Raw genomic sequence first — 51,284 nt, forward strand, 5'->3', positions numbered from 1 at the left:
GCGAACCTGGATAAACCGTAAAGCGTGGAATCTTTTGCTTGACACGCCCGGTCAACGGATCAAATAGTTGAAGACTGTCGACTTCGTCATCGAACATCTCAATGCGCAACGCCAACTCCGCATGCTCAGCCGGAAACACATCTACCGTGTCGCCACGCACGCGGAACGTACCGCGCCCAAAATCTATTTCATTGCGGGTGTATTGCATCTGAATCAACCGCGCAATCAGATCCCGCTGACTCACCTTATCCCTCACGCGCAGGGTCAAAATCATCTGATGGTATTCGCTCGGGTTACCAATACCGTAAATCGCCGATACAGTTGCAACGATTACAACATCACGCCGCTCCATCAACGATTTTGTGCACGACAACCGCATTTGCTCGATATGCTCATTGATGGATGAATCTTTCTCAATAAACAAGTCTCGCTGCGGTACGTAGGCTTCCGGCTGGTAATAATCGTAGTAACTAACGAAGTATTCCACCGCGTTCTGCGGAAAGAATTCTCGGAACTCGCTATATAGTTGCGCCGCAAGCGTCTTATTAGGCGCAAATATGATCGCCGGACGCCCCATCCGTGCAATCACATTAGCCATCGTATATGTCTTACCCGAGCCCGTTACACCCAGCAAAGTCTGGTAAAACAGTCCGTCTTCAATGCCCTCAGACAACTTATCGATCGCCGCTGGTTGATCACCAGCCGGCAAAAATGGCTGGAACAATTTATAAGGCGAATTGGGAAACGTGACGATTTTCGAATCATCAATCTTGTTAGAAACCTGTGCAACTTGTGATTTGTCAGCCATGAGCGTCGACCTTTGGTAGAATATGATGTTATTTCGCGCCGCCTCGATTGTGATCCGGCACAGCATTCAACCTGGAGTCTGTCGGACTGTCGGAGTCGAAGCGAGAAATGGGCTGGGCGAGGATAGATTTTGCCGGATTCACAGCGCCAATAGCATGCTATTGGTCAAGAAACTGGTGAAATACGGACCGCTCAGGTCATTTTTTAGCCGATTTCCATAGTCCGGCAAACTCCTAGCTGCAAACCTCCTGTTGGCAGCCAACTTTTTATGTTATCACGATGAACGCTCCTCTTTCAGCCTCCCTCTTCACCGCCATCGAAATGGCGCCACGCGATCCTATCCTTGGCGTCACTGACGGCTTCAATTCTGACAAAAATCCGAACAAAATCAACCTAGGCGTTGGCGTGTACTCCGACGACGACAGCAAAGTACCGCTGCTGCAATGCGTACGCAAAGCCGAAGCACAACTGATAGAAAAACTGTCACCGCGTACTTACTTGCCTATCGACGGTTTAGCCGCGTACGACAAAGCTGTGCAAGAACTGGTATTTGGGGCCGACAGCGCCGTAATTAAAGAGAAGCGCGCCATCACCGTGCAAGCCATCGGCGGCACCGGCGCGTTGAAGCTAGGTGCAGATTTTCTCAAACGCTTTTCTGCAGAAGATACGCAGGTATGGATCAGCGATCCAAGCTGGGAAAACCACCGCGCATTGTTTGAATTTGCAGGCTTCACGGTCAACAACTATCCGTACTACGACGCGGCTACACGCGGCGTCAATTTTGCGGCCATGCTCGACGCATTGAAGACAATGCCACGCGGATCGATTGTCTTGTTGCACGCTTGCTGCCACAACCCAACCGGCGCTGATCTGAGCAGCGACCAATGGACCGAAGTCATTCAGGTTGTCACGCAAAATGGATTCGTTCCTTTCCTCGATATGGCCTATCAAGGATTTGGCGACGGCATTGACGCTGACGGCGAAGTCGTACGTCGCTTCACTGACGCTGGCGGCCCACTGTTCATCTCGAACTCGTTCTCTAAATCGTTTTCACTGTACGGCGAACGCGTAGGTGCATTAAGCATCGTCGCCACATCCGCAGAAGAAGCCGGTCGCATCATGTCGCAACTCAAGCGCGTCATCCGCACCAACTACTCCAACCCACCGATTCACGGCGGTCAGGTAGTCGCCACCGCACTGGCATCGCCAGAGCTGCGTGCATTATGGGAAGAAGAACTGGCCGGCATGCGCGTACGCATTCGCGAAATGCGCGAACTGCTCGCCAAGAAATTGAAAGAACAAGCACCCGCCCACGATTTCAGCTTCGTCACCAAACAGCGCGGCATGTTTTCATACACAGGCCTCACCAAAGCACAGGTAGAAAAACTGCGCGACGAGTACTCAATCCACACCATCGATACCGGTCGTATTTGTGTTGCTGCATTAAATACGAAAAATATTGATTATGTTGTAGCGTCAATCGCAAAAGTCCTTTAATATAGCGGCTCTTTTGGACGAACGCGAGATTGGTTTTAAATCGTTTTCGGCCAAAAAAGATTGCAAATTAAATGACGAAAAATTTGACAGTTTGAATCTTTCGAGACTATAATTCTGCTTCTTTCTTTTCCCTGATAGCTCAGTTGGTAGAGCGACGGACTGTTAATCCGCAGGTCCCTGGTTCGAGTCCAGGTCGGGGAGCCAGAACACTAGTAGTAGAGAATCAAGCACTTACGAGAAATCGGAGTGCTTTTTTTTCGTCTATCTATTCCCGATTAGATTCAAAAACTGGCCTTTGCCGGAAATCTGCCGGAATGAAAGAATCCAGACCAAGCGCCTTATTAACGATCGGAGAAACTGGAATGGCATATATCAAGGAACGCGGGGCCTATTGGAGAGCTGAAGTTCGGCGCAAAGGATACAAACCGACATATCGCACCTTCGATACTCAGAAGCAGGCCCAACAATGGGCACGCCGTATTGAATCGGAAATGGACTCGGGTCTATACGCTGATAGGGCCGAGGCAGAACGTACTACCCTACGCGAGGCGCTTGAGCGCTACAATAAAGATATCGTCCCAACCAAGCGCCACCCCTACCAAGAAACCTGTCGCATTAACAGGTGGCTGCAAAATGACCTTTGCTACCGAACCCTGGCGAACCTTAAGGGTGCCGATTTTGCCCGTTATAGGGACGCTAGGCGAGAAGCCGGTCGAGCAGAAAATACAATCCGACTGGAACTCCAGCTCATCAGCCATCTATTCGAGATTGCTCGCAAAGAATGGGGTATGGAAAGCCTTCCCAATCCCCTACAAAATATTCGAAAGCCCGCTGGCAGTCGTGCCCGCAGTCGCCGCTTGGAAATCGGAGAATACGATCTGATCCTTGAACGTTTGAATGCAAGTGAGAACAAGTGTGCCGCATGCGCCTTCGATCTCGCCATTGAAACAAGCCTGCGACAAGGTATGCTATTTAAACTTCGGTGGGAGTGGATAGATCTATCGGCACGCATGATACGGTTTCCGGCCGGTGCTATAGAAATTGCGAATAAGGGCGTGCCTGCGATATTACCGTTATCGAAACATGCTATCAAGACATTACATGCGATCTGTCCAAGAGATGACAAAGGCGAAATCGCGTTGTCAAACTCTGGACTCGTGCTGGATACCACTGCAAATGCAGTCATTTGTATTTGGAAACGCGCCCTTGCGAAACTTCAAATCAAAGACCTGCGTTGGCACGATCTGCGACACGAAGCTGCATCGCGCCTCTTCGAAAAAGGATTGCACCCGATGGAGGTAGCCAGCATCACTGGACATAAAAGTATGCAAATGCTCAAAAGATACACACACCTTAAACCGGAAAGCCTTTTAGAAAAGCTCGGATAGTGCCCTGCTTCGATTTTTTTGGGTACAGATTCGACTTCAATTTCTCGATAACACCATTTATATAGCAACTCCAATGTAATAATTTATTTAATTCGTCACGGTGAAAGCGCCTCCAAGGCAAGCAACTGATGATCCTGGCCTAAACTCCACTAAGTAAGCACATGAATTGGCATCATGAATAGTGAGTTAGCTGGACTTCCCCTAATTCAGTAGACACTATTAAGTGCCACTAATTTAGGGGAAATCCATTTCTTTGATAATGCTTGATGCAAGTCTGCACTTTCACAACCGCATCGGAAGTTGGGAATCAGCAATTAATCCTCACTGTATGGAGTTTTTTCAAAAAGAAATAGATTGAAGGTATACGTATCTCGATAATGCTTGAAAACATCAATAAACTAGTCCTCTGGTAAGATAAAATGTTGCAAATAGTTAAATAACACTACCTTTGCAAGCAAGCCAACTGCCCGGATACACACGAGGACATCCTTTCCTATCGTTGACAAGAAAAGCCTTTCCGAACGCGACATCTGCTCCAAGTACATCACACCGGCCATAACGGCCGCAGGCTGGGATCTGCATACTCAGATTCGCGAGGAAGTGAGCTTTACCAAGGGGCGCGTGATTGTGCGCGGCAAACTGCATACCCGTGGTGAACAAAAGCGCGCAGATTACATCTTGTACTACAAGCCAAATATCCCGCTAGCAGTCATCGAAGCCGAGGAAAACGCTCAAAGCGTCGGGGCTGGCATGCAACAGGCTTTGAACTATGCCGAAACCCTCGGCGTACCGTTTGTGTTTAGCTCCAATGGCGATGCCTTCCTGATGCATGACCGTACTGGGCTGGCTAAAAGGACCGAGCAGGAACTGGCATTGGATGCTTTCCCCTCACCCGCAGAACTGTGGCAGCGCTACTTTCAGTGGAAAGGGCTAGAAACACCCGATGCCCTTCACACTGTGGAAATGCCCTATTACGATGACGGCGGAGGACGCGCTCCGCGTTATGAGGTAGTCTGAAAAAAACGGACACACGAATTTGATAAACTGAGTTCAAAGGAGTGTGGATGAAAACGCAAAAGAGATACAGCGACGAGTACAAAGCTGAAGCGGTAAAAATGGTATTAGAACAAGGTCTGTCAGGAAGAGAGGCGGCCATGCGACTAGGGATGTCGCAAAGTAATTTGAACAAATGGGTAGTTCTTGCCATGGGTAATAAGTCTGGCAAAGTGATGACAGTGGCTGGATCTCGAAGTGTGGCGGAGCTGGAAGAAGAGCTAGCTAAAATGCGGCGTGAACTGCATGAAACGCGCCAGGAACGCGATATATTAAAAAAAGCAACGGCGTACTTTGCACGGGAGTCGCTACCCGGTACGCGCACGTGAAAACATTGCAACTCCACTATCCTGTGAAGCTACTGTGTAAAGTATTGGTCGTATCACGCAGTGGTTTTTACGATTGGCTGACACGTGTTCCGAGCGAGCGCAGTTGCGAAGATGAACGGTTAAAAATAGCAATCAAAGTAGCGCATCGACGTACCCGTGAAACGTATAGCGTAAGACGTTTGCAGCCTGAATTGGCAAATGATGGATTTACGGTTGGGCGGGATCGGCTCACGAGATTGCGTCGTCAGTTAGGTATTGTTTGCAAGCAAAAGCGGCAATTTAAAGTGACGACCAATTCCAATCATAGCTTTCCAGTGGCTGACAATTTACTGAATCAAACGTTTAATCCGACTCAACCGAATCAAGTATGGGTCACTAATATCACCTATATTCCGACTCAAGAGGGCTGGTTATATTTGGCTGGTATCAAGGATGTCTTTACCTGTGAAATCGTCGGTTATGCGATGGGTGATCGGATGACGCAAACGCTAACCAGCCGTGCTCTATGGCGTGCAGTAGCACTTCAACGACCATCCGCTGGACTGATCCATCACTCTGATCGTGGCAGCCAATATTGCGCCCATGCTTATCGCCTGTTGTTAGAGCAATTTGACATGCAAGCGTCCATGTCACGCAAAGGAAACTGTTATGACAATGCACCAATGGAAAGTTGTTGGGGCAGCTTAAAAAATGAGCTGGTACATCATCGGCGATATGCCACCCGTGCCGAAGCTGAGGCATCTATTGGTGAGTACATCGAAATCTTTTATAACCGTCAACGAAGGCATTCACGATTGGGGTATTTATCCCCAGCTGCTTTTGCTGATAATTTTAACCGGCAGAAAAAATCTGCTTGAGACGTGTGTCCGGGATTGACAGTTCACCTCACTCTGCGGTTCTTGCACGAACAAGCCAGCGAACTCTCCGCCTGGATTCAAAATGTTCGATTCGATCAGCTCGATGGCAGTTGCCGCCGCCTCCAGCATTTGCAACTGACCTGTCGCCAAACAACTGTTTACCGACGGGCCGCAGACACCGAAATCAGACCGATCAGGCTTGTCCTGTAAAAATCAATAACCTTTTTCAATATGAAAAACTTAAAACAACTCCGCAGCAACTTCGAACGTAGGACGAACCGATCAATGTAGATCCCATCGCTGGTTTGGTGATTTGAGATGGACAAATTCCGCCGGTTTGAGGGCGCTACACATAGTTGCAGAACAGTCAGTGCGCGCAAATGCTGTCTATGTCAGGTCAAAAATTTTGCCCGGATTAATGATGCTGTTCGGATCAAACACCTGCTTGATCGCCTGTAAATACGCAATTTCCTCCTTTGACCGGGTATAGCCCAAATACGGCTTCTTGGTCATGCCGACACCGTGTTCAGCAGAAATTGAACCGTCATATTTTTGCACGGTTTCAAACACCGATCGGTTCACAATCTGACATTTGGCAAAGAACTCGTCCTTGCCCAAGTTAGCAGGCTTGAGAATATTCAGGTGCAAATTACCATCCCCAATATGGCCAAACCAGACGATATCGAAGTCCGGATAGTTGGCCTGCACGATAGCGTCGATGTCGGCAATAAATGCCGGAACATGCGTAATCAACACGGAAATATCGTTTTTGTACGGCGTAAATTTGGCGATCGTCGCCGAAATGTCCTCACGCAGGCGCCATAACTGCCTGGCCTGGGTTTCGCTCTGGCTCATCACGCCATTTTGTACCCAGCCGGCCTCCATGCACGCTTCAAAGACGTGCATCGCCTGCTCTTCAACGGTGGGCGATGAAGCTTCAAATTCGAGCAACACATAAAACGGTGTCGCATCCTCGAACGGACGGGCCACATCGCCACCGGCAATCACGCATTGCAGCGCCAGTTCCGAAAAAAACTCGAATGCGGTCAAGTCCAGCCTGGCTTGAAACGCCTCCAGGACATGCATGATCGAATTGAAGTCCGGCATACCCAGTACCATCACACACAAATCGTGCGGTTGGCGTTCCAGTCGGATCTCCGCTTCGGTAATAAAACCGAGCGTGCCTTCGGCACCGATAAACAAATGCCGCAAGTCATATCCGGTCGCATTTTTCGTCATACCCTTGTTCAGGTGCAAAATGTCGCCGTTGCCGGTGACGACGGTCAAACCAAGCACCCAGTCGCGGGTCATGCCATAACGGATCACCTTGATTCCGCCGGCGTTGGTGGCAATATTGCCGCCGATCTGGCTGGAACCGGCCGACGCAAAATTGACCGGATAATACAGCCCTTGCTCGATGGCAAACTGCTGAAGTTGTCCGGTCAGCACGCCAGCCTGGACCCGCACCATATGATCGAGAGGTAAGAACTCGAGCACTTTGTTCATCCGGTCGAAGCTGACCACGACTTCGCCATGCGCGGCCACGGCGCCGGCCGACAAGCCGGTGCGGCCACCCGATGGCACCAAAGCGATTTTTTTCAGATTGGCCAGTTTGACGATGGCTTGCACTTCTTCGGTGCTGGCTGGAAACACAATGGCTGTGGCGGCCGGCGCATATTGGCGGCTTGCGTCACAAGCCCAGTTTGCCAGGCTGTCGACATCGATTTTGACGTGCGTCGCGCCGACGATGGCTTGCAGTTTTTCAATCATGGTCTGGTGTCGATTCATCAATACAATACGCGGGCCCAAATCGTCCCCTCGACTTCCTGCAGCTTGTGCAGCGCCACGGTCGAGTAGTCGGCATCGACATCCATCACCAGATAACCGAGCGCATCGTTGGTCATCAGGCTTTGTGCAGCGATATTGAAGCCATTTTCGGAAAAAATGCGGTTAATGGCTGACAATACACCGGGAATATTTTTGTGTATGTGCAGCAAACGGTGTTTTCCTGCAAGCAGCGGCACCGCCACTTCCGGGAAGTTCACGGCGGACAGCGTGGCGCCGGTATCGGAGTAGCGGACAAATTTCTCGGCCACTTCTAGACCGATATTAGCCTGGGCTTCCAACGTCGAGCCACCGATATGCGGCGTTAAAATAACGTTGTCGAATCGACGCAGCGGCGACAGAAATTCTTCATCGTTGGCTTTCGGTTCTTTTGGGAACACGTCGATAGAAGCGCCACCGAGTTGTTTGCTTTCTAGCGCCTCAGCCAGCGCGTCGATATCGACGCAACTACCACGTGCTGCATTGATAAAGATGCTGCCAGGTTTCATTGTTGCAAATTGTTTGGCCCCCATCATGTTTTCGGTCGAGGCAATTTCAGGCACATGCAGGGATACGACATCGGCTTGCGCCAAGAGCTCGTCCAGTGTGCCCAGCTGACGGGCATTACCCAGTGCTAGTTTGGTGATGGCATCATAATAAATTACATGCATGCCCAGCGCTTCGGCCAGCACGGATAATTGACTGCCGATGTTGCCATAACCGACAATACCCAGTGTCTTGCCACGGGCTTCAAACGAGCCTTCCGCAGATTTCGACCAACCGCCGCGATGCACCAGTGCATTTTTCTCCGGAATTCCGCGCAATAGCAGGATGGCTTCGGCCAGCACAAGTTCAGCCACAGAGCGAGTATTGGAATGGGGCGCATTGAAAACAGGAATGCCTTTGGCCATCGCTGCGCGCAGATTGACCTGGTTGGTGCCGATACAGAAGCAGCCAATGGCAATCAGTTTATCGGCCGCTTGCAACACTCTTTCATTAATTTTGGTGCGCGAGCGGATGCCGACGAAGTGGACGTTCCTGATTTTTTCGATCAGCGCATCTTCATCGAGCGCCGTGTGCAGGTAGTCAATATTGGTGTAACCATTGCCGCTCAAGACATCGACGGCATTTTTATGTACACCTTCCAGCAACAGAAAGCGGATTTTTGATTTATCTAAAGATAATTGGCTCATTACAATTCCTTGCTTCATAAAAAAATAGGGTAAAACGCAGCGCCGGCTTCTCAAGTCGGCGCCAGCCTAGTGTTGATTGAAGCCACGTCGAGCGCGGCGAAGGTATTAATGACTCAAATTAAATATTCAAATGAACCGTTAATGGCGCACTTTTTGTCTTGTTCAGTGCAACTATTAACGGTAGATGTTTTGCTGCAATTGCTATTGCTTTGTTTCATTACTGCTGTCTCTTTATGCGCGCAATGTAACCAATTGCTTCGATTGAACATAGCGCTGGCGCACCGGCATATCCAGCATCCGCACATGCGCCTTAAACCCCGATAACAGGACTCAGCCCTCTAGGCAGTGGAAAAACAACTGTCTCCTCTACTCCTTCCAATATCCGCACACTCTTCGCACCATATTCCTTCAAGCGATCGACTACCCCCTGCACCAAAATCTCGGGAGAGGAAGCGCCAGCAGTGACACCGATGCGCTTTTTCCCTCCTAGCCATGCTGGATCGATTTACGCAGCGCTCTTTACCATATAAGCCAGCGCCCATTTTTTTTCCGCAACTTCGCGCAAACGATTGGCATTGGAACTATTCGGGCTACCGATAACGATCACTACATCAACCTGCAGCGCCATGAATTTGACGGCTTCCTGGCGATTCGTAGTGGCGTAGCATATGTCGCCTTTTTTAGGCTCCGCAATCGTGGGGAATTTGCGTTTTAATGTCGCTATCATGTCGGCAGTATCGTCGACTGACAATGTGGTTTGCGTTACATAGGCCAACATGTTGGGCATTTTCACCTGAAGATTCTCGACATCGGCGACTGTCTCAACCAGATAAATGCCCTCGTTGGCCTGTCCCATCGTGCCTTCCACTTCCGGGTGCCCAGCATGACCTATCATAACAATTTCGCGTCCTTCGCTCCGCATCTTGGCGACCTCGCTATGCACCTTGGTGACCAGCGGACAAGTCGCATCGAACACCCGCAAGCCGCGTTCGGCAGCCTCGGCGACCACTACTTTAGGGACTCCGTGCGCAGAAAAAATGACCGTATTACCAGGTGGAACTTCGCTTAATTCTTCGATGAAAATAACGCCTTTATTACGCAAGCCATTGACAACATAAGCGTTATGCACGATTTCGTGACGCACATAAATAGGCGCGCCAAATTGGGCCAAGGCTCTCTTGACAATGTCGATTGCCCGGTCAACCCCAGCACAGAATCCGCGCGGCTGCGCGAGCAGTATTTCGTTATCCATTTTTTCTTAGTATGTCCATTAATCTACCGTTTATTCTTTCTTTAACATTAACGACGCGCACCACAAACAGATAGTTAAAATTAAACCACGGTCAGCCAACACGTGAATCAACGGTAGGGCGCGTCCGCTGCTCGCGCTGCCGCAATTTCTGTTTCATAACGATCCCCGATCGCTAGCAACATTTCCTTGGTGAAGTAGAGATCGCCGCGTTTTTCACCGTGATATTCCAGAATATGCGTTTCGACGATGGCATCGACCGGACAGGCTTCTTCGCAAAAACCGCAGAAAATACATTTGGTCAGGTCGATATCGTAACGTGTCGTGCGACGTGAACCATCATCACACTGTTCCGATTCGATCGTAATGGCCAGCGCCGGACAGACTGCTTCGCATAATTGGCAGGCGATACAGCGCTCTTCACCGTTCGGGTAGCGACGCAATGCATGCAGACCACGAAAGCGCGGGGAGAGTGGCGTTTTTTCTTCGGGAAATTGAATCGTGATCTTTCGCGCAAACAGATAACGTCCAGTCAGAGCTAGCCCCTTGATCAAGTCACGTAGCATCAAACTGGCAAAAAACTCTTTAATGGCGTTCATGTTATTTCCTAACCAACCCTAAGGTGACTTGGTTCTGAGTGGCGAGCAAGCAGACCGACTCATTACCAAAACGATGACGGATACTCGTTGTAATACCTTCTGTATTCAATCCGCACATGGCCAGCAATTGCGTCGCATCACCGTGATCGATAAAGCGATCTGGCAAGCCCAAGTGCAATAGCGCTTTGACACATCCAGCAGCAGCCAGTGCTTCTGCCACCGCAGCACCGGCTCCCCCCATGATCGAACCCTCTTCGACCGTGACCAAGGCATCATGGCTATGTGCCAGATCAAGCAGTAGCGCTATATCGAGTGGCTTGATGAAACGCATATTGGCGACGCTGGCGTTGAGTATTTCGCCAACGCACAGACTTGGCGCCAGCATCGTACCAAAAGCCAAAATCGCAATGCCCTTACCTTGACGCCGTAATTCACCTTGGCCAAACGGCAGCACAGTCAATGCCTTATCGATGGCGACACCCAATCCGCCCCCACGGGGATAGCGCACCGCAGCCGGCCCTGGGTAGTGGTAGGCGGTGCTTAACATCTGCCGACATTCATTTTCGTCAGAAGCTGCCATGAGCACCATGTTGGGGATGCAACGCAAATAGGCGATGTCGTAATTGCCCGCATGGGTAGCCCCATCCGCGCCAACCAGGCCAGCACGATCGAGCGCAAATGTGACATCCAAATTTTGCAACGCGACGTCGTGTATCAGCTGATCGTAGGCACGCTGTAAGAAGGTGGAATAAATGGCCACGACCGGCTTTAGACCTTCGCAGGCGAGACCTGCGGCAAAGGTCACTGCGTGCTGCTCGGCAATGCCGACATCGTAATAGCGCTTGGGAAAGCGCTGTTCAAACTCGATCAGCCCAGAACCACCGGCCATCGCGGGCGTGATGCCTATGAGCTTATCGTCTTGCGCGGCCATATCGCACAACCAGTCGCTAAACACCTGGGTGTAGGTCATCTTGCTGGAAGTCGCTGGCTGAATACCTTCGAGCGGATTGAATTTCCCCGGGCCGTGATAGAGCACCGGATCAGCCTCTGCCAGTTTGTAGCCGTTACCTTTTTTAGTCACGACATGCAGAAATTGCGGGCCTTTCAGATGTTTTATGTTGTGCAGAGTCGGAATCAAGGAGTCCAGATCATGGCCATCGATCGGTCCTATGTAATTAAAACCCAACTCCTCAAACAGCGTCGCAGGTACAACCATGCCTTTGGTGTGCTCTTCAAAGCGCTTGGCCAATTGGAACACCGGCTCCGGTAGTATGGCCTTACCCGTATTCTTGGCCTTGGCGTAAAACTGGCCGGACATCAAGCGCGCCAGATAACGATTCAAGGCCCCGACCGGTGGCGAGATCGACATATCATTGTCGTTGAGAATCACCAATAGATTAATATCCTCATACACGCCGGCGTTGTTCATCGCTTCGAACGCCATTCCGGCAGTCATGGCACCGTCGCCTATCACCGCGATCACGCGACGCTCCATTTCACCTTTGGTCAGCGCTGCCCGTGCCATACCCAGAGCCGCCGAAATTGAGGTCGATGCGTGGGCTGTGCCAAAGGTATCGTAGGCACTTTCATCACGTCGTGGAAATCCGGAAATGCCATTCAACTGACGCAAGGTTTTCATCTGATCACGCCGCCCAGTGAGAATTTTATGCGGGTAAGTTTGATGGCCAATGTCCCAAACCAGGCGATCTTCCGGGGTATTAAAGACATAATGCAGCGCGATGGTCAGTTCGACCGTCCCCAAATTAGACGACAAATGACCGCCTGTTTGGGACACCGAATCGAGGACGAATTGGCGCAGCTCTTCGGCCAGTATTGGTAGTTGCGCATGCGACAGTCGACGCAAATCGACTGGGCTGTTAATGTCATTGAGTAAATTCATACCAGCTTAATTCTCTACTAAACAGGCCCTTGTTTGTTTTGCATATGGTCGGCGACTTTGGCAAATGCGCTCGACAACTCACGGCGCAGATCGGCATTCTCTACCTCTTCACGCAATGCCCAGTTCATGCATAGCAGCCATTGGTCGCGTTCAGACTCGCCGATAGGAAATGGCAGGTGCCGACGACGCAACATCGGATGGCCGTACTCCTGTACATACAGCGCTGGTCCGCCCATCCAGCCACACAAATATTTGAACAGCTTGTCCTCAGAGTCGCGCAAGTTGCCGGGGTGTAGTTGCCGGATGCCATAAGATTCGGGTAGCTCATCCATGAGCTGGTAGAAGCGCGTGACTAGGGCACGCACCTTTTCAACGCCCCCGATGCGGTCGTAATGCGTCGTCATGTTGACAATCAGGCCGAAAAAGAAGAGCCGCAGCCGCAGGTTGACGTCGCGCCAGGATTCTTGATGACGAACTGCGCCCCTTCCAAGTCATCCTTGTAGTCGATTTCTGCGCCGACCAGGTACTGGTAACTCATGGAATCGATCAGCAACTGAACGCCATTTTTAACCATCGTCGTATCATCTTCATTGGCCACTTCGTCAAAAGTGAAGCCGTATTGGAACCCTGAGCAACCGCCGCCCTGCACAAATACGCGTAACTTTAGCTCTGCATTTCCTTCTTCTTCAATTAATTGGGCGACTTTTCTTGCGGCGTTATCACTAAAGATAATCGGTGCTGGCATTTCAGTAATGGCGTTCATTGATGACTCCAGATAAATATTCAAATGAACCGTTAATGGCGCACTTTTTGTCTTGTTCAGTGCAGCTATTAACGGTGGATGTTTTACTGCAACTGCTTTGTTTCATTTACTGCTGATCACTGGCAACGATTCCTGCCTTATATGCCTGCTGATCGGCATGGTATGAACTACGCACCATAGGGCCCGAGGCGGCATTCACAAAGTGCATTTTGTAGGCTTCTTCCTCGTACATTTTGAAGGTGTCCGGGTGCACATAACGCAGCACCGGCATGTGACCGCCGGACGGTTGCAAGTACTGCCCGATGGTCAACATGCTGACAGCGTGCGCACGCAAATCACGCATCACTTGCAAGATTTCGGCATCGGTCTCACCCAGCCCCACCATGAGACCGGACTTGGTCGGTATGGCGGGATGCGCGTGCTTGAAATTTTTTAACAAGTTGAGTGAGTTTTGAAAATCTGCACCGGGGCGGGCTTCTTTGTACAGGCGCGGCACGGTTTCGATATTGTGGTTCAATACGTCCGGCGGCGCGGTGCTGAGGATGCTGAGCGCCAAATCCAGCCGGCCGCCAAAATCAGGCGTAAGGATTTCGATGCGCGTGTTGGGTGAGCGTGACCGTATCTGGCGTATGCATTCAACAAAATGGCCAGCACCGCCGTCAATCAAATCATCGCGGTCCACTGAGGTAATCACGACGTAATGGAGTTTCATCAAGGCGATCGTCTCGGCGAGCCGTTCCGGCTCGGTGCTATCGAGCGGGTTGGGGCGACCGGTGCTAACGTTGCAGAATCGGCAGCGCCGCGTGCATTTGTCGCCCATGATCATGAAGGTCGCGGCACCCTTACTCCAACATTCACCAATGTTAGGGCAAGAGGCTTCTTCACACACGGTCACCAGCTGATTGGTGCGCACGATCTCCTTGATGTCTTTGTAGCGGCCTGAGGCTGACGCCGCCTTGACGCGTATCCAATTTGGTTTTGGCAATCTTTCCGCGGCAAGAGTGTCGTCACGTTTGGTCTTCTGCGAGCCCCTTTGTTGATCGCGCCGAGTATTGGGCGATGCTGTCTGCGCTACCACAGACACGACATTTCTAAAGCGGATGGTTTCGATAGTCATCGTGCTGCTGTCCTCGCCTTTAAGCTTGTAGATGTGTCCATAAATAACATTATCGTCCGTTCGCCAATGCCAGAAACTCCGTGCGCAGCGCCAGATTAGACAGAAGTTCGCCCAGCATGGCTGAGGTGATGGTTTCTTCTCCTTGTGTGCGGATACCCCGGCTTTCCATGCACAGGTGTCGGCAGTGTATGACTACGCCAACCGCTTTTGGCTCCAGATGGCTCATGAAAGCATTGGCAATTTGAACGGTGAGTCGCTCCTGTCCCTGCAATCGCTTGGCAAAGCAATCAACCAAGCGCGTCAGCTTTGATAGACCGACTATTTTTCCGTCTGGAACATAGCCGATCGTGGCGGTACCAAAAAACGGCGCCAGATGGTGCTCACAATGGCTGTAGACCGGAATGCCCCGTATGAGGATCAACTCGTCGTACCCTTCCGCCCCGTCTTCAAACACTTTCAGCAGCTCAGCCGGGTCTTGCGCATAACCAGAAGTCCAGTGTTTCCAGGCTTTTGCAACACGGGACGGTGTTTCTACCAGGCCGGCTCTATCTGGATCCTCGCCTAAGCTGATGAGAAGACGACGCCAATCGTGCTCGGTAAATTGCTGCTCCGGACTCGGTATTTTTTCTGTCGATGTTGCTCGTGTTGTGAACGTGTTATTCATGCGGTTTGTTGACCTTTAGTCGTAAGCGACGTAATGCTTAAATATCAAATACATAAATCTTCACTTTTTTTGTCTGCTTACTGTCAGCCAGACAAGAGGTGCATCAATCCCAGCGGTTATCGCGTACCTGAACCTCGCCATTTTCTATGCGTACCGGGAAGGTGCTGGTCGGTTCGTAAGCGGGAGCAGACAATGCCACGCCGGTACGGATGCAGAAGCGTGCGCCGTGGCGCGGGCAAATGATCTGGTCGCCTTCGACGGTGCCGCCGGTAAGCTGGCCACCATCGTGGGTGCAGACGTCTTCGATGGCGTAATACTGGCCGTCGAGATTAAATACGACGATCTGCGTGTCGTCTACATCGATAACCCGTCGCTCGCCTGGCGCGACTTCTTCGGCCCGCGCTACTGTGACCCATTCACTCATTGCAAGCCTTCATTCATCCAACTCCCCCTGTCAAATTGTGTGTTCGGTACGGCCTTGTGTCATACGAAATTCGCTCCCGCGTAGCGCCGAAACGGATCGGGCTGCGTCGGCGAATTCATATTCGGTGCGCATGAAATTTTCATCCACCGATATAAGACATCTCAATTTTTTTACTTTGTGCAGTCTCTTCCGTACGAATTTCTGAATACCTGTCTTCACGTTGACTCAAGATCAATCCGATGGCAGCGGCAATTTGTGCGTCGCTCTTGTCCGCACGGATGAGTGCGCGCAAATCATGACCGGACTGCGCGAACAGGCAGGTGTACAGCTTGCCATCGGTCGAGAGGCGGGCGCGCGTGCAAGTGGAACAAAAGGCTTGCGTCACGCTGGAGATGACGCCGATTTCGCCGCTACCATCGGCATAGATCCAGCGCTCGGCAACTTCACCGGTGTAGTTGGGTTCGGCTTCGATGAGTGGCATCTCGGCGCCGATCATGCGCACGATCTGAGCCGAGGGAATGACATCGTTCATGCGCCAGCCGTTGGAAGCGCCCACGTCCATGAATTCGATGAAGCGAACGATGTGGCCGCTACCCTTGAAGCGTCGCGCCATCGCAACAACATCCTGATCGTTGCCCCCTTTTTTCACCACCATGTTGATCTTGATGGGCGCAAAACTCGCGTCGTGCGCAGCGTCTATGCCTCTCAGCACATCCTCTACCGGAAAATCGACGTCATTCATGGCGCGGAATACTGCTTCATCGAGCGAATCGAGGGAGACGGTGACACTCTGTAGGCCTGCGGCCTTGAGCGCGCGGGCTTTTTTGGATAATAGCGAGGCGTTGGTGGTGAGGGTCAGATCTAGTGATTTTCCGTCATGCGTCTTGAGGGCGGCCAGCATCTCGATCAACACTTCGAGGTTTTTACGCAGCAGAGGTTCGCCGCCGGTGAGGCGGATTTTTTCGACGCCATGGGCGACGAACAGGCGCGTCATGCGCGTGATTTCCTCAAAGCTCAAGAGTTCGGATTTCGGCAAAAATTGATAGTCCTTGTCGAATACTAACTTTGGCATGCAATAGGTGCAGCGGAAATTGCAGCGGTCAGTTACAGAAATGCGCAGGTCACGCAAGAGCCGACCACGCGTGTCCGCCAGCGTACCACCTAGGCTAAACGCGTGCGCCGGAATGATGGCCACACGGCTGACGGCGCGCTGATCAACTACGGGAATGAGCGTCGTGCTCATAGAGGCTTTGTCGCCTGGAGTGTTTGTTTTTTCATACCGTCTTTGCTTGTGCCAAGCGTTGCAAATGTTCATTAGCAGTGAAATCACCTTGCAGTGCTGCAAGCTGATACCAGTGTGATGCCTGGCTAATGTCCGCCGCAATACCTAAACCGAATTCATACAACTCGCCAAGACCACGCTGCGCCATAGCGAAATGTTGTTGTGCTGCGAGCTGCATCCAAGAAAAGGCGATGGCCTCGTCCTTACGCACGCCACGGCCGCGCAGGTAGCGTATCGCCAGCAAACGTTGTGCGCGGGCTATGCCATAGCTAGCGTCAGTTCGTAATACTTCCGCCGATTCTTCCCACGTCAAAAAAGCTTTCAGCGCATTGAGTTCGTCAGTCATTCTCATGCCTCCTATTAATCTCTTCGCCACGCCTCATACCTTGTCCGATCAGGTGATTCTCGCTCAACTTCTGCGTGAGCTTGTTGGTCACGGACAGGGATTCCTGTGGATCCTGCCCACTCACGTTTAGATATTCAATGTCCCTGTCTCCATGATGCGCTGGTTGGCGGCGTAGACGCGCACGTCCTGCGATATCTTCATTGAACAGAAATGGGGTCCGCACATCGCGCAAAAATGTGCTGACTTGGCACCCTCCGCTGGTAGGGTTTCATCATGGAATTCCCGCGCCGTGTCTGGATCGAGACCGAGATTGAACTGGTCTTCCCAACGGAACTCGAAGCGTGCCTTGGACAAGGCGTTGTCGCGGATTTGAGCGCCGGGGTGTCCCTTGGCAAGGTCGGCCGCATGGGCCGCAATCTTGTAGGTGATGACACCCGTCTTGACATCATCTTTGTTCGGCAGGCCGAGGTGCTCCTTGGGCGTGACGTAGCACAGCATGGCAGTGCCGTACCAGCCGATCATGGCCGCGCCGATGCCAGAAGTGATGTGGTCATAGCCTGGTGCAATATCGGTAGTCAGCGGCCCGAGGGTGTAGAACGGTGCTTCGTGGCACTTGTCCAACTGTAATGCCATGTTTTCTTTAATCATGTGCATCGGCACGTGACCGGGGCCTTCTATCATGACTTGAACGTCGTGCTTCCATGCGATCTGGGTCAGCTCACCCAAGGTTTTTAATTCACTGAACTGCGCTTCGTCATTGGCGTCGAAGATCGAACCGGGACGCAGGCCATCACCCAGACTAAAGCTGACGTCATACGCCTTCATGATCTCGCAGATGTCTTCGAAATGGGTGTACAGGAATGACTCCTGATTATGTGCCATGCACCACTTGGCCATGATCGAGCCGCCGCGCGAAACAATTCCAGTCATGCGATTGGCGCACATCGGCACATACGCGAGCAAGACACCGGCATGGATCGTGAAGTAATCGACGCCCTGTTCGGCTTGCTCGATAAGCGTGTCGCGGTAGATTTCCCAGGTCAGGTCTTCGGCCTTGCCGTTGACTTTCTCTAGCGCCTGGTAAATCGGCACGGTGCCGATCGGCACGGGGGAATTGCGAATAATCCATTCGCGCGTCTCGTGGATATTTTTGCCGGTGGACAGATCCATCACATTGTCAGCACCCCAGCGGATCGCCCAGGTCAGTTTGTCGACTTCCTCGCAGATGCTGGAGGTGGTGGCAGAGTTGCCGATATTGGCATTTATTTTCACCAGGAAATTGCGACCAATAATCATCGGTTCAATTTCTGGATGGTTGATGTTGAGCGGGATGATGGCGCGGCCACGGGCAACTTCTTCGCGCACAAACTCAGGTGTAATTTCGGCCGGAATGCTGGCACCGAATGATTCGCCCGGATGCTGGCGACCCATTAATGCAGCCATTTTTTTGCTTGACTGTCCGGATGATTCTAATTCTTCCAGATACTCCTTGCGCCGCATATTTTCGCGGATGGCGACGTACTCCATCTCTGGTGTGATGATGCCCTGGCGGGCATAGTGCATCTGTGACACATTTTTGCCTGGCAATGCGCGACGCGGCTTGCGCGTGAGGTTAAATCGCATGTCGGCCAGCTTCGGGGCATTCATGCGCTCAATGCCGTAAGCCGAACTCGGGCCGCATAGCTCCTCGGTGTCGCCCCGCTCAATAATCCATGGCGTGCGCGGCGTTTGCAAACCGGAGCTGATGTCAATACTGACATGGGGATCGGTGTACGGTCCGGAGCAATCATAGACAACAATCGAAGGGTTCTTCTCAACATCGTAGGGAGCGGCGGTATCTGACTGGCTGATTTCGCGCATCGCCACCTGGATATCAGGGCGCGATCCTTCGATATAGATTTTGCGCGAATTGGGCAGTGGCAGGATTGCACGTTCATCCACCGTAGCGGTGGTGGACAGGAATTTCGGTGTTGCGTTCATTGGGTTCCTAGGTGAACTACATTACATTTTGATTCGGCATATTCTGTGAGGGTGATGGCTGATGCAGAGATCATCTCGATACGACACCGGCGGCAGCGTCCTTCATCGCCGCAGGCTTACCCGGGGCGAAGTTGATGCAAAGCTCGTCAACCTCATTCAACAGCAGCGGCACATTCACGAACCCGCACGCATACGGTACCTGCCCCTCCCTGCAGCAGCCATCACCCTCCAGATACTTACACGATGCACAGGTGCCAAAGGGAGGCATACCCTTCTCCAACGTCACCTGACCAAGCATGCGCTGCAAGGTATGCGCGAAGTCGCCACGCACTCCGGCTGGCAGTGCATCCACCGCACGAACCATGACTTCAAAACAGTCGTTTGCAAGAACGGCCGTGGCTTTATCGGTAAGATCGAGCCGGGCGCTGCGCCCGTCGATCTCAGAGCGTAGCCGCGTCAGATAACCTTGTGTTTCGAGGTTTTTGATCGTCTGCGACGCTGTGCCCCGGGTCGTGCCATGAAACGTAGCGAAAGCGGAAGGCGTCCGCGAGAAGCGGTTGGCTCGCGCGAAGTATCTGAGCACCGTCCACTGTGCCGCCGTCAAGCCCTTCGCAAACCCTTCGCCGAATCCTATGCGCCCCAAGTGCAAGAACAGCTCTGCAATGCCACGACTATCCATTTTAGCTCCTTGATCATGCTGATATAGTAGCGTTTAAAAACCATAGTTACAAGAATTTAATTTCGTATAGCTACTAATAATCGGTAAGTACCACCTCTGCGTGGAAACGGTTGCCGGCCAAGGTTGCCGTGACGAATTCAGCGCGGATCACGAAGTCGCCGAAGCGTTCGCCCTCGTTCCGCTGTTTCGCGTACTGCACGATTAGCGGATCGCCTCGATCTGCGCTCGCGCCTCGGCCGTGATGTTGGCGAGGATCGCCTTCGCCCCATGTCGCCGCATAGACAATGAGGTTCTTCGTCTTGGCGAGAAGACCCATGTCGGCGTCCGCCATGTCGATGACGCGTGCATCGAGGCCATGCTTCTGTGCGGCCTTCTTCGCCTTGATGGCGAGGCTTTCGGCGTTGCCACTTTCGGTGGCGTAGAGGACCGTCAGAGATGCCCGCGGCCTAGCCGTAGTCGCCGGCACCGCCTCAGCGCCCTGTGCCGCCTCGAAGCCCGCGAAAAAACCAGCGAGCCAGCTCCGCTGCAGCGACGTCGTTCGCGACACGACCTTGTTCAAAACGCTAATCTCCTCCGTAGAGAACGGAGCGTTTTTTGGGATCAACGGTATGGCGCTCATAAATGCTTTCTACAATTCATTGTTTCGTGTTTCTGCAGGACCGTGTCAATGCCGGAGTAAAGATGTACCAAATGGCGCGTTAAAAGTGCCGAGTCCAAGTTTAGCAGCCCACATCTTCTCCATTTGCGCTTGCATCACTGTCGCAAAGCCACTTTGAATCTCGTCGAGCTGTCGCAGAGTGTCCTGATGCGAGGACAGCGATGTCATTGATGATAGTAACGGCCGCAACGCCGTACAAAACATGTGGAAGTTGCGTCCCGCTGCCACGGCTTGGTTCAGGAACGCGAAGTGATGTCCGCCACCCGTCCATGGCTGGTAGTGCGGGTTGAACACATCGCAGAATCCGAATGGACCGTAGTCGAGTGTGAAGCCACCGGCCGCGCAGTTGTCGCTGTTGAAGTTGCCCTGGCAGTAGCCGACGCGGATCCAGTTCGCCACAAGCGACGTCAGGCGGCTGCGTAACTCGCGCGCGAGCAACACCACTTTTTCGGCAGTGCTTAGTTTCTTGTCGATGACGTTACCGTACTCACGATCGATCAAGTGCAACACAATCTGCTCGAGCTCCTCCATCGCTTTCGGGTGTTCCTTCTTGCGCGCACGGCGACCGAAGAGCTCGAGTTGACCGACCCGAATGAACGACGGTGCGACCCGCGTCGAAATAGCGACTGCCTCCGATATAAGCATGTCGGGATCCTGCGAGCGCGAGCCCTCCGAATACCACGGCCGCTTGACCTTCTCCGTTTTTGAAACGTACAAACTCAGAGACCGTGACGTTGGCACACCGAGCGCATGCATGTGCTCCTGCGCTAAGAACTCCCGGACACTTGAGCGCAGGACGGCGTGACCATCCGCGCCGCGGCAGTATGGCGTCCGGCCGCCACCTTTTAGCTGCATTTCCCAGCGTCGACTGTTGATGACGGCCTCAAGCACGGAAACTGCGCGACCGTCGCCGTATCCGTTGCCGGTTTGGAACGGGCACTGTTGGGTGTATTCGGTGCCGAAGATGGACAATGCGTACACACACGCCCAACCCACCTTGCGCATCGGCTTCGGAACGTGCGAGATGTCGCCGGAGAACATGCGGACGAAGTCGCCCGACTGTGCCATGCGGTCGGCGAAGCCAAGTTCGCGAAAAAAGTTTTTGCTGTGAGCGACGTACTCGGGGTCTTTGATTGGCGTGGGATTGATGGGGACATAATGGCCCGTAAAAACTTGTCGCGGCGCGTGGTCGGCTCCGTCTGCTTTCGCGTCAGGATCGCAGTTGAGCGCGTCCATAAGCGAGTAGTTTGCCAACTTTGCAAGATCGTCGAGCGTCGCGATGGTTGGGGAGATTTCGTGGAATAGTCGATTTTGCATGTATTGGCCTGATTTTTGCCCTGATATTTATCTTGGTATCTACCCAGCCCGCGAGTAGAACGGCTGCTTACCTGCGGCGTGATCTGTCACATCGACGATTTCCAGGATTTCTGGGGCGACTCTTCTTACCATCACTTCCAAGCCCTGCCTCAGGGTTACTTGAGAAGACCCGCAGCCTTGGCAGCCGCCGCTCATGCTGATGAAAAGCTTGCCTTGGCGGACCTCCACCAGCGAAATTTTTCCGCCGTGGTTCGCTACAGAGCGATTGACTTCCTTGGCCAGCAGTTGCTGGACAAGTACGCCAAGTTCGACATCGGATCGTCCTTGCGGGCTGGTGCAAGCCGCCATCTCCAGGATCGATGGCACGCCGCTGAGCAACTGCATCCGGATCGCCGTTGCGATGGCCGTTTTCAGTTCTGCCCACGAGGTGCCCGCTTGCTTGACGATGGTCGCCACATTTTCTGCGATGAGCACATTGGCCACACCAGAAAGCGCGAACAGTCGCTCGACTAGCGGCGACCCGGCAGATCGTTCCTGGCTACCGAAAAAAAAAGGGCCGCCGGGATGTAAGCTGCGGCTCACGGTGAACTTGCAGGTGTCAGGGTCGGCCAGAGAAGTCTGCGCGCGGATACTGACTGGCTGCTCTACCAGCATGCTGCCTGTGTTAGACACTTTCGACGTCCTTCGCCGCAGCGCCCAAGGCGCGCAGGTCATTGAAGGCATGTATTCCCGTGTTATGACCATCGCTCCAATGGAAGCCGAGCGCATAGTTGCCGATGCTCTGTATCTGTTGCGGACTGACATCAGAGCGCACCGTTTTTGGGTCGAGCAAGGGGCGTCCGCTCATCTCCTCGACGCACAGGGCGCAACGACACGACAGACGCAACTCACGCACATCAAGCTCGTCGCGATGGCCATCCTCCCAGAGGATGGATAAGGTACGCGGATCGCGGCGCGCAAATCCGATGGGAATGTTGTGCGCACCGTCAGGCCGCGCCGTGCCCTCCATCCAGGCTGGCGCGCCCTCGTTGCTATCCCACTTCCAGACAAAGGGTTTCAACGCCACGACCGTCGTGTGCAGCTTTGCCACCAGCGTTGCTGCGATGGCGGCATACACCAAGGAGCTGTCCGACTTCGGCTGATCCACTACGATAGGTCTACCCTCATCACCGCAAGTGACAACATCGGCATCAAGCGGTAAGGCACCCAGAAACGGGATGCCGAGCTCCTGGCTCATCTGCTCGCCGCCGCCGTGACGGAAGATATCCGTGCTCTCGCCGCAGTGCGGGCAGGTGAAGCTGCGCATGTTTTCGACGATACCGAGAATTGGCACCTGCACTTTCTCGAACATGCGCAAGCCGCGCCGCGCGATCTTGAGGCTCACGGCCTGAGGTGTCGTGACGATCACCACGCCCGACAGCGGCATGCTCTGCGCCAGCGTCAACTGGGTGTCGCCAGTGCCTGGCGGGAGATCGAGTATCAGGTAGTCCAATCTTCCCCATTGCACACCGCCGACGAACATCTTCAGATATTTTCCCACCATTGGTCCGCGCAAAACGGCCGGTTTATCGTCTCCGGTGAGCATGCCCATCGATACCGCCTTCAGGCCGTGCCGTTCTGCCGGGATCATCATGTTCTCCGCGGTCATCGCTGGTAGCTCACCGGTCGGGATACCGAGCATGCCGGGGATGCTAGGGCCAAGGATGTCGGCATCAACTATGCCGACCCGCGCGCCTAGTTGTTGCAGTGCGAGTGCCAGATTGACGCTGACAGTGGATTTTCCGACGCCACCCTTACCACTGCCGACGGCGATGATATGCCGTATCCCTGGCAGTTTTTCAGCATCAACCCCCGCTTGGGATGCGGCGACTGGCGCCTGCTGTGGGCGGTAAGACTGTTCAGTGCTTTGCATGGCGCAAGTTCCTTGTGTTTTTAGTTTAGGGTTAAATTACGCTAAGTCAGGCAACCGGCAAGTTGAGCATGCCTCAATACATCGACAACGCGCTGTCAACGTGTTGTGACCATGCATGGACGCCACCTGGCAGGCTTATCATCTCTGTAAAACCATTCCGTTCTAAAAATAACGCCACCTGCATGGTGCGGGCGCCGTGGTGGCAGATGCAGAATATAGGCTGCTGTCTGTCCAGCTCAGACAGTCTGTCGAAAATGGTATTCATCGGCATTGGTACGGCGCCGTCAATATGACCTGCTTGAAATTCCCACTCTTCACGGACATCAAGTAAGACGGGCTGCAAACGCAGATCATCTGCAAGCCATGCGGCCAATTCAAAGGCGTTTAAAGTCTTCATTTTTTCTTCTCTACACCGCTATCAGTTCGATATTCGGCTCTATCGTCCGCACCAGATTCTCGATGCCTTTGAGCGTCCCCGCGATTGAGCTCGGGCAGGTGCCACAAGCACCTTGATAGTGAATGCTGAGATAATTGCCCGCCAAACCAACTATGTGCAGATCACCGCCATCGCCTTGTAAAGAAGGGCGGATCTGTTCATCAATCAGCTCGGTGATGTGTTCAAGACGGGCCTGATCCTCGTCACTGAGGTCGGCGATGGCAGTGCGCGCTTGCGCAAGCGTGGCAGCCGATTGCGCAGCAGCTGCCGGTGCGGCGCGCAGTGGCACGGCAATTAAGCGCACTAACTCGGGCCAGTCGGCCTCGCCATCTTGCGTTACGGTGAGCCAGCGATCCACGTAAAACACATTGCTTACGTGTTCAATCTCGAACAGTGTCGAGGCGAGTACATCGTCCCGGGCTTGTCCGGCGTTTTCGTAGGAGTGGCTAATACCCCAGGTGAGTGGCTCGTGGAGCGTAAATTTCACCGCATTCGGGTTGGGCGTGTCTTCAATTTCAGCAATTTTTGGCATGGCAATTTCCTTAAACTGATTCGACTGCCGCTTGCAGCAATTTTTGCAGTTCGCCTTGATCAAACATCTCGCGCATGATGTCGGAACCGCCGACAAACTCGCCCTTGATATACAGCTGCGGTATGGTCGGCCAATTAGCGTAGGTCTTGATGCCATCGCGGATTGCCTGGTCGCCCAACACATCCACCGTGAACAGCGTGGGTCCACCGCAAGCTGCGAGCATCTTGATTGCCGCACCGGAGAAGCCGCACTGCGGGAAGTTGGGCGACCCCTTCATGTATAGGACGACTGGGTGAGTAGTTACTTGTTGCTTAATTCTTTTTTGCGTGTCTATCATGATTCTTTTCCTCGGCAATTTAATTGCCATCTTTGAGCCAAGTCTCAGGCGTAAAAGTTCGTATTGACAGTGCATGAATTTCTGAACGCATGCGCTCGCCTAGTGCCAAATATACTAATTGATGTTGCTGCACCATGTTCTTGCCGTTGAATTGCGGGCTAACGATCACCGCCTCGAAGTGCTGACCGTCATCGCCCTTCACTTCGACGTAATCACTAGGCAATCCATCTATGATGTAGCTTCTTAAATCACTTGCTGTCAGCATCGTCTACTCTCAATGTAAAGTTACCCGGAACACCTACAAGGACCACAGGAACGATGCAATCGTCAAAACTTCTGTGTGTTCCTATCGGGAAAATTATTTTCATGGCTCAGGCAGCGCCGATTGCCGCGTGCATAGGGTCATGTTCCGCCTCGGTCGTCGTGTTCTCAATGGCGTTGAATGCTGCCTGCAGTGTGTGCCACGGCAGAATCGCGCATTTGACGCGCGTCGGCAGCTCGGCTATCCCGGCAAACACCGTCAGCCGACCGATGTGGTGAGCGCCGTTCAGATCGAGCTTGCCGGTCGCCATGTCGAGAAATTCGTGGATCAATACTTCTGCCTCACCCCGGGTTTTTCCCTTGACAGCGACCGTCATCATCGATGCCGAGGCCTTGCAGATTGCGCACGCGGCGCCTTGAAACGCGATGCCGTCGACACATTCACCACACAGATTCAGTGCTACGTCGATGTGGTCGCCACACAGCGGATTGTGGCCTGCCGCATGGTGACTGGCATGCGCGAGCATGCCGTAATTGCGCGGCTTCTTGTTATGGTCGAGGATAACCTCTTGATATAAAGCTCTAGGATCGGCCATTATGCAAACACTTTCTGCACGGTGCGGATACCGGCGATCAGGGCATCGACTTCTGCCATGCTGTTGTAAAACGCAAACGAGGCGCGCGAGGTGGCCGGCAATTTGAAGCGCTGCATTACTGGCTGCGCGCAATGATGCCCGGTGCGCACAGCGACGCCTTCTTGATTGAGTAAGGTCCCGATGTCGTGCGGGTGCACACCGTCAACTGCAAACGACAACACTGCGGCCTTGTGCAGAGCGGTGCCGATAATGCGCACTCCCGGTATCCGAACCATCTGCTCGCTGGCGTAATTGAGCAGAGCAAGTTCATGCTGGCCAATGGTGTCCATGCCGATGTCCGACAAATAATCCACTGCGGCACCAAGCCCGATGGCGGCCGCGATCGGTGGCGTCCCAGCTTCAAATTTGTGCGGGATCGTATTGTAGGTGGTTTTCTCAAACGTCACCGACATGATCATGTCGCCGCCGCCCTTGAACGGAGCCATCTGCTCTAACCATGCAGCCTTGCCATAGAGAATGCCGATGCCAGTCGGACCGCATAGTTTGTGACCTGAAAATGCATAAAAGTCACAGTCCAGATCCTGTACGTCGACCGGCATGTGCGGCACGGCCTGTGCACCATCGACCAGCACCGGCACCCCGTGTGCATGGGCAAAGGCGATCATCTGCTTGATCGGATTGATCGTGCCCAGCGCGTTCGAGACGTGCATGACGCCGACAAATTTAGTGCGCGCATTAAATAGCTGCTCGTACTCGTCTATCAGTAGCTCGCCGGCGTCATTGATCGGCACTACACGAATCCTTGCGCCTTTTTCTTCTGCCAGCATTTGCCACGGCACGATGTTGGAATGGTGCTCGAGCGTGGTCAGGATGATTTCATCACCTGGCCCGATGAACTTGCGGCCGTAGCCGTGCATCACCAGATTGATGGCATCGGTGGTGCCGCTGGTGAAGATCACTTCGCGTTCTTCCCGCGCGTGAATGAAATGTTGCAGCTTGCGCCGCGCCTCTTCAAATTCGTTAGTCGCGATCTCCGAAAGAGTATGCACCGCACGATTGATATTAGCGTGTTGTGTGCTTTGATAACGCACCATGCGATCAATCACCTGCTGCGGCATCTGGCTAGATGCCGCATTGTCGAGATACACCAAAGGTTTGCCGTTCACTTGCAGCTTGAGGATGGGAAAATCGGCACGTATCCGCTCGACGTCGAAGCTGGCGTCGGTTGCTGCTTCAAGCGCTATTTTTTGGACTATTTGGAGGCTACTCATGGCGAGCCCGTCGTTTGTTCGAGCACGGTCTGCTCGAGTTGAAGTTTGAGTGAGGCAACCGGAATACGGTCGATGATCTCGGCGCCGAACGCATACGTCAGTAGATTGCGCGCCGCCGCCTCGGTCAAGCCGCGGCTCTGTAGATAAAACACCTCTTCGCTGTCGAGCTGCCCTATGGTTGCACCGTGCGTGCATTTAACATCGGAAGCAAAAATTTCTAGCTGCGGCTTGGTATCGATGTGCGCCTTGGTAGTCAATAGCAAGTTACGGTTGGACTGTTTTGCATCGGTACCCTGTGCACCTTTGTGCACCATGACTTTACCGTTGAAGACGGCATGCGCGCTGCCGCCGACGATGCACTTGTGCTGCTGACGGCTGGTACCGTGTGGATGGGCATGATCCATACAGGTATGCGTATCAGCCAGCTGCCTGCCTGAGATTAGCGTCAGACCGTCAAGTGCGCAGGTGGCGCCATCGGCCGTTTGCAGCACGTTCAGGTTATAGCGCGAAATGCGCGCACCCAGCGCGACACTCACCGACTGATAATTGCTGGCGCGCCCAAGCGACACCGCGCAGCTCGCAATATGAAACGCTTGACTACCTTCGCGCTGCACCCGGATGTGATTCACATGCGCACTCTCTTCGAGCACGATTTCGGTCACCGCGTTGGTGAAGTGGGGCTCTTCTTGCCAGCGCGGTTGGTACAACACCACGTAATCCTCGATCACGGTCACGGCACTGCCAGCCTCAGCCAGTACCAGGCAACGCGGCGTACTGACCACCTCTTTTTGGGTCGCAATAAACAGTACATGCACAGGCGCTGCCAGCGCTATGTCACGCGGCAAGATGAGTACGGCAGCATCATGCAAAAATGCGGTATTTTGTGCAGTAAATACCTCGTTATTAAATGCGGCGTGGCGGCCAAGATGGGCTTCTAGCGCCGCTTTGTGGGTAGCCATTGCTGCCGTCAGGCTGGACACCATCACACCACTATCTAAGCCGTCACCTTCATTGGCACTGGACAAATGCGGCGCATAAAGTCCATCCACAAAGACCAGCCTGGTAGTTGCTTCTTCAATGTGAAAATGAGCAACATCAGCTGCGTCGATTGCACTTGCACTGAGTGCTGGTGCAAACGACATCTTGCTCAGCAGGGAAATATCGGTAAAGCGCCAATCCTCGTCACGGGTAGTGGGCTGCTTGAGTACGCCGAAGCGCTCAACCGCCTGCGCGCGCAATGCCTTGAGCCACGCCGATTGGCTCGCCTCCATTTGCAGTTGCGGCTGCCCTGCCATCAGGCTGGTAAAATAATGTCCGGCAAGCGCCGGCACCAATGGGGTCGTTTCGCTCATGCGGGCACACTCGCAGCAACCTTGTGCTCGGCGCTGACCCATTCGTAACCGCGCGTCTCCAGTTCCATTGCCAGCGCCTTGCCGCCAGTCTTGATAATGCGCCCGGCTTCCATCACGTGCACGTAGTCTGGCACGATATAGTTCAGCAGACGCTGATAGTGGGTCACCATCACCATCGCATTGTCTTGTTTAGCGAGCTGATTCACACCTTGGGCGACGACCCTGAGCGCATCGATGTCGAGACCAGAATCGGTCTCATCAAGAATGGCCAGACGGGGAGCCAGCAGCGCCATCTGCAATATTTCGTTACGTTTTTTCTCGCCGCCGGAGAAGCCTTCATTGACACTACGGTCGAGAAAATCGGGGTTCATTTCCAGCAGCTTCATCTTTTCGCGCACGAAATCATCAAATTCAAGTGGGTCGAGTTCTTCCTTGCCACGCTGTTTTTGAACCGTGTTGTACGTCAAGCGCAGGAACTGGCTGTTGCCGACGCCGGGCACCTCGATCGGATACTGGAAAGCCAGAAAAAATCCGGCGCGCGCACGTTCTTCAGGTTTCAACGCCAACAGGTTTTGGCCTTCGAGCAGCACGCTGCCGCTGGTCACTTCATAGGCTGGGTGACCGGCAAGCACCTTGGCAAAAGTGCTCTTGCCAGAACCATTGAGGCCCATGATCGCGTGGATTTCACCGCTCCTGACGGTGAAGTCAAGGTCCTTCAGAATTTCAACGCCATTGACGCTCGCGCACAGTCCGCGTACCTCAAGCAATACCTTGCTGTCTGGGTAAATCATCCGACACTCCCTTCGAGTTTAAAACTGAGGAGATTGGTCGCCTCGACCGCAAACTCCAATGGTAATTGTTGAAATACGTCTTTACAGAAGCCATTGATGATCATCGATACCGCAGCCTCGGCATCGACACCACGCTGGGCAAAGTAAAACATTTGGTCTTCGCCTATCTTCGAGGTTGACGCCTCGTGCTCAACCTGGGCACTGTTATTGAGTACCTGGATATACGGGAAGGTGTTGGCACCGCACTCTTCACCAATCAGCATCGAATCGCATTGGGAATAATTGCGCGCACCGCTGGCGCTGGCAGCAATTTTGACTAGCCCGCGGTAACTGTTGTTCGACTTGCCTGCGGAAATTCCTTTGCTCACTATCGTGCTGCGTGTATTTTTGCCTATGTGGATCATCTTGGTGCCGGTGTCGGCTTGCTGATAATTATTGGTCACCGCCACCGAATAAAACTCACCGATCGAGTTATCCCCCAACAAAACCACCGATGGATATTTCCAGGTAATCGCCGCACCGGTCTCAACCTGGGTCCACGAGATACGCGAGTGAACACCTTTGGCCAGGCCGCGCTTGGTTACAAAGTTGTAAATGCCACCGACGCCATTTTCGTCGCCCGCGTACCAGTTCTGCACGGTGGAATATTTGATGTCGGCATTGTCGAGGGCGACCAATTCAACTACCGCCGCATGCAGTTGATTAGTGCTGAACGCCGGTGCGGTGCAACCTTCCAGATAGGACACTGAGGCACCTTCCTCGGCGATGATCAAGGTGCGCTCGAATTGCCCTGACTCTTCGGTGTTGATGCGGAAGTAGGTCGACAAATCCATGGGACACTTGACGCCCTTGGGAATAAAGCAAAACGAGCCGTCGGTAAATACTGCCGAGTTAAGCGCAGCGTAAAAATTATCGGTATTCGGTACTACGCTGCCGAGATACTTTTGTACCAACTCGGGATGCTCCAGTACCGCTTCCGACATTGAGCAGAAAATGACACCGACTTCAGCCAGCTTGTGCTTGTAGGTGGTAGCTACCGAGACACTATCAAAAATCACATCGACCGCCACGCCCGCCAGCGCCATGCGCTCGTGCAGCGGTACACCCAGCTTTTCGAAGGTGCGCAACAATTCAGGATCAACCTCATCAATACTGGCTAACTTAGCTTTCAGCTTGGGCGCGGCGTAGTAGCTGATGGCCTGATAATCGATGGCAGGATGATGGCAATTTTGCCACTCCGGCTCTGTCATCTTGAGCCATGCCTGGTACGACTTGAGGCGAAAGTCGAGCAGCCATTCGGGTTCTTTTTTCTTGCTCGAAATCATACGAATAATGTCTTCATTGAGGCCCTTAGGCGCGACCTCTGATTCGATGTTGGTCACGAACCCGTGCTTGTAGGGTTGGTTGACTAGATTTTGCAGTGCCACACTCATACTATTTACCTCAATGTTTTCCACGCAATGAGCATTCATTGCGAACCGGATTTATTTTTTCAGGTTGAAGCTTTCACCACAGCCGCACTCGCTTTCGGCGTTGGGATTGTCGAACTTGAACGTCTCATTGAATCCTTCCTTGACGAAATCAACGTGTGAGCCGTCGAGAAATGGCAGGCTGACAGCATCGACCACCAGCGCTGCGTCATGCGACTCGAACACCTGGTCTCCAGCACGCACTTCGTCGGCGTAGTCGAATGTGTATGCAAAGCCGGAACAGCCGACCTTTTTTATACCCACTCGCAAGCCCACCCCGCTGCCGTTTTTCGCCACCTGCGCCAGGATTTTTTTTGCTGCTTTTTCCGTCAAAGTGATTGTCATAACTATTTGCCTTTCAAATTGGGCTTATATCGCCAAGTATTTAAGCCGAGATGTCCATTAGTTCCTTGCGTCGTCATTGGTTACGTCTACTTATTACGGCGCGGCAGAGCATGACGGCTGGAGGTGGTGTCATCGACACCCTGGTCGCCTTCTCGTCGAACTTTAAGATACTTTGCAAAGTATATTATATGCTTATGTCATTTGACTAGTAAATACTTTATAATCTAAATAATTTCTGGGCAAAAGCTGGGAAAATTATCAATAATTCAATTTTAAATGAATGGAAAGATAGGTGACTATGCAAGCTGCCAACGTGAGCGCGTCAGAGCCCGGTTCCGGTCGCGATCGCATCCTATTCCTGCTTAAGAGGGACGGACCTCAGTCGACCTCTGCGCTAGCACAACAGTTGACCGTGACGGCTATGGCCGTCCGCCAGCACCTTTCCGTCTTGAACGCAGAGGGGTTGGTCGATTTCAGCGACGAGCAGCGCAAACTGGGGCGACCTGCACGTATTTGGCAGCTGACAGCCGTGGCCCATGAACGATTCCCGGATCACCACGCCCAGCTCGCGGTTGACATGCTGCAGGTGGTTCAGAGCGTCTTCGGCGAAGAAGGCCTGGAACGAGTCACCGACGAATGGACGCGCCAACAAGTGGTCGCCTATCGCGCACGGATGCCCAGCCCAGACCTGCCACTAGCCCAGCGCGTGGCCGCACTGGTCAGGATCCGCCGTGAGGAAGGCTTTATGGCCGAGTGCGGCCCCGCCCAGACTGGCGTGATCGAACTCGTCGAGAATCACTGCGCGATCGCCAAAGCAGCGCACCTTTGTACCAAGCTCTGCGGCGGCGAACTGACGGTGTTCCGTGCGGTTCTCGGCGTCGGTGTCACGGTTGAGCGCGTCGAGCACTTCCTCGCTGGCGATCGCCGCTGTACTTACCGCATCCTGGAGGAGCCTGGCGTGCCCTTGCCGAACTCCGGCCAGTAGTTGTAGTGACTCGCGTTTGAAACCCCAATGACTTGCAATCGTCAGCCTCTTGGGGTTGACGGGTCAATACATATAAGTTGCCAATGTTGGCAGGTAGGACAAATTCCGGCGGTTTGGGCTTGCTATCTCTAAGAGAGTATATTAATTGGCAGACTATGAGTGTTACCGGTCTTGCATTTTTTGCATTTTTCGGGAGAAACTATGAACGACTCTTACTCCACCCGCGACACTCTCAGCGTTAACGGCACCGACTACGCCATCTTCAGCTTGGCGAAACTGGGCCAGCGCTTCGACTTGGCCCGTCTGCCGTTTTCGATGAAAATCTTGTTGGAAAACCTGCTGCGCGGCGAAGACGGCGTGTCGGTCACCAAAGCCTCGATCGAGGCAGTCGCTCAGTGGCAAGCAACGGAAGAACCCAGAACAGAAATCGCCTTCATGCCGGCGCGCGTCGTGCTACAGGACTTCACTGGAGTGCCCTGCATCGTCGATTTTGCGGCGATGCGCGACGCAGTGGTCAAGCTAGGTGGTTCGGCCGCCAACATCAACCCCTTGATCCCGTCCGAGCTGGTGATTGACCATTCGGTACAGGTCGATTCCTTCGGTAAGTCCGACTCCCGCGAGATTAACGGTCAGATGGAATTTGCCCGCAACGGCGAACGTTACAGCTTCTTGCGCTGGGGCCAGAAAGCCTTCAACAATTTTAAGGTTGTGCCGCCCAACACCGGCATTGTGCATCAGGTGAACCTCGAGCATCTGGCGCGCGTAGTGATGGAGGGCACTATTGACGGCGTGAAGTACGCGTTCCCCGATACGGTGTTTGGCACCGATTCACACACCACAATGGTCAATGGGCTGGGTGTGCTCGGCTGGGGCGTTGGCGGCATCGAAGCCGAGGCCGCGATGCTGGGGCAGCCGAGTTCGATGCTGATTCCGCAAGTGGTCGGTTTCAAGCTTACCGGCAAGCTGCCCGAAGGCACAACCGCGACTGATCTCGTGCTGACTGTTACACAAATGCTGCGTGCATTTGGCGTGGTCAACAAATTCGTTGAGTTCTATGGAGACGGCCTGAACTACTTGCCACTGGCTGACCGAGCGACCATCGCCAACATGGCACCGGAATACGGCGCCACTTGCGGGATCTTCCCTATCGATAACGAATCCTTGAGTTATCTGCGCCTGTCCGGCCGCAGTGAAGAACATATCGGCCTCGTCGAGGCCTACGCTAAGGCCCAAGGCCTGTGGCACAGCGACCAGGAAGCCGATTACAGTGCAACCTTGCATCTGGACATGGGTACGGTGTTACCATCGCTCGCCGGTCCGAAACGACCGCAGGACCGCGTGCAGTTATCGGACATGAAGAACAATTTCACGACCAACCTCGTGGGCTTCACCGCCAACCGCAAGCCGGACAAACAATCCACTCAACGCTTCGAAGACGAGGGCGGCGACACCGCCGTCGAGCATGACACCTCAGTCCACGCTTCGAGTCCAGTATTGATGAACGGGCACGATACTGAGCTGAAAGACGGTGCAGTGGTTATCGCCGCGATCACATCGTGTACCAATACGTCCAATCCTGCGGTGATGCTGGCAGCTGGACTAGTCGCTCGCAATGCTCTGGCTAAGGGTTTAAAGGCTGCGCCATGGGTCAAGACTTCCATGGCTCCAGGTTCATTAGTGGTGACTGATTACTTGACCAAGGCAGGCCTACTCGCTGACCTGGAACAACTCGGCTTCTTCATCGTCGGCTACGGTTGCACGACTTGCATCGGTAATTCCGGCCCCTTGCCCGACGATGTGTCCCGTCGCATCGCTGACAAAGACCTGATCGTGGCTGCGGTCTTGTCCGGCAACCGCAACTTTGAAGGCCGTGTACATCCGGAAGTGAAAATGAATTATCTGGCGTCGCCACCGCTGGTCGTGGCCTATGCACTGGCCGGCACGGTAAACATCGACCTGACTCGTGACCCGCTAGGTACTGGCGGCGACGGCAAACCGGTCTATCTGCATGATATCTGGCCGTCGAACAAGGAAGTCGGTGACTTGATCGCGCGCAGCGTCAGCCCGGACATGTTCACGCGCAATTATGCCGATGTTTTCGCCGGTGACAGCCGCTGGAACCAGATCTCCTCGCCCGATGGAGAAGCATTCGCATGGGACGAGGCTTCGACTTATATCAAGAACCCACCCTACTTCGAAGGCATGCAGATGAGCGTTGGCAGCATCGACGATATTCACGCTGCGCGGATGCTTGGCCTGTTCGGCGACTCGATCACCACGGATCATATTTCCCCCGCCGGCAACATCAAGGCCAACTCGCCGGCCGGTCGCTTCCTGCAATCGCGAGGGGTGCAGCCCGCGGACTTTAACTCCTATGGTTCGCGTCGCGGCAATGACGACGTGATGGTGCGCGGAACCTTCGCCAACATCCGCATTAAGAATCTGATGCTCGGCGGTGAGGAAGGCGGTAACACTATCCACTATCCGTCGAAAGAAAAACTAGCGATTTACGATGCGGCGATGAAATATAAGACCGACCAGGTGCCGTTGGTGGTTATCGCTGGCAAGGAATACGGCACAGGCTCATCGCGCGACTGGGCGGCAAAGGGCACCTTGCTGCTAGGCGTCAAGGCAGTGATCGCCGAGAGCTTCGAACGCATCCATCGCTCCAATCTGGTCGGTATGGGGGTGCTGCCGCTGCAATTCATGGCCGGTCAGAATGGCGCATCCCTGGGCTTGACGGGCGATGAGTCGTTCGACATTGCCGGTCTGCGAGATGGTGCTGGCCGAATCGCCGACGTTGTCGCCACCAGCAGTGATGGTCGCCCGGTTTCCTTCAAAGCGCAGGTGTTGTTGATCACGCCAAAGGAAGTAGAGTACTTCCGCCACGGCGGCATCCTGCATTATGTGCTGCGCCAGCTGGCGTCCAGAAAGACTGCGTGATCGGCTTTACAGCAAGGAGAAAGATGTCCTTGCCGTGGACCGGATGACTGCGATTGACTTTCGTCGCTATGTGTTCGGTTAGGTCACACGAGCGCAGGGCGTCCCACGTGCGATAGGTATCAGGGGTCGTCGTGGCGAAATTGCCGCCCAGGACGACGGACACTTTTATCTTAAGTTCGAGCATTGCAGCGACCGTATTGACCACGCTTTAACACATATCCTAGCGTACTATTTTTTCCGTTCACCCTGTTATGAGGTGAACTGTCAATCCCGGACACACGTCTCAAGCAGATTTTTTCTGCCGGTTAAAATTATCAGCAAAAGCAGCTGGGGATAAATACCCCAATCGTGAATGCCTTCGTTGACGGTTATAAAAGATTTCGATGTACTCACCAATAGATGCCTCAGCTTCGGCACGGGTGGCATATCGCCGATGATGTACCAGCTCATTTTTTAAGCTGCCCCAACAACTTTCCATTGGTGCATTGTCATAACAGTTTCCTTTGCGTGACATGGACGCTTGCATGTCAAATTGCTCTAACAACAGGCGATAAGCATGGGCGCAATATTGGCTGCCACGATCAGAGTGATGGATCAGTCCAGCGGATGGTCGTTGAAGTGCTACTGCACGCCATAGAGCACGGCTGGTTAGCGTTTGCGTCATCCGATCACCCATCGCATAACCGACGATTTCACAGGTAAAGACATCCTTAATACCAGCCAAATATAACCAGCCCTCTTGAGTCGGAATATAGGTGATATTAGTGACCCATACTTGATTCGGTTGAGTCAGATTAAACGTTTGATTCAGTAAATTGTCAGCCACTGGAAAGCTATGATTGGAATTGGTCGTCACTTTAAATTGCCGCTTTTGCTTGCAAACAATGCCTAACTGACGACGCAATCTCGTGAGCCGATCCCGCCCAACCGTAAATCCATCATTTGCCAATTCAGGCTGCAAACGTCTTACGCTATACGTTTCACGGGTACGTCGATGCGCTACTTTGATTGCTATTTTTAACCGTTCATCTTCGCAACTGCGCTCGCTCGGAACACGTGTCAGCCAATCGTAAAAACCACTGCGTGATACGACCAATACTTTACACAGTAGCTTCACAGGATAGTGGAGTTGCAATGTTTTCACGTGCGCGTACCGGGTAGCGACTCCCGTGCAAAGTACGCCGTTGCTTTTTTTAATATATCGCGTTCCTGGCGCGTTTCATGCAGTTCACGCCGCATTTTAGCTAGCTCTTCTTCCAGCTCCGCCACACTTCGAGATCCAGCCACTGTCATCATTTTGCCAGACTTATTACCCATGGTAAGAACTACCCATTTGTTCAAATTACTTTGCGACATCCCTAGTCGCATGGCCGCCTCTCTTCCTGACAGACCTTGTTCTAATAGGGGTATGGGGAGTAACGGAACAGAAACTACGGTTAAGCGTTACAGTTATAATGCTTCTTCCCAACTATAGATTTTTTATATATTGTAGATTTTTATTATCTTTTCGACCAGAATTAACGGTGTGCCCTCACATCAAACCAGAGATAGTTGCGAATGAACCCGCGTTCAGCCGTGTTGGTGGCAATGCGTAGAAACACGTCTCTACACAAGCGAGGCACCATGCCTCACCTGTGTGAATGCCTTTTTTTCAATAATTAGAACAAATGACGGATTCCGACTTGAACACCTGTTTCACTTTGCCCGGCGCCCGGCGTCAGAAAAGATCCATTCGTGATGCTGGCACCCGCCATCTTTAACTGCGCGGTATTGGAATTATTCAATCGCGACGCAACGGAATAAAGTCGCGTCCGTTTAGACAGATCGTAATTCACGATCAGGCTGACCTGTCTGGCATTATTCCCAAAAGAAGAGCTATCCTTGATCAAGCCATAGCCAGCAGCAATCGTCGTTACAGGGTTGACGCGATAATCTGCGGAAACGCTATAAGTGTTATGATAGTTACCAGGCGTGTTACCTACCGGACCGACGGTCGGATCGTATTTTCCCGCAGGATTGCTGAGCGCGTTGCCGGTCGTCGCCGAAATCACCTCATTCGCACGGAAATAGCCAAGATAGATTTTTCCGTGGCCATAGTCCACATTCCCGCCGGCCATGAATTCCTGAACGCGATTGGTGTTGGTAGCATTTGCCGCGATCAGATAAGCCAACGCAAAGAAAACAGGCCCCTGCTGCGTCTGTCCCGCCGCCTGATAGACCGCATTGCCCGCAATATTGCCAGCTTTTTCGCCCAGCGAGTAATGCAATTCAATTTGTGAATTATAAATTTTCGGCGAAGTATAGCTAATGTCGTTATCGACGCGCGCCAGCCAATTGGAAAAGTTGTTGTAAGCAGACCCATAGGTTGCTGCCCCGAATGCATCCATATTGCCGCTATAAGCAAACATTGGTGTGTTCTGGCGCCCGGCGCGCACTTCGCCGAAATTCCCTGAAATGCCTACCCAAGCCTGGCGATCGAACAAGCGAAAGGAATTTTGTTGTTGGCCTGTCCCTGGATCAAATCCATTTTCGAGATCGAACGTGGTCTTGTAGCCGCCGCCGAGATCCTCGTTACCACGGATGCCCCAGCGACTTGTCATTTCACCGTTGTTACCGAGTACCGTCAGTGAAGTGTGCTTACCTCCGACCGTTGACGATTGATAGCCACTGAACATATCGAGTACGCCGTAAAGGGTTACCGAAGACTGTGCGAATGCTGCTGAACTAGCGACCATTCCCAGCGATGCGGCCATTAATGTAATGTTGATATTCTTTTTCATAAATTTTCCTCTTTTTTTGTATATTTTTTGACGCATTTCATTCAGAAGACGCTTGTATTCTTCTTTAGAGTGGGTGCGACAGGTTGATTCGATATTCTTTTTGGCGTGTAGACAATGCCATCATTTATCCTGAATGCGCGAAAAGCGGTCGGCGCGCACCTCGCGCTTTAGTCACTCAAGGATGCGTCCATAAATCACCAAAAAGACGGCGGTGCAATCGCTCACCACGCGACAAGCAGCCTCTACTTATCGCGAAATGGGTAATGATCGTTACAGCGCCGCTCGTGAAGTATTTACGAAGGTAGTGCTAGCGTATTTATTGAATAGCCAATCGGCGCTTGACAGTCAATGCCAAGGGCACCGTAAAGAAGAAGTGCGACATGAATCCCCCGATGATCACGACAGGATCATAGTAATTAGGGTGGTTGTCGGAGGCGATCATGATCGCCACATGCATGATGATCCAGGCAAACATGGCGTAAAAAAGCGCTACTAGCGTTACTTCATACCCGCGTCGGCGAAAATACGGCCAAATGGCGGCAAATAAGACACCCCAGGCACTTGAGAAAATAAAGTGGATGGCGATACCGATGATGTAAGCCCATAGGCCGATCGACTCTTGCACCTCTTTTCCGAACACCAAGCCCGTTGCGTTTCTAGGAATTCCAGCCAGTGGCAATAAATGCTGCGCTCCTACCCAAACAAGGGCTTCGTAGATCCAGATAACTACTCCGCCGGTCAAACCAGCGATCACTCCGGCGCGTATGATTGCTTTCCAACTCGGCATTTCTGAAGCGTATGATGTCGAAACACCGTTGCCTTCAACGCCGCTTATATGTATGTTGCTAGCCATGTCTAATCTCCTCTTTTTTATTAAAAAATACTGCCTTACAAACATCACGTTTCACCACATCCTTCAATTGCACGCATACCGCGTACACTTTCGAATTTTCGCCAGCGGACATTTGTGAAACAATGCCGCTGTCATTGATAATCGTCACTAGTCAGCGGTCGCATTAAGTACCGGGTGCGGTGCTGTCAATTCTCCTGTCATCTCTTCTTTACCTGCAAAAAGTAGTCGTTCCGCATACTCCTGCCATGACGCATTCTTTGGGACTTTGTCGAACAAGCCGTCACTTGCCAGCGTAGCGACCCAGTCAAGTTTTTCTGCGATGCCGACGGCCATCAGTGGCGCAAATCCGGCCTCGCGCACTGTGGCGGCAGATTCCCGCATTTCTTCAGCCCGCCGCTTGCCATGCTGTACAACACGACTAAAGAAATAAGTGCCTTGGGCCGACCAGTCAATTTGCGGGAAGGTTTCAGCCAGCGTCGGCAGCACCTTGTCGGCCACCCCGTAGTACAGCGCGGTGCTGTAGCTTTCGATGACCAGCGTTTCCATACCTTTGATCATGATGCTGCGGCACATTTTGATTGCGGAAGCCACACCGATGTCGACGGCAACTATCGTGGCATCCATACCCCAGGCGCGCAGCGCAGGTGCCAGCTCGCCGGCTCTTGCACCACCAAGAAGCATTGGCACTTTAATGCCATGCGGCGGTACCGAGCTCATCACCCCGGCTTCCACATAATGGCCTCCTGCCTCTTCAATGGCCTGCGCCGCCTGACGTTTAGTACCGGGCGAAGCCGAGTTCAGGTCTAGGAATAGGGTACCCGGCCGAATATGTCGGGCTGCTTCCTGTGCCACCGCCAGCGTATTAGAAGCGGTCACCGCCGAAATAATCAGTGTTGCCGCGTCGCATAAGGCTCCCAAATTGGGGGCAATATCGATGCCAGCGCGAGCGGCAGTCTTTAAAAGCTCCAGCTCCGTACCAGAATTCTCAAGCTTTCGGTCGTAGGTTGTGACGGACGTAATCCCACGCTGTCCCTTGAGCCCGGCAGCAAATATCCTACCGACCTCGCCATACCCGATTATTCCAATGTAGTTATTTGTCATGGTGCAGGTCATATCAGTCGATGTAACGCAGCCCTGCCTTGGCCAGTAAATCGCGCATTTGATACATGTCCAGGCCCAGGACGCCGCTGGCAAGCGTTTCCCTTTTTTCGGCTTCATTGGCTTCGCGCGCCGCCGCCGCCGCCGCAGTCGCGGCCGCGAATTGGGCTGGTACCACAACGATGCCGTCGTCGTCGGCGATCACCACATCACCCGGATTGACCAGCGCGCCGCCGCAGACCACGGGTATGTTGACCGAACCCAAGGTCGCCTTGATGGTGCCCTTGGCGCTGATCGCCTTTGAAAATACCGGGAACTGCATCGCGGTCAGATCCTTGATATCGCGTACGCCAGCGTCGATGACCAGACCCTTGGCGCCGCGAGCACGAAAGGAAGTCGCCAGCAGGTCGCCGAAATAGCCATCGGTACACTCCGCCGTAACGGCTGCTACCACGACATCTCCCGGTTCAATCTGCTCGGCGGCGACATGCATCATCCAGTTGTCGCCAGGTTGTAGCAACACTGTTACCGCTGTGCCGCACATGGTTGCACCGACATAGATAGGACGGAGGTACGGTCGCATCAGGCCAACCCGCCCCATGGCTTCATGAATGGTGGCGGAGCCGAAAGCTGAGAGAGCTTCGACGTCGGCCTTACTTGCACGTTGGATATTGCATTTGACGATACCGAGATTATTCAGTGACATGATGTGTATCCTCTTGTTTTGTTTTAGCCTTCAGAGCAGCGTCCAGACGCGGGAATACACGGCGGGCATTGCCTTCGTAAATCTTGTAGCGGTCTTCAGCGCTTAGCTGGACTGACGCTTCGATATAACGCTTGGTATCGTCGAAATAGTTACCGGTCTCGGGATCGATTCCCCGTACCGCGCCGATCATTTCGGAGGCGAACAAAACGTTGTCAACCGGGATAACTTTGGTCAGTAAATCGATCCCCGGCTGGTGATAGACACAAGTGTCAAAGAAGATGTTGTTGAGCAGATGCTCTTTCAGTAGCGGCTTCTTCATTTCTTGCGCCAACCCGCGGAAACGGCCCCAGTGATAAGGCACGGCGCCGCCACCGTGCGGAATCACGAACTTCAACGTGGGGAAGTCATGGAACAGGTCGCTGGACAAGAACTGCATAAAAGCCGTGGTGTCGGCATTCAGGTAATGCGCGCCGGTGGTGTGAAAGCACGCGTTGCAACTGGTGCTGACATGGACCATTGCCGGAATTTGATATTCAGCCATCTTTTCATAAAGGGGATACCAGTGGCGATCCGACAGTGGTGGCGATGTCCAGTGGCCACCGGAAGGGTCGGGATTCAGATTGATGCCGACAAAGCCGTATTCGGTCATGCATTTTTCAAGCTCGGGAATGCAACTGCTCGGATCCATACCGGGTGACTGCGGCAACATCGCCGCGCCGATAAAGTTATCCGGGAACAGTTGCGATACCCGGTAACACAGCTCATTGCAGATCGCAGCCCAGGTGGCGCTGGTGTTGAAGTCGCCAATATGGTGCGCCATGAAACTTGCGCGCGGCGAGAAAATCGTCATATCCAGGCCACGCTGCTTCATTAGACGCAACTGGTTAGTTTCAATCGATTCGCGCAGTTCGTCATCGCTGATCCGTAACTCCGAAGGTTTCGGTCCCAGCTTCGGCGTCGCAAGGTTGGCGATCTGGCGATTGCGCCAATCCTCCAGCGCTTTAGGGGCGGTAGTGTAATGGCCGTGGCAATCAATGATTAACGGATGTTGCATATTATTTTCCTTTCCAGGCTGATGCGGGAATCATGACTTCGCCGCGCATGATCAGACGAGCGGTGCGAAGCAGGGCAGCGCGGGTAACGCTTTGTGGATGAGCAGGATCCAGTCCGAGTTCGACGCTAAATTCACCGGTCGGATGCTCGACCGATATGATTTTGGTGATGCCATCCGGAACGACAGCCAAGCCTTGGGCGACCGATCCTTCCAGTACGCAAGCGGTGGCCACGGTCACTGCGGCTAGTACGCCGATGGCGTCGTGACAGACGTGAGGAATAAAACAGCGGGTAGCAATATTACCTGCGGCTTGTGGTAGGGCAAGCAGGCACATCTTTGGATAATTTTTTTTACTGACGTCGCCCAGTCCCATCATCGGGCCTGCCTGTAGCCGTAAGGCTTCTAGTTTTCCCTGCAGTTCGGTGTCGGCGTCTAGCTGTGCCACGGTCTCGTTACCACTGCGGTTGAGATCTGCAGCCCGTACCAGCACCATCGGCATGCCATTGTCTATCAGTGTCGCGTCGATGGTGAAAGGCGCAACGTTACTACCTTGCACGGCGATGGTGTCCAGTACGCGTCCCGTTGGCAGCAACGCAGGGCATACTGAACCGGCTGTATCGAGGAAGTTAATAGTGACGGGTGCGGATGTACCGGGTACGCCGTCGATTCTGGCATCGCCGCCATATTGCATCCGACCGTTTGGTGTTTGTACTGTGATGTCGCATTGCATGCCGGTGTTCAGGGTCAACACTCTGACGGTCGTGGTGTCGCCTTGGGCAACGATGATGCCGCGCTCTAGCGCGAAGGGGACAACGGCGGCCAGCATATTGCCGCAGTTAGGCGTGGTATCGACCGTGTTGTTGTCGGGCTGCAATTGCGCAAACAGGAATTCGAGGTCAACGCCAGGCTTGCTGCTGAGGCCTACGATGCCAGCCTTGCTGGTCAGCGGATGAGCCCCTCCCAGTCCATCAATCTGGCGGCGGTCCGGCGAACCCATGACGGCCAGCAATATGCTGTCGCGCAAGGCCCGATCCTCCGGCAAGTCGGCGTTGAGGAAGAATGGTCCGCGTGAGGTGCCACCACGCATCAGCATGCAAGGCACCGGAAGCAGATCAGATTCAGTGTTAAATGTGGTGGTCATGGTAAAAAGGTCATCTGACTTGAATGTGTCTAGTATCTGCAGGTAAGCGCATGTCTTGGTTGCCTTATACCGCGATAAGCGTTCTAATTTGCTTATCAAGTTGTATCAGTGCGCGCGTCTTCAGCTATCCTCCTACCCCATGCCTATCCTGAACCTTCACCATCTTCATGTATTTAGTACCGTTGCTGCCACGGGAGGGATACGTCGCTCTGCGGACCTGTTGTATCGCGCGTCTTCTGCGGTGGGGAGATCGGTGGCGGCGCTGGAAAAACACCTTGAAATTCAGCTGTTTGAGCGCAAAGGAAACGGTATGCTATTGACGGCGGCCGGAGAAACCGTGCGCTTGCGGACCCACATTATCGAGGCGGAGTTGCGCGATGTTCGCGATGACGCGGTGCGGTTTGCTGCGCGCGAAGGCGGCTTTGTTGGGAGCATGGAAGCACTGTTTAATGAGCGCCGCCTGCAGAGCGCGGTCCTGCTGGCTGACGTGCATCACATGCCAAGCGTGGCACGTGTGATGGGCATGTCGCAGTCGGCGATTAGCCAAGCGATAACAAAACTGGAGGACGCTCTTGGGCAGACGCTGTTCCGTCGTACCGCGCAAGGGATGATGCCTACTGACGCTGGAACACGCTGGATTTTACGATTCAATCGCGCGCTGGTGGAACTGGATCATATCGTCTCCGACATTGCTGCGCTCAAAGGCGTGCTCGAAGGCGTCATCACGGTGGGGGCGCTTCCGCTTGCGCGCACGTTGGTGCTACCCACTGCGATCACATCCATATTGAAAAAGTATCCGCAACTGCGGGTGCGTTCGTTGGAAAGTACTTACGAGGAACTCACCGCAGGACTGTTAAGCGGTCGGATCGATTTCATTATCGGCGCGCTACGAACCCCAACCGAGAACGGGCTGCAGGCGTCGACTTTGCTTCAGGACCAGACCGCGGTGATCGCCCGAGCCGACCATCCGTTGGCATCAAAGCCCGTGCTAAGCTTTGATGATTTGCAACAGTACGCCTGGGTGTTATCCCGTGCCGGGACGCCGCTACGCGTGTCGTTGGAACAATTTTTTCAAGACCACGGTAGAAAACCGCCACAACCCGCAGCAGAAACAGGAGACCTTGCCCTCCTTCGCGGACTGCTTGTGTCAAGCGATATGATCACTGTGCTGTCTGCTCATCAGCTGCATTATGAAATTACCACTGGGCAGTTGACGGTATTGCGGTTTCCAATGGATGGTCTCAACCGGCAAATTGGCGTGACAACGCGTGCCGGCGCTTACTTGTCTCCCGGTGCAACTGCGCTGTTGGCAGAACTTCAATCCGTGGCCGAAACTTGGCAATAGCGCATCTTTTATCGGTCTTACCTCGATAAGTTCGCCACTGCACAGAAAGTCATAATTTCGCAGCGTGAGACTAGATACGTCTGTATTTAGTCCACGACCTGAGTGTGCCACCTACCTCCAATAAGTAAATTGCAACGCTCTCGAAGCTCAGAGCAATGCGACATACAGGCACTCTGCGTAGACTTCAATTATCAAGTGACGACATCTGCGTGCCAGCAGTAACAGCGTCTTGGTGGCCCGCTACTGCGGTAATTAGCCCCATAAATTACAAAAACAATAATTGAATTTCTCTCAGGAGACGAAATGACACCTTCTCAAACGCTCGATGTTCGGGCTTATATTAATGACCGGAAAATGACCAGTTACCAATGGTTATTGCTTGGGCTTTGCTTTCTCATCGTGGCGACTGATGGTATGGATGTCGCCATCATGGGTTTTCTCGCGCCGGGCATCACCAATGAGTGGGGTATTAGCCGTGCGGTCTTTGGTCTTGTGATGAGCGCCGCCCCACTCGGTCTGGCTGTCGGCGCATTGCTTGTCGGCCCTCTCTCGGACCGATTCGGTCGCAAAAAATTATTAATGACCGCCGTGGCGTTGTTCAGCATATTCAGTATCCTGAGCGCCTACAGTACAGGCGTGACATCGTTGTCTGTTCTGCGCTTTCTGACCGGACTTGGGTTAGGTGCGGCCATGCCGAGCACTACCACGCTGTTATCGGAGTATCTGCCCGAGCGGTCACGCAGCACGTTGTTGGCGTTGATGTTCACCGGGTTTAATCTCGGTTCGGCTCTGGTCGGGTTCGGTGCCGCGGCGTTGTTGCCGCATTACGGATGGCGCACGGTGTTGATGGTCGGCGGTGCGATTCCACTGGCCTGTCTGCCATTTTATTTGTGGCTCATACCTGAATCAGCACGCTTTTTGGTAGTACGAAACTTTTCCAGTGACAAGATCGCGCGTACCCTGCGGAAAGTTTGCGGTGGCAGCTTTTCCAGCGGTACGCGCTTCGTTCTCAATGAACCACCGGTACAAAAAGGCATGTCTGTAAAAGCATTACTGTCGCCGTCCTATCGCAAGATGACGATCGCGCTATGGGTTACCTATTTCATGGGATTGCTGGTCATCTATCTTCTCAGCGGCTGGTTGCCGACGCTTATTAAAGATGCTGGCCTGCCAATCGAGCGTGCCGCAAATCTCACCGCGCTGTTCCAGCTCGGTGGCACCGTTGGTGCTTTGGTCGTAGGTTACTACATGGATAAATTGACGCCGAACCGTGTTATTGCAACGGCATATATTGGCGGAGCGATATTCATTGTGTTGCTGGCTTCGGGCAGCGTCGTCTCAAGCTTGTTCGGCGTATATGTACTGCTTGCGGGCTTCTGTATGAGCGGTGCGCAGACCGGCATGAATGCTTTCGCACCGGCATGCTATCCGACTGCAGTGAGAGCGACGGGCGTGAGCTGGATGTTGGGCATCGGCCGCTTTGGCAGCATCTCCGGCTCGTTTGCCGGTGGTCTAATGCTATCGATGGGATGGGGATTCAGCGCGGTCATCGCTATTCTTGCAGTGCCCGCGATGATCGCAGCATTTTCAATTGTTTTCACCAAGTTTGCCCCCCGCACCGCGAGCGCATAAGGCATGCCGGATGAACGTTAAGCAGGTACGCCCCGCTATCCGTTTGTCCGGCAATTCCATTGGAACTGGCGCAATATGACTATCGCATTTTTCCTTTCTACACATTAAGTCTGTGCCTACGCGCGGATCAGGAGCTCATTATGGCCACCATCATCGGCGCGATAGCGTCATCCCACACTCCCACGATTGGCTTTGCGCTGGATACCGGCAAGCAACAGGACCCAGCTTGGGCTCCCATCTTCAAGGCTTACGAACCGGTCAGGCAATGGCTTTCGGAAAAAAAACCAGATGTGATTCTGATGATCTACAACGATCACGTCACCTCTTTCTTCTTCGATCATTATTCTGCGTTCGCACTCGGCATCGGTGATTCCTGGCGGGTTGCAGATGAAGGCGGCGGTGCGCGTGCATTGCCGCCAGTCGACGGCCATCCCGCACTGTCGCGGCATATCGGTGCGTCGCTCATGGCCGACGAGTTCGATATGTCTTTTTTCCAGGATAAAGGGCTGGACCACGGCTGCTTTTCTCCGCTCTCTATTCTGTGGCCAAACACACCAAGCTGGCCCGGTGCCATCGTGCCACTGCAGGTGGGCGTGCTGCAATTCCCGGTGCCATCCGCACGCCGTTGTTACAAGCTGGGTCATGCGTTGCGACGTGCAATTGAAAGCTATCCCGACGATATAAAGGTCGTACTGGTTGCCACCGGTGGACTATCCCACCAAGTACATGGTGAGCGCGCCGGATTTAACAATACCCCGTGGGACCACGAATTTCTGAACCTGATTGAAAACGACCCTGAATCCCTCACCAACATGACCCATGCCGATTTTGCGCGGCTAGGCGGATTTGAAAGCGCCGAGGTCATCATGTGGCTCATCATGCGCGGCGCTATGTCAAGTCACATCAAGTGCCTGCATAAAGACTACTACCTGCCGTCCATGACCGGCATCGCCGTTGCGCTGTATGAGAACGACGCTACCGCGTCAGAGGCTGTCACTGCGCGCGCCCGTGAAGAACATCTGAAGCACATGAATCACCAATTAGCGGGTATCGAAAACTTGCCCGGGACCTATCCTTACACGCTTGAGACCAGCGTGCGGACCTACCGCATAAACAAGTATCTCCATCAACTGGTAGAGCCAGATTTTCGGGTACGTTTTCTTGGCGATGCCGAAAGCACCTTTGAGGAAGCGGGGTTGACCGAGGTAGAGAGGAAGATGATTTCTGAGCGCGACTGGCGGGCCATGATTCACTACGGCGTTATTTTCTTTTTGTTAGAAAAGCTAGGAGCAGTCGTCGGAGTGTCCAACCTGCATATTTATGCCGCCATGCGCGGCGAATCATTGGATACATTTCGCCAGACGCGCAATGCGCCAGGTGCACTGTATTCGGTGGCAGGAAAGGTAGATAAGGATTTAGCATGGAATAGCGAAATCAGGAAATGAATCGTCATAAAGTTGACTTGATATGTGATCGATAATTTGATTTTGTCGAGCAATCAACCTTATGAAACAGATTTTGGGTGGACTATAAGACTCACACCTAATTAGCCCTTTTATAGCAATTTCTGGCCGTCCGGCCGGAGTTCTCCCTGAGGAGAAACGTGCCGATACAACGTCTGCCGGGTAATTCCCATTTCGTCGCAAAGATCGCCTACGGTTGTCTCAGGCTGCCCCATGGCAGCCATTGCCAGACGCAGCTTGGCAGGTGTCATTTTGAATGGTCTCCCACCTTTTCGGCCCCGGGCGCGTGCCGAAGCCAGTCCGGCAATGGTACGTTCGGAAATGAGTTCTCGTTCGAACTCAGCCAACGCGGCGAAGATACCAAAGACCAGTTTGCCAGCGGCGGTCGTGGTATCTATTGCTACACCATCTCCGGATAACACCTTGAGTCCCACACCTCGACCGGTTAGATCATGCACCGTGTTGATGAGATGACGTAAATTCCGGCCGAGCCGATCCAGTTTCCACACCACCAAGGTATCGCCTTCGCGCAATGCTTTGAGGCACGCGGTGAGGCTGGGGCGATCTTCTCGTTTGCCAGAAGCTTGGTCTTCATAAAGATGTTTTGGATCGACGCCAGCAGCCACCATAGCATCGTGCTGCAAGTTGGTGTTCTGGGAGCCGTCCGCCTTTGATACGCGCATGTAGCCAACTAGCATATTTTTACCTGTCACTCACTTGTCACTTATACGGTCGATTATGTGACATTGTCCCGCAGTATTACTTCTTCAACAAAATTTGTCACTTAACCCGTTATTTATTGTATGACATACAAAGGGCTATAATCGATAAAAATGTGACACCAATTCGACCCATTCGACCCACGTTCTTATGATCATTTATTGTGCCTGTTAATTTTCTTACTCCTAGTCAGATTCGGAGCCATGGCCGTTACGATGGTCCGCCTACCGTAGACGAACTCTCACGCTATTTTCATCTGGACGACACCGATCATGCGTTAATCAATACGCGTCGGGAAAAACACACCAGGCTTGGATTTGCACTTCAACTCGCCACCGTCCGGTTTCTCGGTACCTTTCTCGATGATCCGGCGGACGTCCCCAACGAAGTTATCAGGATACTGAGCCAGCAACTGGCGATTGACGATGGCGATTACCTTTCAAAATACCGCAATAGTCGGCAACGCTGGGAACACGCGGCTGAAATACGCAGGCATTACGGTTACCGGGAATTTGCCGAGTATCCGGTTGGTTTCCGTCTGGGGCGATGGCTCTATGCCTTGTGCTGGACCGGAACCGATCGGCCGAGCGTGCTGTTCGAGCACGCCACTACTTGGCTATTGACCGGCAAGGTTCTACTGCCAGGCGCGACCGTGCTGGAACGTTTTATCGCGCGATTACGGCAGCGCGTGGAAACGCGGCTCTGGCGCATGTTGGCGCACGGACTGAGTCTCGAACAGCGTATGCGGTTAGATGACTTACTCACGGTTCCGGCAGGCAACCGCAATTCGACGCTTGACCGACTGCGTACCGGTCCGGTTATGGTCAGTGCCTCGGCGCTGGTGCGCGCTCTTTTGCGCATCGAGGCCATTCGTGCGTTAGAAATTAGGTTGCCGGGGACGGCAAAAATTCCGCCGAGTCGCATTGCCGCGTTGGCCCGCTTCGCCAACACATCGAAAGTCACGGTGGTGTCTAGACTGCCTGAGGCACGCCGCATGGCAACGCTGGTGGCTTTCGTTTATACGCTGGAAGCCACAGCGCAGGACGATGCGTTGGAAGTCATGGAAATATTGCTGCATCAGTTGTTCAGCGGCGCGATGAAAGTTGATCAAAAAGCGCGCCTGCGAAGTCTGAAAGATCTGGATGCGGCAGCGACGGTGTTGGCGCAGGCTTGTGCATTTCTGCTCGACGTCGAATTGCCCGATAAAAAGTTGCGCGCAACGGTGTTCGAGAAAATTCAACAGGAACGACTCGCTGAAGCTATGCAAAAGGTGAGCCCCTTAGTTCGGCCGCCACAAGACGTTTTTTATCGGGAACTACACGCCCGTTATCTTAGGGTGCGGCGGTTTTTGCCTTCGCTACTACAACATATACATTTTGGTGCCGGACCCGCCGGCCGCACTGTGCTGGAAGCCATCAAATATCTGCATGTGCATGAAATCGATCATAAACGGAAGATCGATCCTCCGATGGCGATCGTGACGAAAGCATGGTTACCGCATGTGATCCCGGGAGAGGGCCGACTGGATCAACGAGCGTATATGTTTTGTGCGCTTGATCAGTTGCGTTCTGCATTGCGGCGACGCGATGTATTTGCTGAGCCAAGTTGGCGCTACGCCGATCCGCGCAAAGGATTATTGTCAGACGCCGACTGGACGGCGACGCGACCGGTTATTTGCCGCACGCTCGGATTTTCTTCGGACGTCACACCGGTGCTGGCGGGCTTGGCGACAGAACTGGATCAAACGTATCGCGCTGTGGCGGCACGCCTGCCGGAAAATCCGGCTGTGCGCATTGTGTGCAATAACGAGCAACATGATCTCGTTCTGAGTCCGCTTGACAAGATCGAAGAGCCATCCTACTTGCTGGCATTGCGAGCAGAAGTGGCGGCGCGTCTGCCGCGTGTCGATGTGGCGGAAATTCTGCTTGAGATTGCCGCCCGTACCGATTTTGCGGAGGCGTTCACGCATGTGAGCGAACGCGAGGCGCGGGCGGCCGACTTGGTCACCAGTGTCTGCGCCGTATTACTGGCCGAATCGTGCAACACCGGATTTGAGCCTTTGGTGCGGCAAGATGTCGCGGCCCTGCGACGTGATCGACTGTCTTGGGTCAATCAAAATTACATTCGCGATGAAACGCTGATTGCCGTGAACATGCGTCTGGTGTCGGCGCAAAACAAGATCGGATTGGCGCATGCCTGCGGCGGAGGCGAAGTCGCTTCTGCTGATGGCATGCGTTTCGTAGTTCCGGTGCGCACCGTGCACGCCGGACCAAATCCCAAGTATTTTGGTATAGGCCGCGGCGTTACCTGGTACAATATGCTGTCCAGCCAATTTACTGGCTTGAATGCCATCACGGTACCCGGTACATTGCGCGATAGCCTGGTCTTACTAGCCGTCGTGCTGGAACAGCAAACCGAGCTGCAGCCGACCCACATCATGACCGACACGGGCGCTTATACGGACATCATCTTCGGTCTGTTTAGATTGCTGGGATATCGCTTCAGTCCTCGCCTTGCCAATGTCGGTGGCACGCGGTTTTGGCGCATCGACCCCGATGCCGATTACGGCCCGCTCGACAAGATTGCGAAACAACGGGTCAACATGGCACTGGTCGCTGAGCAATGGGACGATATTTTGCGCTTAATCGGTTCGCTGAAGTTAGGACGGATACCGGCTACAGGGATCATGCGCACGCTGCAGGTCGGCGACCGGCCTACGCGACTGGCCAAAGCCCTGGCAGAATTCGGACGTATTGAGAAATCGTTACACACACTGACCTTCATCGATGATGAAACCAAACGCCGTAATATTCTGATTCAGCTAAACCGTGGCGAAAGCCGCCACGCTCTTGCGCGGGCCATATTCCACAGAAAACGTGGCGAGTTGCATCAGCGTTATCGAGAAGGCCAGGAAGACCAACTGGGTGCTTTGGGGCTGGTCGCCAATGTCATAGTATTGTGGAATACCATTTATATGGAAGCGATTTTGAACAAACTACGCTGTGAAGGTTACGTGGTGATAGACGAAGATGTGGCGCGATTGTCACCCTTGATTCATGAGCATATCAACATGATGGGACGCTATTCTTTCGCGGTTCCAGAATCTGTGCTTCGCGGAGAATTGCGACCGCTTAGGTCGCCGGGCGATACGGATAGGGAGTCTATTCCGTAACCTTTTATATGAAAATTTTGTGGCTATCTAGTGTTTATATGACTTTTAGACTTAATCGCAGTTTCTGTTCCGTTGCTCCCCACACCCCTAATACCATTTTTACCGCTTCAGCTTTGTACTCGTCGCTGTATCTCTTTTGCGTTTTCATCCACACTCCTTTGAAC

At 53.3% G+C, this 51,284-nt stretch carries 44 protein-coding genes, 1 tRNA gene and 4 pseudogenes (1 of these 49 only partly in view); 11 read left to right on the forward strand and 38 right to left on the reverse strand.

The window, feature by feature from the left end; all coding sequences use genetic code 11:
* On the reverse strand, positions 1-808 hold the start of the coding sequence (gene uvrB / locus QN379_RS08200) for an excinuclease ABC subunit UvrB (protein ID WP_323506444.1). 1,286 nt of this gene lie to the left of the window's left edge; only the first 808 of its 2,094 coding nucleotides appear in the window; it begins with the start codon at positions 806-808; the stop codon falls past the left edge of the window.
* Between the two features lie 278 nt (positions 809-1,086).
* On the opposite strand from uvrB, the gene QN379_RS08205 reads away from it, so the two are divergent.
* The 5 genes and pseudogenes from QN379_RS08205 to QN379_RS08225 all read left to right on the forward strand — a co-directional run bounded on the left by QN379_RS08205 (position 1,087) and on the right by QN379_RS08225 (position 5,931).
* Positions 1,087-2,304 (forward strand): amino acid aminotransferase, encoded by a 1,218-nt coding sequence (locus QN379_RS08205; protein WP_323506445.1) that lies wholly within the window; start codon positions 1,087-1,089, stop codon positions 2,302-2,304.
* Positions 2,305-2,432: 128 nt separating this feature from the next.
* Positions 2,433-2,508: transfer RNA gene (locus tag QN379_RS08210), tRNA-Asn, on the forward strand.
* Between the two features lie 158 nt (positions 2,509-2,666).
* Positions 2,667-3,692 (forward strand): site-specific integrase, encoded by a 1,026-nt coding sequence (locus QN379_RS08215; protein WP_322240048.1) that lies wholly within the window; start codon positions 2,667-2,669, stop codon positions 3,690-3,692.
* 495 nt (positions 3,693-4,187) lie between these two features.
* Positions 4,188-4,697 (forward strand): annotated as a pseudogene (locus tag QN379_RS08220) (type I restriction endonuclease); the annotation flags it as partial.
* A 59-nt stretch (positions 4,698-4,756) separates the two neighbouring features.
* A protein-coding gene (locus QN379_RS08225) for an IS3 family transposase (protein ID WP_322240050.1) occupies positions 4,757-5,931 on the forward strand; the annotation gives its coding sequence in 2 pieces (ribosomal slippage) (positions 4,757-5,027 and positions 5,027-5,931; 1,176 coding nt in all).
* Between the two features lie 387 nt (positions 5,932-6,318).
* On the opposite strand, the gene QN379_RS08230 is transcribed toward QN379_RS08225, so the two are convergent.
* From QN379_RS08230 to QN379_RS08365, 28 genes and pseudogenes are all read right to left on the reverse strand, one after another.
* Complete coding sequence (locus QN379_RS08230; protein WP_322240052.1) at positions 6,319-7,701, reverse strand: FAD-binding oxidoreductase; 1,383 nt, start codon at positions 7,699-7,701, stop codon at positions 6,319-6,321.
* A gap of 17 nt (positions 7,702-7,718) precedes the next feature.
* The gene (serA, locus tag QN379_RS08235; protein ID WP_322240747.1) at positions 7,719-8,948 is read right to left on the reverse strand and encodes a phosphoglycerate dehydrogenase; all 1,230 of its coding nucleotides are present in this window, start codon (positions 8,946-8,948) and stop codon (positions 7,719-7,721) included.
* A 310-nt stretch (positions 8,949-9,258) separates the two neighbouring features.
* Positions 9,259-10,200: pseudogene (ispH, locus tag QN379_RS08240) on the reverse strand (4-hydroxy-3-methylbut-2-enyl diphosphate reductase).
* 107 nt (positions 10,201-10,307) lie between these two features.
* On the reverse strand, positions 10,308-10,796 hold the full coding sequence (nuoI, locus tag QN379_RS08245; protein ID WP_322240054.1) for an NADH-quinone oxidoreductase subunit NuoI: 489 nt from the start codon (positions 10,794-10,796) through the stop codon (positions 10,308-10,310).
* 1 nt (position 10,797) lies between these two features.
* Positions 10,798-12,696 (reverse strand): 1-deoxy-D-xylulose-5-phosphate synthase, encoded by a 1,899-nt coding sequence (gene dxs / locus QN379_RS08250; protein ID WP_322240056.1) that lies wholly within the window; start codon positions 12,694-12,696, stop codon positions 10,798-10,800.
* Positions 12,697-12,713: 17 nt separating this feature from the next.
* Positions 12,714-13,100, reverse strand: coding sequence for a group II truncated hemoglobin (locus QN379_RS08255; protein ID WP_322240058.1), 387 nt, complete (start codon positions 13,098-13,100; stop codon positions 12,714-12,716).
* Positions 13,101-13,108: 8 nt separating this feature from the next.
* Positions 13,109-13,459, reverse strand: a complete 351-nt coding sequence (erpA, locus tag QN379_RS08260; RefSeq protein WP_322240060.1) for an iron-sulfur cluster insertion protein ErpA — start codon at positions 13,457-13,459, stop codon at positions 13,109-13,111.
* Positions 13,460-13,565: 106 nt separating this feature from the next.
* Complete coding sequence (gene lipA, locus QN379_RS08265) at positions 13,566-14,576, reverse strand: lipoyl synthase (protein WP_322240062.1); 1,011 nt, start codon at positions 14,574-14,576, stop codon at positions 13,566-13,568.
* Positions 14,577-14,625: 49 nt separating this feature from the next.
* Positions 14,626-15,240: a GTP cyclohydrolase I FolE gene (folE, locus tag QN379_RS08270; RefSeq protein ID WP_323506447.1), complete on the reverse strand. Its 615-nt coding sequence runs from the start codon at positions 15,238-15,240 to the stop codon at positions 14,626-14,628.
* 103 nt (positions 15,241-15,343) lie between these two features.
* Entirely contained in the window at positions 15,344-15,664 is a 321-nt protein-coding gene (locus QN379_RS08275) for a non-heme iron oxygenase ferredoxin subunit (protein WP_322240064.1), read from the reverse strand.
* Between the two features lie 139 nt (positions 15,665-15,803).
* Positions 15,804-16,907: a GTP 3',8-cyclase MoaA gene (moaA, locus tag QN379_RS08280; protein WP_322240066.1), complete on the reverse strand. Its 1,104-nt coding sequence runs from the start codon at positions 16,905-16,907 to the stop codon at positions 15,804-15,806.
* A 31-nt stretch (positions 16,908-16,938) separates the two neighbouring features.
* The gene (locus QN379_RS08285; protein WP_322240068.1) at positions 16,939-17,292 is read right to left on the reverse strand and encodes a tetratricopeptide repeat protein; all 354 of its coding nucleotides are present in this window, start codon (positions 17,290-17,292) and stop codon (positions 16,939-16,941) included.
* A gap of 135 nt (positions 17,293-17,427) precedes the next feature.
* Positions 17,428-19,272: pseudogene (gene thiC / locus QN379_RS08290) on the reverse strand (phosphomethylpyrimidine synthase ThiC); the annotation flags it as partial.
* Positions 19,273-19,342: 70 nt separating this feature from the next.
* On the reverse strand, positions 19,343-19,951 hold the full coding sequence (locus QN379_RS08295; RefSeq protein WP_322240070.1) for a MarR family winged helix-turn-helix transcriptional regulator: 609 nt from the start codon (positions 19,949-19,951) through the stop codon (positions 19,343-19,345).
* A 73-nt stretch (positions 19,952-20,024) separates the two neighbouring features.
* On the reverse strand, positions 20,025-20,570 hold the full coding sequence (locus QN379_RS08300) for a flavodoxin domain-containing protein (RefSeq protein ID WP_322240072.1): 546 nt from the start codon (positions 20,568-20,570) through the stop codon (positions 20,025-20,027).
* Between the two features lie 45 nt (positions 20,571-20,615).
* Positions 20,616-21,926 carry a protein adenylyltransferase SelO family protein gene (locus QN379_RS08305; RefSeq protein ID WP_322240074.1) on the reverse strand — a complete coding sequence of 437 codons (1,311 nt, stop codon included), beginning with the start codon at positions 21,924-21,926 and terminating at the stop codon, positions 20,616-20,618.
* A 39-nt stretch (positions 21,927-21,965) separates the two neighbouring features.
* On the reverse strand, positions 21,966-22,598 hold the full coding sequence (locus tag QN379_RS08310) for a NifU family protein (protein ID WP_322240076.1): 633 nt from the start codon (positions 22,596-22,598) through the stop codon (positions 21,966-21,968).
* Positions 22,591-23,838 carry a P-loop NTPase gene (locus QN379_RS08315; RefSeq protein ID WP_322240078.1) on the reverse strand — a complete coding sequence of 416 codons (1,248 nt, stop codon included), beginning with the start codon at positions 23,836-23,838 and terminating at the stop codon, positions 22,591-22,593. Before QN379_RS08315 ends, QN379_RS08310 begins: the two co-directional genes overlap by 8 nt.
* A gap of 73 nt (positions 23,839-23,911) precedes the next feature.
* The gene (locus tag QN379_RS08320) at positions 23,912-24,235 is read right to left on the reverse strand and encodes a rhodanese-like domain-containing protein (protein WP_322240080.1); all 324 of its coding nucleotides are present in this window, start codon (positions 24,233-24,235) and stop codon (positions 23,912-23,914) included.
* Positions 24,236-24,245: 10 nt separating this feature from the next.
* A complete protein-coding gene (locus tag QN379_RS08325; protein ID WP_322240081.1) occupies positions 24,246-24,806 on the reverse strand; it encodes a NifU family protein in 561 nt (186 codons plus the stop codon).
* A gap of 10 nt (positions 24,807-24,816) precedes the next feature.
* Complete coding sequence (grxD, locus tag QN379_RS08330; protein ID WP_322240749.1) at positions 24,817-25,140, reverse strand: Grx4 family monothiol glutaredoxin; 324 nt, start codon at positions 25,138-25,140, stop codon at positions 24,817-24,819.
* 22 nt (positions 25,141-25,162) lie between these two features.
* On the reverse strand, positions 25,163-25,408 hold the full coding sequence (locus QN379_RS08335) for a BolA family protein (RefSeq protein WP_322240083.1): 246 nt from the start codon (positions 25,406-25,408) through the stop codon (positions 25,163-25,165).
* Between the two features lie 106 nt (positions 25,409-25,514).
* Positions 25,515-26,000, reverse strand: coding sequence for a Fe-S cluster assembly sulfur transfer protein SufU (gene sufU, locus QN379_RS08340; protein ID WP_322240085.1), 486 nt, complete (start codon positions 25,998-26,000; stop codon positions 25,515-25,517).
* Positions 26,000-27,271: a cysteine desulfurase gene (locus QN379_RS08345; protein WP_322240087.1), complete on the reverse strand. Its 1,272-nt coding sequence runs from the start codon at positions 27,269-27,271 to the stop codon at positions 26,000-26,002. Before QN379_RS08345 ends, sufU begins: the two co-directional genes overlap by 1 nt.
* On the reverse strand, positions 27,268-28,623 hold the full coding sequence (gene sufD, locus QN379_RS08350) for a Fe-S cluster assembly protein SufD (protein WP_323506448.1): 1,356 nt from the start codon (positions 28,621-28,623) through the stop codon (positions 27,268-27,270). The genes QN379_RS08345 and sufD overlap by 4 nt, the downstream gene beginning before the upstream one ends.
* Entirely contained in the window at positions 28,620-29,390 is a 771-nt protein-coding gene (gene sufC / locus QN379_RS08355; protein WP_322240751.1) for a Fe-S cluster assembly ATPase SufC, read from the reverse strand. Before sufC ends, sufD begins: the two co-directional genes overlap by 4 nt.
* A gap of 20 nt (positions 29,391-29,410) precedes the next feature.
* Positions 29,411-30,847: a Fe-S cluster assembly protein SufB gene (sufB, locus tag QN379_RS08360; protein ID WP_322240091.1), complete on the reverse strand. Its 1,437-nt coding sequence runs from the start codon at positions 30,845-30,847 to the stop codon at positions 29,411-29,413.
* Between the two features lie 51 nt (positions 30,848-30,898).
* Positions 30,899-31,228, reverse strand: a complete 330-nt coding sequence (locus QN379_RS08365; RefSeq protein ID WP_322240093.1) for an iron-sulfur cluster assembly accessory protein — start codon at positions 31,226-31,228, stop codon at positions 30,899-30,901.
* A gap of 298 nt (positions 31,229-31,526) precedes the next feature.
* Between QN379_RS08365 and QN379_RS08370 the strand changes: the two genes are divergently transcribed.
* Together QN379_RS08370 and acnA are read left to right on the forward strand one after the other, a co-directional pair.
* The gene (locus QN379_RS08370) at positions 31,527-32,213 is read left to right on the forward strand and encodes a metalloregulator ArsR/SmtB family transcription factor (RefSeq protein ID WP_322240095.1); all 687 of its coding nucleotides are present in this window, start codon (positions 31,527-31,529) and stop codon (positions 32,211-32,213) included.
* Between the two features lie 201 nt (positions 32,214-32,414).
* The gene (gene acnA / locus QN379_RS08375) at positions 32,415-35,156 is read left to right on the forward strand and encodes an aconitate hydratase AcnA (RefSeq protein ID WP_322240097.1); all 2,742 of its coding nucleotides are present in this window, start codon (positions 32,415-32,417) and stop codon (positions 35,154-35,156) included.
* A 13-nt stretch (positions 35,157-35,169) separates the two neighbouring features.
* Here acnA and QN379_RS08380 read toward each other — a convergent pair.
* From QN379_RS08380 to QN379_RS08415, 8 genes and pseudogenes are all read right to left on the reverse strand, one after another.
* A pseudogene (locus QN379_RS08380) lies at positions 35,170-35,361 on the reverse strand (hypothetical protein); the annotation flags it as partial.
* 78 nt (positions 35,362-35,439) lie between these two features.
* A protein-coding gene (locus QN379_RS08385) for an IS3 family transposase (protein ID WP_416348537.1) occupies positions 35,440-36,566 on the reverse strand; the annotation gives its coding sequence in 2 pieces (ribosomal slippage) (positions 35,440-36,344 and positions 36,344-36,566; 1,128 coding nt in all).
* A gap of 248 nt (positions 36,567-36,814) precedes the next feature.
* Positions 36,815-37,936, reverse strand: coding sequence for a porin (locus QN379_RS08390; protein ID WP_323506449.1), 1,122 nt, complete (start codon positions 37,934-37,936; stop codon positions 36,815-36,817).
* Between the two features lie 316 nt (positions 37,937-38,252).
* Positions 38,253-38,789 carry a hypothetical protein gene (locus tag QN379_RS08395; protein ID WP_322209411.1) on the reverse strand — a complete coding sequence of 179 codons (537 nt, stop codon included), beginning with the start codon at positions 38,787-38,789 and terminating at the stop codon, positions 38,253-38,255.
* Positions 38,790-38,936: 147 nt separating this feature from the next.
* Positions 38,937-39,890 (reverse strand): NAD(P)-dependent oxidoreductase, encoded by a 954-nt coding sequence (locus QN379_RS08400; protein ID WP_322209412.1) that lies wholly within the window; start codon positions 39,888-39,890, stop codon positions 38,937-38,939.
* Positions 39,891-39,903: 13 nt separating this feature from the next.
* A complete protein-coding gene (ligK, locus tag QN379_RS08405; RefSeq protein ID WP_322210777.1) occupies positions 39,904-40,587 on the reverse strand; it encodes a 4-carboxy-4-hydroxy-2-oxoadipate aldolase/oxaloacetate decarboxylase in 684 nt (227 codons plus the stop codon).
* Positions 40,580-41,647: an amidohydrolase family protein gene (locus QN379_RS08410; protein ID WP_322209415.1), complete on the reverse strand. Its 1,068-nt coding sequence runs from the start codon at positions 41,645-41,647 to the stop codon at positions 40,580-40,582. Before QN379_RS08410 ends, ligK begins: the two co-directional genes overlap by 8 nt.
* 1 nt (position 41,648) lies before the next feature.
* The gene (locus tag QN379_RS08415; protein WP_322209417.1) at positions 41,649-42,788 is read right to left on the reverse strand and encodes a 4-oxalomesaconate tautomerase; all 1,140 of its coding nucleotides are present in this window, start codon (positions 42,786-42,788) and stop codon (positions 41,649-41,651) included.
* Positions 42,789-42,927: 139 nt separating this feature from the next.
* Between QN379_RS08415 and QN379_RS08420 the strand changes: the two genes are divergently transcribed.
* The 3 genes from QN379_RS08420 to QN379_RS08430 all read left to right on the forward strand — a co-directional run bounded on the left by QN379_RS08420 (position 42,928) and on the right by QN379_RS08430 (position 47,210).
* The gene (locus QN379_RS08420) at positions 42,928-44,133 is read left to right on the forward strand and encodes a LysR family transcriptional regulator (RefSeq protein ID WP_322209418.1); all 1,206 of its coding nucleotides are present in this window, start codon (positions 42,928-42,930) and stop codon (positions 44,131-44,133) included.
* 303 nt (positions 44,134-44,436) lie between these two features.
* The gene (locus tag QN379_RS08425) at positions 44,437-45,765 is read left to right on the forward strand and encodes an MFS transporter (protein ID WP_322209419.1); all 1,329 of its coding nucleotides are present in this window, start codon (positions 44,437-44,439) and stop codon (positions 45,763-45,765) included.
* Between the two features lie 140 nt (positions 45,766-45,905).
* The gene (locus QN379_RS08430) at positions 45,906-47,210 is read left to right on the forward strand and encodes a gallate dioxygenase (protein WP_323506450.1); all 1,305 of its coding nucleotides are present in this window, start codon (positions 45,906-45,908) and stop codon (positions 47,208-47,210) included.
* 110 nt (positions 47,211-47,320) lie between these two features.
* Here the strand turns inward: QN379_RS08430 and QN379_RS08435 are convergent, their stop codons facing one another.
* The gene (locus tag QN379_RS08435; protein WP_322240116.1) at positions 47,321-47,926 is read right to left on the reverse strand and encodes a recombinase family protein; all 606 of its coding nucleotides are present in this window, start codon (positions 47,924-47,926) and stop codon (positions 47,321-47,323) included.
* Between the two features lie 185 nt (positions 47,927-48,111).
* Here QN379_RS08435 and QN379_RS08440 point away from each other — a divergent pair, with 185 nt between their 5' ends.
* On the forward strand, positions 48,112-51,120 hold the full coding sequence (locus QN379_RS08440; protein WP_323506451.1) for a Tn3 family transposase: 3,009 nt from the start codon (positions 48,112-48,114) through the stop codon (positions 51,118-51,120).
* Positions 51,121-51,284: the final 164 nt, after the last annotated feature.

This window comes from Glaciimonas sp. Gout2 (assembly GCF_035018905.1).
GTDB lineage: Bacteria > Pseudomonadota > Gammaproteobacteria > Burkholderiales > Burkholderiaceae_D > Glaciimonas.

Bases quoted from the DNA above. Each gene is read 5' to 3' on its own strand.
- QN379_RS08205 (WP_323506445.1), top strand. From the start codon at position 1,087: ATGAACGCTCCTCTTTCAGCCTCCCTCTTCACCGCCATCGAAATGGCG.
- QN379_RS08215 (WP_322240048.1), top strand. From the start codon at position 2,667: ATGGCATATATCAAGGAACGCGGGGCCTATTGGAGAGCTGAAGTTCGG.
- QN379_RS08230 (WP_322240052.1), bottom strand. From the start codon at position 7,701: ATGATTGAAAAACTGCAAGCCATCGTCGGCGCGACGCACGTCAAAATC.
- serA (WP_322240747.1), bottom strand. From the start codon at position 8,948: ATGAGCCAATTATCTTTAGATAAATCAAAAATCCGCTTTCTGTTGCTG.
- nuoI (WP_322240054.1), bottom strand. From the start codon at position 10,796: ATGAACGCCATTAAAGAGTTTTTTGCCAGTTTGATGCTACGTGACTTG.
- dxs (WP_322240056.1), bottom strand. From the start codon at position 12,696: ATGAATTTACTCAATGACATTAACAGCCCAGTCGATTTGCGTCGACTG.
- QN379_RS08255 (WP_322240058.1), bottom strand. From the start codon at position 13,100: ATGACGACGCATTACGACCGCATCGGGGGCGTTGAAAAGGTGCGTGCC.
- erpA (WP_322240060.1), bottom strand. From the start codon at position 13,459: ATGAACGCCATTACTGAAATGCCAGCACCGATTATCTTTAGTGATAAC.
- lipA (WP_322240062.1), bottom strand. From the start codon at position 14,576: ATGACTATCGAAACCATCCGCTTTAGAAATGTCGTGTCTGTGGTAGCG.
- folE (WP_323506447.1), bottom strand. From the start codon at position 15,240: ATGAATAACACGTTCACAACACGAGCAACATCGACAGAAAAAATACCG.
- QN379_RS08275 (WP_322240064.1), bottom strand. From the start codon at position 15,664: ATGAGTGAATGGGTCACAGTAGCGCGGGCCGAAGAAGTCGCGCCAGGC.
- moaA (WP_322240066.1), bottom strand. From the start codon at position 16,907: ATGAGCACGACGCTCATTCCCGTAGTTGATCAGCGCGCCGTCAGCCGT.
- QN379_RS08285 (WP_322240068.1), bottom strand. From the start codon at position 17,292: ATGACTGACGAACTCAATGCGCTGAAAGCTTTTTTGACGTGGGAAGAA.
- QN379_RS08295 (WP_322240070.1), bottom strand. From the start codon at position 19,951: ATGGATAGTCGTGGCATTGCAGAGCTGTTCTTGCACTTGGGGCGCATA.
- QN379_RS08300 (WP_322240072.1), bottom strand. From the start codon at position 20,570: ATGAGCGCCATACCGTTGATCCCAAAAAACGCTCCGTTCTCTACGGAG.
- QN379_RS08305 (WP_322240074.1), bottom strand. From the start codon at position 21,926: ATGCAAAATCGACTATTCCACGAAATCTCCCCAACCATCGCGACGCTC.
- QN379_RS08315 (WP_322240078.1), bottom strand. From the start codon at position 23,838: ATGCAAAGCACTGAACAGTCTTACCGCCCACAGCAGGCGCCAGTCGCC.
- QN379_RS08320 (WP_322240080.1), bottom strand. From the start codon at position 24,235: ATGAAGACTTTAAACGCCTTTGAATTGGCCGCATGGCTTGCAGATGAT.
- QN379_RS08325 (WP_322240081.1), bottom strand. From the start codon at position 24,806: ATGCCAAAAATTGCTGAAATTGAAGACACGCCCAACCCGAATGCGGTG.
- QN379_RS08335 (WP_322240083.1), bottom strand. From the start codon at position 25,408: ATGCTGACAGCAAGTGATTTAAGAAGCTACATCATAGATGGATTGCCT.
- sufU (WP_322240085.1), bottom strand. From the start codon at position 26,000: ATGGCCGATCCTAGAGCTTTATATCAAGAGGTTATCCTCGACCATAAC.
- QN379_RS08345 (WP_322240087.1), bottom strand. From the start codon at position 27,271: ATGAGTAGCCTCCAAATAGTCCAAAAAATAGCGCTTGAAGCAGCAACC.
- sufD (WP_323506448.1), bottom strand. From the start codon at position 28,623: ATGAGCGAAACGACCCCATTGGTGCCGGCGCTTGCCGGACATTATTTT.
- sufB (WP_322240091.1), bottom strand. From the start codon at position 30,847: ATGAGTGTGGCACTGCAAAATCTAGTCAACCAACCCTACAAGCACGGG.
- QN379_RS08365 (WP_322240093.1), bottom strand. From the start codon at position 31,228: ATGACAATCACTTTGACGGAAAAAGCAGCAAAAAAAATCCTGGCGCAG.
- QN379_RS08370 (WP_322240095.1), top strand. From the start codon at position 31,527: ATGCAAGCTGCCAACGTGAGCGCGTCAGAGCCCGGTTCCGGTCGCGAT.
- acnA (WP_322240097.1), top strand. From the start codon at position 32,415: ATGAACGACTCTTACTCCACCCGCGACACTCTCAGCGTTAACGGCACC.
- QN379_RS08390 (WP_323506449.1), bottom strand. From the start codon at position 37,936: ATGAAAAAGAATATCAACATTACATTAATGGCCGCATCGCTGGGAATG.
- QN379_RS08395 (WP_322209411.1), bottom strand. From the start codon at position 38,789: ATGGCTAGCAACATACATATAAGCGGCGTTGAAGGCAACGGTGTTTCG.
- QN379_RS08400 (WP_322209412.1), bottom strand. From the start codon at position 39,890: ATGACAAATAACTACATTGGAATAATCGGGTATGGCGAGGTCGGTAGG.
- QN379_RS08410 (WP_322209415.1), bottom strand. From the start codon at position 41,647: ATGCAACATCCGTTAATCATTGATTGCCACGGCCATTACACTACCGCC.
- QN379_RS08415 (WP_322209417.1), bottom strand. From the start codon at position 42,788: ATGACCACCACATTTAACACTGAATCTGATCTGCTTCCGGTGCCTTGC.
- QN379_RS08420 (WP_322209418.1), top strand. From the start codon at position 42,928: ATGCCTATCCTGAACCTTCACCATCTTCATGTATTTAGTACCGTTGCT.
- QN379_RS08425 (WP_322209419.1), top strand. From the start codon at position 44,437: ATGACACCTTCTCAAACGCTCGATGTTCGGGCTTATATTAATGACCGG.
- QN379_RS08430 (WP_323506450.1), top strand. From the start codon at position 45,906: ATGGCCACCATCATCGGCGCGATAGCGTCATCCCACACTCCCACGATT.
- QN379_RS08435 (WP_322240116.1), bottom strand. From the start codon at position 47,926: ATGCTAGTTGGCTACATGCGCGTATCAAAGGCGGACGGCTCCCAGAAC.